General features: G+C 62.4%; 30 protein-coding genes and 1 pseudogene. 22 read left to right on the top strand and 9 right to left on the bottom strand.

Annotated features, from left to right (window positions below; translation table 11 throughout):
• Positions 1–113: 113 nt before the first annotated feature.
• The 4 genes from ntrC to glnA all read right to left on the bottom strand — a co-directional run bounded on the left by ntrC (position 114) and on the right by glnA (position 4,929).
• On the bottom strand, positions 114–1,550 hold the full coding sequence (gene ntrC, locus ACLCGK_RS09825; RefSeq protein WP_013974578.1) for a nitrogen regulation protein NR(I): 1,437 nt from the start codon (positions 1,548–1,550) through the stop codon (positions 114–116).
• Positions 1,547–2,632 carry a nitrogen regulation protein NR(II) gene (gene glnL / locus ACLCGK_RS09820; RefSeq protein ID WP_013974577.1) on the bottom strand — a complete coding sequence of 362 codons (1,086 nt, stop codon included), beginning with the start codon at positions 2,630–2,632 and terminating at the stop codon, positions 1,547–1,549. The genes ntrC and glnL overlap by 4 nt, the downstream gene beginning before the upstream one ends.
• Positions 2,633–2,904: 272 nt before the next feature.
• On the bottom strand, positions 2,905–3,348 hold the full coding sequence (locus ACLCGK_RS09815) for a cupin domain-containing protein (RefSeq protein WP_015272116.1): 444 nt from the start codon (positions 3,346–3,348) through the stop codon (positions 2,905–2,907).
• A 174-nt stretch (positions 3,349–3,522) separates the two neighbouring features.
• Entirely contained in the window at positions 3,523–4,929 is a 1,407-nt protein-coding gene (gene glnA, locus ACLCGK_RS09810) for a type I glutamate--ammonia ligase (RefSeq protein ID WP_015272115.1), read from the bottom strand.
• Positions 4,930–5,399: 470 nt separating this feature from the next.
• Between glnA and thiI the strand changes: the two genes are divergently transcribed.
• From thiI to ACLCGK_RS09795, 3 genes are all read left to right on the top strand, one after another.
• The gene (thiI, locus tag ACLCGK_RS09805) at positions 5,400–6,854 is read left to right on the top strand and encodes a tRNA uracil 4-sulfurtransferase ThiI (protein ID WP_013974574.1); all 1,455 of its coding nucleotides are present in this window, start codon (positions 5,400–5,402) and stop codon (positions 6,852–6,854) included.
• A gap of 127 nt (positions 6,855–6,981) precedes the next feature.
• Positions 6,982–8,802: a translational GTPase TypA gene (typA, locus tag ACLCGK_RS09800; RefSeq protein ID WP_013974573.1), complete on the top strand. Its 1,821-nt coding sequence runs from the start codon at positions 6,982–6,984 to the stop codon at positions 8,800–8,802.
• Between the two features lie 191 nt (positions 8,803–8,993).
• A complete protein-coding gene (locus ACLCGK_RS09795; protein ID WP_410951903.1) occupies positions 8,994–10,418 on the top strand; it encodes a PhoPQ-activated pathogenicity-related family protein in 1,425 nt (474 codons plus the stop codon).
• 151 nt (positions 10,419–10,569) lie between these two features.
• Here ACLCGK_RS09795 and ACLCGK_RS09790 read toward each other — a convergent pair whose 3' ends face one another.
• On the bottom strand, positions 10,570–10,974 hold the full coding sequence (locus ACLCGK_RS09790; RefSeq protein ID WP_003259873.1) for a YkgJ family cysteine cluster protein: 405 nt from the start codon (positions 10,972–10,974) through the stop codon (positions 10,570–10,572).
• Positions 10,975–11,158: 184 nt separating this feature from the next.
• Between ACLCGK_RS09790 and ACLCGK_RS09785 the strand changes: the two genes are divergently transcribed.
• From ACLCGK_RS09785 to ACLCGK_RS09765, 5 genes are all read left to right on the top strand, one after another.
• Positions 11,159–13,609, top strand: a complete 2,451-nt coding sequence (locus ACLCGK_RS09785; protein WP_410951902.1) for a glycogen/starch/alpha-glucan phosphorylase — start codon at positions 11,159–11,161, stop codon at positions 13,607–13,609.
• A 249-nt stretch (positions 13,610–13,858) separates the two neighbouring features.
• Positions 13,859–14,869, top strand: coding sequence for a class 1 fructose-bisphosphatase (locus tag ACLCGK_RS09780; RefSeq protein WP_013974568.1), 1,011 nt, complete (start codon positions 13,859–13,861; stop codon positions 14,867–14,869).
• A gap of 3 nt (positions 14,870–14,872) precedes the next feature.
• The gene (locus ACLCGK_RS09775; RefSeq protein WP_410951901.1) at positions 14,873–15,469 is read left to right on the top strand and encodes a DUF924 family protein; all 597 of its coding nucleotides are present in this window, start codon (positions 14,873–14,875) and stop codon (positions 15,467–15,469) included.
• Positions 15,470–15,764: 295 nt separating this feature from the next.
• The gene (bamE, locus tag ACLCGK_RS09770) at positions 15,765–16,019 is read left to right on the top strand and encodes an outer membrane protein assembly factor BamE (protein ID WP_003249234.1); all 255 of its coding nucleotides are present in this window, start codon (positions 15,765–15,767) and stop codon (positions 16,017–16,019) included.
• On the top strand, positions 16,016–16,588 hold the full coding sequence (locus ACLCGK_RS09765) for a lipocalin family protein (RefSeq protein ID WP_003259870.1): 573 nt from the start codon (positions 16,016–16,018) through the stop codon (positions 16,586–16,588). The genes bamE and ACLCGK_RS09765 overlap by 4 nt, the downstream gene beginning before the upstream one ends.
• A gap of 117 nt (positions 16,589–16,705) precedes the next feature.
• On the opposite strand, the gene ACLCGK_RS09760 is transcribed toward ACLCGK_RS09765, so the two are convergent.
• Positions 16,706–18,070 carry a formimidoylglutamate deiminase gene (locus ACLCGK_RS09760; protein WP_024087842.1) on the bottom strand — a complete coding sequence of 455 codons (1,365 nt, stop codon included), beginning with the start codon at positions 18,068–18,070 and terminating at the stop codon, positions 16,706–16,708.
• A gap of 145 nt (positions 18,071–18,215) precedes the next feature.
• Here ACLCGK_RS09760 and hutC point away from each other — a divergent pair, with 145 nt between their 5' ends.
• The 7 genes from hutC (at position 18,216) to hutG (ending at position 26,661) form a co-directional block, all read left to right on the top strand.
• Positions 18,216–18,926, top strand: a complete 711-nt coding sequence (gene hutC, locus ACLCGK_RS09755) for a histidine utilization repressor (RefSeq protein ID WP_013974563.1) — start codon at positions 18,216–18,218, stop codon at positions 18,924–18,926.
• A complete protein-coding gene (locus ACLCGK_RS09750) occupies positions 18,923–19,495 on the top strand; it encodes a HutD family protein (protein WP_013974562.1) in 573 nt (190 codons plus the stop codon). The genes hutC and ACLCGK_RS09750 overlap by 4 nt, the downstream gene beginning before the upstream one ends.
• A gap of 255 nt (positions 19,496–19,750) precedes the next feature.
• The gene (hutU, locus tag ACLCGK_RS09745; protein ID WP_410951900.1) at positions 19,751–21,424 is read left to right on the top strand and encodes a urocanate hydratase; all 1,674 of its coding nucleotides are present in this window, start codon (positions 19,751–19,753) and stop codon (positions 21,422–21,424) included.
• A 107-nt stretch (positions 21,425–21,531) separates the two neighbouring features.
• The gene (gene hutH / locus ACLCGK_RS09740) at positions 21,532–23,064 is read left to right on the top strand and encodes a histidine ammonia-lyase (RefSeq protein ID WP_003259868.1); all 1,533 of its coding nucleotides are present in this window, start codon (positions 21,532–21,534) and stop codon (positions 23,062–23,064) included.
• A gap of 157 nt (positions 23,065–23,221) precedes the next feature.
• A complete protein-coding gene (locus tag ACLCGK_RS09735; RefSeq protein ID WP_023663049.1) occupies positions 23,222–24,625 on the top strand; it encodes an amino acid permease in 1,404 nt (467 codons plus the stop codon).
• A gap of 16 nt (positions 24,626–24,641) precedes the next feature.
• Entirely contained in the window at positions 24,642–25,847 is a 1,206-nt protein-coding gene (gene hutI, locus ACLCGK_RS09730) for an imidazolonepropionase (protein ID WP_410951899.1), read from the top strand.
• Positions 25,848–25,857: 10 nt separating this feature from the next.
• On the top strand, positions 25,858–26,661 hold the full coding sequence (gene hutG, locus ACLCGK_RS09725) for an N-formylglutamate deformylase (RefSeq protein WP_410951898.1): 804 nt from the start codon (positions 25,858–25,860) through the stop codon (positions 26,659–26,661).
• Between the two features lie 59 nt (positions 26,662–26,720).
• Here the strand turns inward: hutG and ACLCGK_RS09720 are convergent, their stop codons facing one another.
• On the bottom strand, positions 26,721–32,246 hold the full coding sequence (locus ACLCGK_RS09720; protein ID WP_410951897.1) for a dermonecrotic toxin domain-containing protein: 5,526 nt from the start codon (positions 32,244–32,246) through the stop codon (positions 26,721–26,723).
• A 170-nt stretch (positions 32,247–32,416) separates the two neighbouring features.
• Between ACLCGK_RS09720 and pip the strand changes: the two genes are divergently transcribed.
• The 7 genes from pip (at position 32,417) to ACLCGK_RS09685 (ending at position 41,205) form a co-directional block, all read left to right on the top strand.
• The gene (gene pip / locus ACLCGK_RS09715; RefSeq protein ID WP_013974556.1) at positions 32,417–33,388 is read left to right on the top strand and encodes a prolyl aminopeptidase; all 972 of its coding nucleotides are present in this window, start codon (positions 32,417–32,419) and stop codon (positions 33,386–33,388) included.
• Positions 33,385–33,822, top strand: coding sequence for a D-aminoacyl-tRNA deacylase (gene dtd, locus ACLCGK_RS09710; RefSeq protein WP_013974555.1), 438 nt, complete (start codon positions 33,385–33,387; stop codon positions 33,820–33,822). The genes pip and dtd overlap by 4 nt, the downstream gene beginning before the upstream one ends.
• Before the next feature lie 263 nt (positions 33,823–34,085).
• Positions 34,086–35,807, top strand: a complete 1,722-nt coding sequence (locus tag ACLCGK_RS09705) for a glucan biosynthesis protein G (protein WP_015272100.1) — start codon at positions 34,086–34,088, stop codon at positions 35,805–35,807.
• Entirely contained in the window at positions 35,800–38,373 is a 2,574-nt protein-coding gene (gene mdoH, locus ACLCGK_RS09700) for a glucans biosynthesis glucosyltransferase MdoH (RefSeq protein WP_410951896.1), read from the top strand. Before ACLCGK_RS09705 ends, mdoH begins: the two co-directional genes overlap by 8 nt.
• A 266-nt stretch (positions 38,374–38,639) precedes the next feature.
• Positions 38,640–39,437, top strand: a complete 798-nt coding sequence (locus ACLCGK_RS09695) for a transporter substrate-binding domain-containing protein (RefSeq protein ID WP_024087841.1) — start codon at positions 38,640–38,642, stop codon at positions 39,435–39,437.
• 78 nt (positions 39,438–39,515) lie between these two features.
• Positions 39,516–40,478 carry an amino acid ABC transporter permease gene (locus ACLCGK_RS09690; protein ID WP_410951895.1) on the top strand — a complete coding sequence of 321 codons (963 nt, stop codon included), beginning with the start codon at positions 39,516–39,518 and terminating at the stop codon, positions 40,476–40,478.
• Positions 40,471–41,205, top strand: coding sequence for an amino acid ABC transporter ATP-binding protein (locus ACLCGK_RS09685; protein ID WP_013974550.1), 735 nt, complete (start codon positions 40,471–40,473; stop codon positions 41,203–41,205). The genes ACLCGK_RS09690 and ACLCGK_RS09685 overlap by 8 nt, the downstream gene beginning before the upstream one ends.
• An 89-nt stretch (positions 41,206–41,294) precedes the next feature.
• On the opposite strand, the gene ACLCGK_RS09680 is transcribed toward ACLCGK_RS09685, so the two are convergent.
• Together ACLCGK_RS09680 and ACLCGK_RS09675 are read right to left on the bottom strand one after the other, a co-directional pair.
• Positions 41,295–42,245: an RHS repeat-associated core domain-containing protein gene (locus ACLCGK_RS09680; RefSeq protein ID WP_410951894.1), complete on the bottom strand. Its 951-nt coding sequence runs from the start codon at positions 42,243–42,245 to the stop codon at positions 41,295–41,297.
• Positions 42,246–42,400: 155 nt separating this feature from the next.
• Positions 42,401–44,344: pseudogene (locus ACLCGK_RS09675) on the bottom strand (methyl-accepting chemotaxis protein).
• Positions 44,345–44,596: the final 252 nt, after the last annotated feature.

Below are 44,596 nucleotides of genomic sequence, written 5' to 3'. Positions count from 1 at the left end.
CCACCCCACACCACAATCCCCCTCTCCCGGGGGGCCACGGTCCCCTGTAGGAGTGGCCTTGTGTCGCGATGGGCTGCGCAGCAGCCCCAGAGAACTATGGGTTTACCTGGAACTCAGTGCTCGTCACCTTCCTCATCATCGCCCCCCGCCACATTCATCCCCAGTTCCTTGATCTTGCGCGTCAGGGTGTTGCGTCCCCAACCCAGCAACAGTGCCGCATCGCGCCGACGGCCAGCGGTGTGCTTGAGCGCCGTCTCGATCATGATCCGCTCGAAGCTCGGCACTGCGCTGTCCAGCAGGCTGGTCTGCCCACGCGCCAACGCCTGGTCGGCCCACTGGCGCAGGGCCTGCTCCCAGTTGGTTACCGGTGCGGCGTCCTGTGGCAGGTTCAACAACTCCGGCGGCAGGTCGCCGATCAGCACTTCGCGGCTGGAGGCCATCACGGTGATCCAGCGGCAGGTGTTCTCCATCTGCCGTACGTTGCCCGGCCACGGCAGATTGCGAATGAATTCCTCGGTTTCCGGCTTGAGGATCTTCGGTTCGACCGCCAGTTCCTGGGCGGCGCGGGCGAGGAAGTGGCGGGCGAGGGCAGGGATATCTTCGCGGCGGTCGGCCAGCCGCGGAATGTGGATGCGGATCACGTTCAGGCGGTGGAACAAGTCCTCGCGGAACTTGCCGGCCTGCACCAGCGACTCCAGGTTCTGGTGAGTGGCGGCGATGATGCGCACATCGACCTTGACCGGTACGTGGCCGCCCACGCGATAGAACTCGCCATCGGCCAGCACTCGCAGCAGGCGGGTCTGTGTGTCGGCGGGCATGTCGCCGATCTCGTCGAGGAACAGGGTGCCGCCGTCGGCCTGCTCGAAGCGCCCTCGGCGCAGGTTGGCGGCGCCGGTGAAGGCGCCCTTTTCATGGCCGAACAGCTCGGACTCCATCAGGTCCTTGGGGATGGCTGCCATGTTCAGGGCGATGAACGGTGAGGCCGCACGCGGGCTGTGGCGGTGCAGGGCGTGGGCCACCAGCTCCTTGCCGGTACCGGACTCACCGTTGATCAGCACGGTGATGTTGGAGTGGCTGAGGCGGCCGATGGCGCGGAACACCTCCTGCATTGCCGGTGCTTCACCGATGATTTCCGGGGTGCGCGCCAGACTCTGCGGCACATCCAGCCCTTGTTGCTCCTGGGCGTGCTGGTTGGCGCGCTTGACCAGCGAGACCGCCTCGTCCACATCGAATGGCTTGGGCAGGTACTCGAATGCACCGCCCTGGTACGACGCAACGGCGCTGTCCAGGTCGGAGTGGGCGGTCATGATGATGACCGGCAGGCGCGGGTGCTGCTCACGGATCTGTGCCAGCAGGTCGAGGCCGCTGGTGCCCGGCATGCGGATGTCGGAAATGATCACGTCAGGTTGCTGGCGTGCCAGGCGGCCCATGACGCCATCGGCGCTATCGAAGCTCTGGGTGGTCATGCCTTCCTGTTGCAGGGCTTTTTCCAGGACCCAGCGGATGGAGCGATCATCGTCGACGATCCATACGGTTTCACTTCGGCTCATGAGGCGGTGGCTCCTTGTTCCAGGGGCAGGTAGATCGAGAATGCGGTGTGGCCTGCATGGCTTTCACACTCGATCAGGCCCTGGTGCTGGCTGATGATGTTCTGGGTAATGGCCAGGCCCAGCCCGGTACCGTCCGGGCGACCGCTGACCATGGGATAGAAAAGGGTGTCCTGCAGTTCCGGCGGGATGCCCGGGCCGTTGTCGATGATCTCCACCCTCGCCACAAGGCGATGGCGCACATGGCCGATGGTGAACTGGCGCAGGGCACGGCTGCGCAGGGTGATGCGGCCCAGGCGCAGTTCGTTCTGCGAACTGATCGCCTGCATGGCATTGCGCACGATGTTGAGCACCGCCTGGATCATCTGCTCGCGGTCGACCAATACGTCAGGCAGGCTGGGGTCATAATCGCGCACCAAAGTGATGCAACCCTGGCTTTCGGCCTCGACCAGGCTGCAGACCCGCTCAAGCACTTCGTGGATGTTGGTCATGGCCAGCGACGGCAGCTTGTTCGAGCCGAGCATGCGGTCGACCAGGTTACGCAGGCGATCGGCTTCCTCGATGATCACGTTGGTGTAGTCGCGCAGGCCTTCTTCAGGCAGCTCGCGGGCCAGCAGCTGAGCTGCGCCGCGAATGCCGCCGAGGGGGTTCTTGATTTCATGGGCCAGGCCGCGTACCAGCATCTTTGTGGTTTCCTGCTTGCTCAGCTGGGCCTCTTCCTTGGTGATGCGCAGCAGCCGGTCGCGCGGGTGCACCTCGAGCAGCAGCAGGGTCTGGCCCTGGTGCAGGATCGGCGTAACCGCGTAGTCGACGGTGATGGTCTGCCCGGTCAGCGAGGTGAGCTGCGCTTCGCGCTTGGTGAACGGATGCGCCTGCTCGACCGCCTGGCGCAGCGAGCTGAGCGCTTCGGTCGACTCGGTGAACAGCTCGCTGATGAACTGCCCATGGCTGCGCTGGCCACTCACTGCCAGAAGCATTTCCGCGGCCGGGTTCATGTACTCCAGGCGCAGCTCGGCGTTGAGCAGCAGCGTGGCGGTGGTCAGGTTGTCCAGAAGTAGACGGTGCTGGGCATCGCTGATGGTCATAGGGCGTCGTCGACCTCTTTTGGCGCGTGTCGGGCATGGGCGCGGCCATGGTCGGGCGCGCGGTGGATCCGCTGATTCCAGTCTTTGGGCAAAAAATGCAAGAACCAAACCAAGGCTCCGAAAAGAAGCGGAATTTGCCGATAAAGCCCTGGAAACGGGAAAATTCGCACCAGAATGAACTGATTAAACGGTTCATGTGATCGCTTTTGGGGTGCATTCGGGGGCGTTAGTCCACAGCGCGCACCAATATGGAGCATAGGTGGTTTCAGGGTTTATCGCACAGTTGGCGGGCATTCGGCTTCTGGCGTTGAAAACGCAAGGTCTTCATTGCTTGCGTGGAACACCATGACAGTGGCGGGCTGCCCAGTGGTGTGCCCGCGGTGCACTTCCCCTTGAAGTTCGGCCAGCGTCTGGCCTGCAACCAGGCTTGTCCGCTTGCCGTCGCGGGTTTCCACCTCGAGTCGTCCCTCGGTCAGATAGCCTAGATTGAGCGCCTGGTGACAGTGCCAGCCAAGGGTGGTGTGGGCGGGAATGCTGACTTTCACAAGCGACAGCACTGGTCGTCCTTCGGGGTAATCGAGATAGGGAGTACCGTCCCAACTGCCGGTGGCGCGGTGAAGCACCTGTGACGTTGCCTGGCCTGGCGCGGTGCCATTGCTGGCGCAGCCGGTGAGGAGGGCGGATACGGTAATCATTGCAGGTAGAAGTTTGCGCATGGCGTGATGTCCTTTGACTGAAGGGACGCCTACCCTGCGTGCTGAGGGGGGCGGCGAAATGTCAGCGGCATCTGCCGGTTCTGTATGAAATCGAGGACGCAGCCACGGAAACGAAAACGGCCTCCCGAAGGAGGCCGTTCGTGATCATGTCATCGGCGCGAGGCGCCGATCAGATCAGCAGCTGTAGTACAGCTCGTATTCCAGCGGGTGAACGAAGGTGCGGACCTTGATTTCTTCTTCGCTCTTCAGCTCGATGAAGGCATCGATGAAGTCGTCGGAGAACACGCCGCCCTTGGTCAGGAACGCACGGCCCTTGTCCAGCTCTTCCAGAGCTTCCTTCAGGCTGCCGCAAACCTGCGGAATGTCCTTGGCCTCTTCAGGCGGCAGGTCGTACAGGTTCTTGTCGGCAGCATCGCCTGGGTGGATCTTGTTCTGGATACCGTCCAGGCCGGCCATCAGCAGGGCCGCGAAGGCCAGGTATGGGTTGGCCGATGGGTCCGGGAAGCGAGCTTCGATACGGCGGGCTTTCGGGCTGCCGACGTAAGGAATACGGATCGAGGCGGAACGGTTGCGAGCCGAGTAGGCCAGCATTACCGGGGCTTCGAAGCCTGGGACCAGACGCTTGTAGGAGTTGGTCGACGGGTTGGTGAAGCCGTTCAGGGCCTTACCGTGCTTGATGATACCGCCGATGAAGTACAGGGCGGTGTCGGACAGGCCGGCATAGCCTTCACCCGAGAAGGTGTTCTTGCCGTCTTTCCAGATCGACATGTGCACGTGCATGCCCGAGCCGTTGTCGCCGTACAGTGGCTTCGGCATGAAGGTAGCGGTGCGGCCGTAGGCGTCGGCAACGTTGTGCACGACGTACTTCAGCGCCTGTACTTCGTCAGCCTTCTTCACCAGGGTGTTGAACTTGACGCCGATTTCGTTCTGGCCGGCAGTCGCCACTTCGTGGTGGTGAACTTCGACGGTCTGGCCCATTTCTTCCAGTGCGTTGCACATGGCAGTACGGATTTCGTGGTCGTGGTCGAACGGCGGAACCGGGAAGTAGCCGCCCTTCACGCCTGGACGGTGGCCTTTGTTGCCGCCTTCCACGTCAGCGCCGGTCATCCACGAGCCTTGCTCGGAGAAGATCTTGAACATCGAGCCGGAGATGTCCGACTGGAACTTCACTTCGTCGAAAATGAAGAACTCTGGCTCCGGGCCTGCGAATACGGTGTCACCGATGCCGGTGCTCTTCAGGTACTCTTCGGCGCGCTTGGCAATGGCGCGAGGGTCACGATCGTAGCCCTGCATGCTCGACGGGTCGACGATGTCGCAGGTGATGATCAGGGTCGGCTCTTCGGTGAACGGGTCCAGTACGGCAGTTTCGTCGACCGGCATCAGGATCATGTCGGAGGCTTCGATGCCTTTCCAGCCAGCGATGGAGGAACCGTCGAACATCTTGCCGACTTCGAAGAAGTCGTCTTCCAGTGCATCACGCGCCGGCATGGTCACGTGGTGCTGAGTGCCTTTGGTGTCCGTGAAACGCAGATCAATCCACTTGACGTCATGATCTTTGATGAGTTGAACCGACTTCGACATGTTGTCCTCCGGATGGTCTAGAGCGCGGTGGGCCGCTGCCCTGGAAAAAGGGTGTTGCCGGGCGCGGATAGTCGGCCAAGCTTACCTGCCTCACAAGGGAGCAAATTGCATGCCAGTGCCCGAAAATGGCGAGGGCGGGATAAAAGGGGGCGTTTGCGGGCATCTGGGGGTGGGTTGCTGGGGAAAAGTGCACTCTTAAGATGCGAATTTTGGTAGCAGTGCACCAATAGTGTGCATTGCTTGAGTTATGTGCTTTCTTTGAGGGCCTCATCGCTGGCAAGCCAGCTCCCACAGGTAGGGCGCAGGTCTTGAGAACTGTGGATAGCCTGTGGGAGCTGGCTTGCCGGCGATGAGGCCGGTGCAGGCAATATAAATCCGACCTTCTGTACAAAAGTTGGTCAAATCCTGAGCAATTTCCGCTATAATTCGCGCCCCTCATTTTCGGCAGGCCCTGCGCGCGCTGTTAACCAATGAAACTTATCGTCAAAGTCTTCCCAGAAATCACCATCAAGAGCCGGCCGGTGCGCAAGCGCTTCATCCGCCAGCTCGGCAAGAACATCCGCAACGTGCTCAAGGACCTCGATCCTGAGCTCGTGGTCGATGGTGTCTGGGACAATCTCGAAGTGGTCACCCGCGTCGAAGACGAAAAGGTCCAGCGCGAGATGATCGAGCGCCTCACCTGCACCCCGGGTATCACCCACTTCCTGCAGGTAGAGGAATACCCGCTCGGCGACTTCGATGACATCGTCGCCAAGTGCAAGCAGCACTTCGGCCACCTGCTGGCCGGCAAGCACTTCGCCGTGCGCTGCAAGCGCGGTGGTCACCACGACTTCACCTCGATGGACGTCGACCGTTACGTCGGCAGCCAGCTGCGCCAGCAGTGCGGCGCCGCCGGCATCGAGCTGAAGAACCCGGAAGTCCTGGTGCGCATCGAAATCCGCGACCAGCGCCTGTACGTGATCCATAACCAGCACCAGGGCATCGGCGGCTACCCGCTGGGCGCCCTGGAGCAGACACTGGTACTGATGTCCGGTGGCTTCGACTCCACCGTGGCGGCTTATCAGATGATGCGCCGCGGCCTGATGACCCACTTCTGCTTCTTCAACCTCGGTGGCCGTGCCCACGAGCTGGGCGTGATGGAAGTGGCTCACTACCTGTGGAAGAAGTTCGGCAGCAGCCAGCGCGTGCTGTTCATCAGCGTGCCGTTCGAGGAAGTGGTCGGCGAGATTCTGAACAAGGTCGACAACAGCTACATGGGTGTGACGCTGAAGCGCATGATGCTGCGTGGTGCCGCGCACATGGCCGACCGCCTGGAGATCGATGCCCTGGTCACCGGCGAAGCGATTTCCCAGGTGTCCAGCCAGACCTTGCCGAACCTGTCGATCATCGACTCGGCCACCGACAAGCTGGTGCTGCGCCCCCTGCTGGCCAGCCACAAGCAGGACATCATCGACCAGGCCTACGCGATCGGCACTGCCGACTTCGCCAAGCACATGCCAGAATACTGCGGCGTGATCTCGGTAAACCCGACCACCCACGCCAAGCGCCACCGCATGGAGCATGAAGAGAAGCAGTTCGACATGGCCGTGCTGGAGCGCGCCCTGGAACGCGCCCGGTTGATCTCCATCGACCATGTGATCGACGAACTGGGCAAGGACATCGAAATCGAGGAAGTGACCGAGGCGCTGCCCGGCCAGATCGTCATCGACATTCGTCACCCCGATGCCCAGGAAGACGAACCTCTGGTGCTGGACGGTATCGAAGTCCAGGCCATGCCGTTCTATGCCATCAACAGCAAGTTCAAGCAGCTGGATGCCAACCGCCAGTACTTGCTGTATTGCGACAAAGGTGTGATGAGCCGTCTGCACGCACACCACCTGCTCAGTGAGGGACATGCCAATGTGCGTGTTTATCGTCCGGCATAAGACGCCAGGGCTGTATGGCGGCAGCATCCGCCATCGCCCTCCCGACCACCGGGCCCGCTGAGCCTCAAACCATACATATTCGCCGCCTACACTGGCGGCAACCGAATCCTCTGATCGAGATACAGTTGTGATCGAAAATCTGCGTAACATCGCCATCATCGCCCACGTTGACCATGGTAAAACCACCCTGGTCGACAAACTCCTGCGCCAGTCCGGCACCCTGGAGCGTAACGAGCTCAACGACGAGCGCGTGATGGACTCCAACGACCAGGAAAAAGAGCGCGGCATTACCATCCTGGCGAAAAACACCGCCATCAACTGGAACGGCTACCACATCAACATCGTCGACACCCCCGGCCACGCCGACTTCGGTGGCGAGGTTGAGCGTGTAATGTCGATGGTCGACTCCGTGCTGCTGCTGGTCGATGCCCAGGACGGCCCGATGCCGCAAACCCGCTTCGTGACCAAGAAGGCTTTCGAAGCTGGCCTGAAGCCGATCGTCGTGATCAACAAGGTTGACCGCCCGGGCGCGCGTCCTGACTGGGTTCTGGACCAGATCTTCGACCTGTTCGACAACCTCGGTGCCACCGATGATCAGCTGGACTTCCAGGTTGTCTACGCTTCGGCCCTGAACGGCATCGCCGGTCTGGACCACACCGACATGGCCGAAGACATGACCCCGCTGTACCAGTCGATCGTCGACAACGTACCGGCGCCGAACGTTGACGTCGATGGCCCGTTCCAGATGCAGATCTCCGCTCTGGACTACAACAGCTTCCTCGGTGTTATCGGCGTTGGCCGTATCGCCCGTGGTCGTATCAAGCCGAACACCCCGGTTGTTGCCATCGACACCGAAGGCAAGAAGCGTAACGGCCGTATCCTCAAGCTGATGGGCCACCACGGCCTGCACCGCGTCGACGTTGAAGAAGCCCAGGCTGGCGACATCGTCTGCATCAGCGGTTTCGACGAGCTGTTCATCTCCGACACCCTGTGCGACATGAACCACGTCGAGGCGATGAAGCCACTGACCGTTGACGAGCCGACCGTTTCGATGACCTTCCAGGTCAACGACTCGCCGTTCTGCGGCAAGGAAGGCAAGTTCGTCACCAGCCGTAACATCAAGGAACGTCTGGACAAAGAGCTGCTGTACAACGTTGCACTGCGCGTTGAAGAAGGCGACTCGGCTGACAAGTTCAAGGTTTCCGGCCGTGGTGAGCTGCACCTGTCGGTTCTGATCGAAACCATGCGTCGTGAAGGCTTCGAGATGGCTGTAGGCCGCCCTGAAGTGATCATCCGCGAAGTCAACGGCGTGAAGCAGGAGCCGTTCGAGAACGTCACCATCGACATCCCTGAAGAATCCCAGGGCAAGGTCATGGAAGAAATGGGCCTGCGTAAGGGCGACCTGACCAACATGGCGCCGGATGGCAAAGGCCGTGTACGTCTGGAGTACAACGTACCTGCTCGTGGTCTGATCGGTTTCCGTAACCAGTTCCTGACTCTGACCAACGGTGCCGGCATCCTGACCTCGATCTTCGATCGCTACGACACCATGAAAGCCGGCCAGATGTCCGGTCGCCTGAACGGTGTACTGGTTTCGATCGAGACCGGCAAGGCGCTGACCTACTCGCTGGAAACCCTGCAGGCTCGCGGCAAGCTGTTCATCGAGCACGGTCAGGACATCTACAACGGTCAGATCATCGGCCTGAACAGCCGTGACAACGACCTGGGCGTGAACCCGACCAAAGGCAAGAAGCTCGACAACATGCGTGCTTCGGGCAAAGACGAAGTCATCGCCCTGGTACCGCCGGTTCGCCACACCCTGGAACAGGCCCTGGAATTCATCCAGGACGACGAGCTGTGCGAAGTGACTCCGAAGTCGATCCGCCTGCGCAAGAAGATCCTGGACGAAGGCGAGCGTACCCGCGCTGCCAAGAAAGCCAAGGCTTGATCGTCTAGCTTGAGCTGAAACGAAAACGCCCCCGGTCGAAAGGCCGGGGGCGTTTTTGTTTGTCTGACGCAGGTTTTTGTAGGTGATATCTCAAGCTGATGTAGGTGGCATCTTTCACGGCCTTTTGCGACTTGTGCGCGCTTGTTGTGATGCATAGCGTGAAGTGCTTTCTCGAAGCAGGAAGCATGCACATGAATTACCGTTTAGCGCTGGCCATCCCCTGCCTGATGGCTGGCTTGCAGGCTTGCACCATGCAGGATTGTGCCAGCCTGCGTCCGCAGGATGTTGTCCAGTGCCATATTGGCAAGGTGCGTCAGGCACCCTTGGAAGCCGTATTGCTCGAGCAAGCCTCCGAGCCTGGGTATGCGTTCCGTCGCTTGCAGATGGTTTCGCAGGTTTGGGAACCAGCGCCGGTGGTTGAGCCGCGCCGCTGGGAGCATGATGTCGAGCTGCATATCCCGCACAATGCCGTGCCCGGCAAAGCCTTGCTGGTGGTGAACAACGGTGTACGGTTCGGACCGGCGCAAACCCCGGACTATACCCGCGAGGCATTGCGCGAGGTCGCCCTCAAGGCACGGATGGCCGTGGTCATGATCAGCGATGTGCCCAATCAGTACGTGACCTTCAACGATAACGAGAAGCCCTTGCGCGAGGATGACGCCGTGGCCCATACCTGGGCTCATGCGCTTCGCGGCGCCGCGCCGGAATTGCCACTGCACGTGCCGATGGCCGCGGCGGCAAGCCGGGCGATGGATCTGGCCGAGCAAGAGCTGGCAGGGCAAGGGCTCACGGTGGACCGCTTCATTATCACGGGTGCCTCCAAGCGCGGCTGGAGCGCATGGCTCACGGCATTGGCCGATGAGCGGGTGATGGCCATCGTGCCCAGTGTGATCGACGTCGCGGATACTTCGGACATGCTGGCCGGATTGCGCAAGCGTTATGGTGGTCACTGGCCCTTGGCGCTGGGTTCCTACCAGCAGGCTGGTGTCCTGCAACAGCTGGGCACCCCGGCATTCGAGCGGCTGATGGCGATGATGGACCCGATGCAGTACCTGAACGAGAAAAGGCAGCGTCTGGCCATTCCCAAGTACCTGGTGTCCGCCAGTGGTGACGATTTCTTCGCCCCTGACCCGGTCACCGATTATCAGCAGCGCCTGCCGGGCCAGACCAGCCTCAGGGTATTGCCGAACTCTGACCATGGCGGGGTGCGTCAAGCGGTAGTCAGTACCTTGGTACCTGCAGTGACGCGCCTGCGCGATGGCACACCTTTGCCAAGCGTGCAGGTGTCGGCCAGCGGGTATGCCGGGCAGATGAGCGTCGACTTCTCTGAGCCGCCAGTGGCGGTGAAGGTGTGGACGGCGAGCAACAGCCAGGACCGCGACTTCCGTTTTGCCTGCGGGGTGCGCTACCAATCCGAGACGCTCGCTCCCATGCAGAGCTTCACCCTGCAGCGCACGCCGCCGGCGGTGGGATGGCAGGCGCAGTTCGTCGAAGCGAAGTTTGCTGATGGCTTTATCGCTACCAGCCCGGTCAGCGTGCTGCCGCAGACCTATCCCGAACATCCACCGGCGGAGCAGGGTGGTGCATGCAGGAGCTTTCCCTCTGGCGGAAAGTAGAAATCTGGCTTGGCACATAATTGGCCAGCAGTGGCCGCTTTGCGGCCCTTCGCGGGCTTGCCCGCTCCCACAGGTGTGTCGCTGAGCCCATGATTTGCGCGACCCTTGTGGGAGCGGGCAAGCCCGCGAAGAGGCCCTTGAAGGCTAGCGATCAGCGCCCGACCACCTTGGGCTTGTACGCACAATACCCCGGCCGCGGCCCGACCTTGGGGTGGTTGCGGCAGGTATCCGGCCGCTTGTCATAAATAGTGCACAGCCGGCTTTTACGATCCAGATACAGGCAGTCATCATTGCTCATCCGGGTCAGGGTGAAGATCCCCGACTTCTGGTTGAAGCGTTCGATGATGCCATCCTTCTGCAGGCGCTTGGCGATGTTCTTCGGCGGTTCGTCCTTCTCGAACTCGTCGACCACGCCGATACGGATCAGATCCTTGATCTTCACCTCCACCGGCAGGGTGCAGCAGGTCGAATGGCAGCCATGGCACATGTTGCTGGTGTAGCGCTGCCAGGTCTCCAGGCGGTCGACTTCGGCTGCGGCGATCAGGGTCGTTTTCATCTTTATGGGGTGTATCACGGTCTTGGGGCGCGCGATCATACCGGAATTGTTCAATTTATGAACAACCTTTTGCCGGAATCGCAAAGTGGGCATGAAAACTGCGAACGCTAACTGTCACTCCCTGTCGAAGGGTCTAGGCTCAACAGTCTCCCTCCGTTTTCGTCAACTTGCCCGAGGATGCCGCATGTCCCAGGAACCCAAAGCTCGTGACGCCGAGGTGGCCGAATTTCGCGCCGCTGTACTGGACAAGCTGACCTACGCGGTTGGCAAGGACCCAGAGCACGCCTTCGACCACGACTGGTTCGAAGCCATCGCCCTGGCCGCGCGCGATCACATGGTCGATCACTGGATGGACCACACCCGCCAGGCGTATCGCCGCAGCCAGAAGCGGGTCTATTACCTTTCTCTCGAATTCCTCATCGGCCGGCTGCTGTATGACAGCCTGAGCAACCTGGGCCTGCTCGACATTGCCCGCGACGCATTGGAAGGGCTGAACGTGGACCTGGAGCGCATTCGCCTGCTCGAGCCTGATGCTGCGCTGGGCAACGGTGGCCTGGGCCGCCTGGCGGCGTGCTTCATGGAGAGCATGTCGACCCTGGGCATCGCTGCTCACGGTTATGGCATCCGCTATGAGCACGGGCTGTTCCGTCAGGCCATGGTCGATGGCTGGCAGCAGGAGCAGACCGAGAACTGGCTCGACTTCGGCAACCCCTGGGAGTTCGAGCGCGCCGAGGTGATCTACCCCATCAGCTTTGGCGGCAGCGTCGAAACGGTGCACGACACCCACGGCCAGCAGCGCCAGGTATGGTGGCCGGGCGAGACCGTGCGGGCGGTGGCCTACGATACCCCGGTGGTCGGTTGGCGCGGGGCCAGCGTCAATACCCTGCGCCTGTGGCGTGCGCGGGCGCTGGAAGAGCTGCACCTGGAACGCTTCAATGCCGGCGACCACCTGGGCGCGGTGGCCGAGGTGGCACGGGCCGAAAGCATTTCGCGGGTGCTGTACCCGGCCGACAGCACCGAGGCGGGCCAGGAACTGCGCCTGCGCCAGGAATACTTCTTCGTCTCGGCTTCGTTGCAGGACCTGCTGCGCCGCCATCTGAACATGCACGACAACCTGCTCAACCTGCCGGATGCGGCGGCCATCCAGCTCAACGACACCCACCCGTCGATCGCCGTGGCCGAGCTGATGCGCCTGCTGGTCGACCAGCATGAGATCCCTTGGGATACCGCCTGGGAGCTGACCGTCGGCACCCTGGCCTACACCAACCACACCTTGCTGCCCGAAGCCCTGGAAACCTGGCCCGTTGCGCTGATGGAACGCATGCTGCCGCGGCACATGCAGATCATCTACCTGATCAACGCCTACCACATCGACGCGCTGCGGGCGAAAGGCCTGCACGACTTCGACGTGTTGCGGGCTGTGTCGTTGATCGAGGAAGACAATGGCCGCCGGGTGCGCATGGGCAACCTGGCGTTCCTCGGCTCGCACAGCGTCAACGGTGTGTCGGCGCTGCACAGCAAGCTGATGAAAAGCACGGTGTTCGCCGAGCTGCACAAGCTCTACCCGCAACGGATCAACAACAAGACCAACGGCATTACCTTCCGCCGCTGGCTGTACCAGTCCAACCCGCAGCTGACCGCCATGCTGGTCGAGGCGTTGGGCCCTGAGTTGCTGGACGATCCGGAAGGGCGCCTGGTCAATCTGGTGCCGTTCGCCGACAAGAGCGGCTTCCGCAAGCAGTTCGCCGCGCAGCGCCTGCACAGCAAGCGTGCCCTGGCCAGCATCATCCAGGACCGGCTGGGCGTTACGGTGAACCCCGAAGCGCTGTTCGATGTGCAGGTCAAGCGCATTCACGAATACAAGCGCCAGTTGCTAAACCTGCTGCACACCGTGGCGCTGTACCAGGCCATGCGCAACGACCCCGGTACCGACTGGGTGCCGCGGGTGAAGATCTTCGCCGGCAAGGCCGCGGCCAGCTATCACCAGGCCAAGCTGATCATCAAGCTGGCCAACGACATCGCCCGGGTGGTGAACAACGACCCCACCGTGCGCGGTCTGCTGAAGGTGGTGTTCCTGCCCAACTACAACGTCAGTCTGGCTGAAAGCATCATCCCGGCGGCGGACCTTTCCGAGCAGATTTCCACCGCCGGTTACGAAGCGTCCGGCACCAGCAACATGAAGTTCGGCCTGAACGGCGCGTTGACCATCGGTACCCTGGATGGTGCCAATGTCGAGATGAGCGAGCAGGTGGGTACCGAAAACATGTTCATCTTCGGCCTTACTGCGCAGCAGGTGGAGGCCAGGCGGCGCGACGGTGACTTTGGCGCCAGTGCGGCGATTGCCGCGTCCAGCCGCCTGAACGACGTGTTGCAGGCTGTTCGCAGCGGGGTGTTCTCACCGGACGACCCGTCGCGCTACAGCGCGCTGATCGACGGGCTGGTAGCTCATGACCGTTTCCTGGTGTGTGCCGATTTCGATGCCTACTGGGATGCCCAGCGCCGGGTCGAGGAGCTGTGGCACACGCCGCAGGAATGGTGGCGCATGGCGGTGCTGAATACCGCGCGGATGGGCTGGTTCTCCTCGGACCGGACCATTCGGGAATATGCCAGCGAGATCTGGAAGGCGCTGGATTGAGGAAAAGGGGCCGCTGTGCGGCCCATCGCCGGCAAGCCAGCTCCCACCTCGACCGCGTCGACCTTGAGCCATGTGCAGTCCCTGTGGGAGCTGGCTTGCCGGCGATGGGCTGCACAGCAGCCCCAACCGACCATCGGCTTGGTGCTTGCTGAACTTCAGGGGCCGAAGTCGAGTCTCTTTGCTCGCTAGCCCGCAACTCTCCCTGTAAACTGCGGGGGTTTTTATCCCCCAATCCTTTCGGAGCCATACATGTCCCGCGTTACCCTGAGTCGCTATCTGATTGAGCAGACCCGCAGCAACAATACCCCTGCCGATCTGCGCTTCCTGATCGAAGTGGTGGCGCGTGCGTGCAAGGAAATCAGCCATCACGTGTCCAAAGGCGCCCTCGGTGGCGTGCTGGGCAGCATGGGCACTGAAAACGTGCAGGGCGAAGTCCAGAAGAAACTGGACGTGATTTCCAACGATATCCTGCTGGAAGCCAACGAATGGGGCGGCCACCTGGCCGGCATGGCTTCCGAAGAAATGGACAACGCCTACCAGATCCCGGGCAAGTACCCGAAAGGCGCCTACCTGCTGGTATTCGACCCGCTGGACGGCTCGTCCAACATTGACGTCAACGTTTCGGTCGGCACCATCTTCTCGGTACTGCGTTGCCCTAACGAATACCTGAGCCAGAACGAAACCCTGAACGAAAAAGCCTTCCTGCAACCAGGCACCCAGCAGGTCGCCGCCGGTTATGCCATCTACGGCCCGCAGACCATGCTGATCCTGACCCTGGGCAACGGCGTCAAGGGCTTCACCCTGGACCGCGAACTGGGCAGCTTCGTCCTCACCCACGAAAACATCCGCGTGCCGGAAACTACCGCAGAATTCGCCATCAACATGTCCAACCAGCGCCACTGGGAAGCCCCGGTTCAGCGTTACGTGGGCGAACTGCTGGCAGGCGAGACCGGCCCGCTGAAGAAAAACTACAACATGCGCTGGATCGCCTCGATGGTGGCCGACGTACACCGCATCCTGACCCGTGGCGGCCTGTTCATGTACCCACGTGACGCCCGCGAACCGAGCAAGCCGGGCAAGCTGCGCCTGATGTACGAAGCCAACCCGATGTCCTTCATCATCGAACAGGCCGGCGGCGCCTCCACCAACGGTTACGATCGCATCCTCGACATCCAGCCAGAAAGCCTGCACCAACGTGTGTCGGTAATCCTCGGCTCGAAGGAAGAGGTCGAGCGCGTCACCGCCTACCACAAGGAGTAAGTCATGCTCGCACCTTGGCAGCCGTTGCTGGAGTGGTGGTTCGGTTGGGGCACCAGTCCCCAGGCCGTGGCTGACGAGAAGAGCACGCTGTGGTTCGGCAAGCATCATGATGCCGAGGCCCATGCGCTGTTTGGCGAGCTGGTCGAGCATGCCCTGGAGGGTGGGCTCGACGAGTGGCAGCAAAGCCCGCAGGGCTGGCTGGGCCTGCTGATCCTGCTGGACCAGCTGCCGCGCATGATCTACCGCGACACGCCGCGTGCCTTCGAGGGCGACCGGCGTGCCCAGGTGGTGGCGATGCAGGGTTTGCAGAAGAACTGGGATTACCAACTGCTGCCGATACAGCGGGTGTTCGTGCTGCTGGTTCTGGAACATGCCGAAGTGCTGGACTGGCAGAACCTGTGCGTCGAGCGCTACCAGGTGCTGCTGGACGAGCAACCCGAAGCCAACCGCCGGTTGTTCGAAGGCTTCCTCGACTATGCCGAGCAGCACCAGCGGGTAATTGCCCGTTTCGGGCGCTTCCCGCACCGCAACCTGGTGCTGGAGCGGCCGAGTACCAGCGAAGAGATGGACTTTTTGCTGGAGCCTGGGTCCAGGTTCTGATTCCAGGGTTGGCGGGATCCTTGTAGGAGCAGCCTTGTGCTGCGAAGTGTCCCTCGCTGCCCATGCATCCCTGTTGGCCTTACCGGCCCTTTCGCAGCACAAGGCTGCTCCTACAGTACGTAGGGGCGGCCTTTTTGTTTGTGCGGGGTAATTCTTTGTGATTAATCGCACAGTAGTGGCCATCCGACCAATGGTGTAGGGGTAGAGGAGGGGGAGCAGGGAACCTGGGAGGGTTTTTACCGTCGAAGGTCACTGCAGGCCACTCGCCTGTATCCCCTCTCCAGGAGTGTCCTTCATGTCGTTGCGTTCCCTCGCCCTGTTGTCGCTGTGCGTCGTTCTGACTGCCTGCAGCAAGATCAATCAGGAAAACTATTCCAAGATCAAGGCCGGTATGAACAAGGCCGAGGTCGAGCAGCTGCTCGGCACGCCGACCGAGTGCTCTGGCGCGCTGGGCATGAGCAGCTGCACCTGGGGGGACGAGAAGAGCTTCATCAGTGTGCAGTACGCGGCTGACAAGGTGCTCATGTATTCAGGGCAGGGTCTCAAATGAGGCGCGTGTATCTGCTGATGGGGGTATGCCTGGCGTTGCTGCTGGGCGGTTGTGCCGGCTCCGTGCACGACCCGCTGGCGCCGAAAACCGCGGGCAACATCGACCTCAAGCGCTACCAGGGCAAGTGGTACGAACTTGCGCGCCTGCCAATGCGCTACCAGACCGGCTGTGAGCAGTCCGAAGCGCACTACAACCTCAGGCTCGATGGTAGCCTCGGCGTGCTCAACCGCTGCCGCACCATGGGTGACGAATGGCTGCGCGCCGAGGGGCATGCGAACATCCAGGAGCCAGGGCACACCGACAAGTTGTGGGTCGAGTTCGATAACTGGTTCACCAAGCTGGTGCCAGGGGTGGCGAGGGGCGAGTACTGGATCCTGTATGTGGATGATCGCTATCGCACGGCGGTGGTCGGCAGCCCGGACCGCAAGCACTTGTGGCTACTGTCGCGTACGCCGACGCTACCAGCCTGGGAGCGCGAGAACCTGATGTCCAAGGCCCGGCAGCAGGGTTATGACACCAGTCGGCTGATCTGGCGCGCGTCGGACCAGCAGATCGTCAAGATGCACTGAATTTATGGGGGGCTTCTTGAAACCCCCTACCGACACAGGCCCACTCTTACGGGAGAACCAACCCCCCTGGAGGAGCGGCCTTGTGTCGCGATGGGCCGCAAAGAGGCCCCAATAAACTCACCCCAACAGCTGTCGCAACACCTCGGCAAACGCCAGCGCGCTTTGCTCTTCCTGCGCATGCCGCCCCTGGCGCACCACCCACTGCCCATTCACCATCACATCCCGCACCTGGCGATCGCCGCCGGCAAACAGCCAGCGGTTGAGAATCGCATCCCCATCGGCCATGGCGATGTAAGGGTCCTGCCCATCGAGCACCAGCCAGTCGGCGCGCTTGCCCACGGCCAGTTCCCCGACCGCCTGCCCCAGCGCCTGCGCACCGCCCGCCAGGGCAGCGTCATACAACGTCCGCCCGACCATCGGCTGGTCGCCGCGATACAGGCGGTTACGCCGCTGGTCGCGCAGCCGCTGGCCATATTCCAGCCAGCGCAGTTCCTCCACCACGCTCAGCGACACATGGCTGTCCGAACCAATGCCCATGCGCCCACCCTGCGCCAGGTAGTCCACTGCCGGGAAAATCCCGTCGCCCAGGTTGGCCTCGGTGGTCAGGCAAAGTCCGGCTACCGCGCCGCTGCGGGCCATGGCGGTGACTTCATCCGGCTCTGCGTGGGTTGCGTGCACCAGGCACCAGCGCGGGTCCACATCCACATGCTCGTACAGCCACTGCAACGGGCGCAGGCCGCTCCAGGCCAGGCAGTCGTCGACTTCCTTCTGCTGCTCGGCGATATGGATATGCACCGGGCACTGTTTGTCGCTGGCTGACAGCACTTCGGCGATCTGCCCGGGCGTCACCGCGCGCAGCGAATGGAAGCACAGACCCAGTTGCTGCGCGGGTTGTGCGGCCAGCAGCGGGGCCAGCTGCGCTTGCAGTTGCAGGTACTGTTCAGTGGAATTTATGAAGCGCCGTTGCCCGTCATTCGGGGCTTGGCCGCCGAAGCCTGCGTGGCTGTACAGCACCGGCAGCAAGGTCAGGCCAATGCCGCTGTCGGCTGCAGCCGCGCTGATGCGGTGGGACAGTTCTGCCGGGTCGGCGTAGGCCCTGCCGGCCTGGTCATGGTGCACGTAGTGGAACTCGGCGACCGAGGTATAGCCGGCCTTGAGCATTTCGATGTACAGCTGGCGGGCGATGACCTGCAGCTGCTCTGGACTGATCTGGCCGACCAGGCGGTACATCAGGTCGCGCCAGGTCCAGAAACTGTCGTTGGGGTTGCCGGCGACTTCCGCCAGCCCTGCCATGGCGCGCTGGAAGGCATGCGAGTGCAGGTTGGGCATGCCGGGCAGCAGCGGGCCGGCCAGCCGCTCGGCGCCTTCGGCCGAGGCGCCCGGTTCGATGCGGGCCACATGGCCATCACTGGTGACCTCGATGCGGACATGGCTGGCCCAGCCCGTGGGTAGCAGGGCGCGTTCGGCAAAGTAGGCGGACATCGGTGAAAATCCTGTTATTGTTAACTTGTATATACATATACAGGCGTTTGCCTGCCGGGTAAACTGCGGCAAGCTACCGCTCATTCCATTTGCACAAGGATCCAACGCCGTGCCGACACCTCCTGTCTCCGCGCTGGTTGCCCAGATGGGCGAGGGCCCGGCTCCGCTTTACGCCCGGGTCAAACAGATGATCATCCAGCAGATCGACAACGGCAGCTGGCCACCGCATCACCGGGTACCCTCGGAGAGCGAACTGGTCAGTGAGCTGGGCTTCAGCCGCATGACCATCAACCGCGCGCTGCGCGAGCTCACTGCCGAAGGCCTGCTGGTGCGCATGCAAGGGGTCGGTACCTTCGTGGCCGAGCCCAAGGGGCGTTCGGCGCTGTTCGAGGTCAACAACATCGCCGACGAAATTGCCGCGCGTGGCCACCAGCATAGCTGCCAGGTGATTACCCTCACCGAGGAAACGGCCGGTTCCGAGCGGGCCCTGGCCCTGGACATGCGCGAAGGCCAGCGAGTGTTCCACTCGCTGATCGTGCATTTCGAGAACGGCGTACCGGTGCAGATTGAGGACCGCTACGTCAATGCGGCGATTGCCCCCGACTACCTCAAGCAGGACTTCACCCGGCAGACGCCATACGCCTACCTGTCGCAGGTGGCGCCGCTGACCGAGGGTGAGCACGTGGTCGAGGCAATCCTGGCCGAGCCGGAAGAATGCCGCCTGTTGCAGATCGAGCGGGGCGAGCCCTGCCTGCTGATCCGCCGCCGCACCTGGTCCGGCCGCCAGCCGGTGACCGCCGCGCGGCTGATCCACCCCGGTTCCCGTCATCGCCTGGAAGGACGTTTCAGTAAATGAGTCAGCTGCAGTTGTTGCGTGCGCAGGGCTACCCGCGCATGCCGTGGAAGAATGGTGGCGGTTTCACCGAAGAGATTACCCGCGACAGTGGCGAAGGCCTGGACGGCTTTGGCTGGCGCTTGTCGATTGCCGATATCGAGGAGTCCGGTGGCTTTTCCACCTTCGCCGGCTACCAGCGGATCATCACCGTGTTGCAGGGCGACGGCATGCGCCTGCTGGTGGACGGCCAGGCCAGCCGGCCGTTGCTGCCGTTCGATGCCTTTGCCTTCAGCGGCGAGAGCCAGGTCAGCTGCAAGCTTCTGGGCGGGGCGATCCGTGATTTCAACCTGATATATGCACCGCAGCGCTACCGGGCGCGGTTGCAGTGGTTCGATGGCACCAGCCGTTTGTACAGTTCGGCGTCGACGGTGTTGCTGTTCGCTGCCAGCAGCCAGGTCGAGGTGGGTATTGCCGGGCGTGAGACGCAGCGGTTGGGGTTGTATGACTGCCTGCGGCTGGAGGGCAATGACCAGTTGTTGGGGTTGGATGTGCAGGGGCGGTTCTGCCTGATCGAACTCGTTTCACGTTGAGATAGCCGGGGGCTGCTGCGCAGCCCTTCGCGGGCTTGCCCGCTCCCACAGGTACAGCGCACGCCTTGAAGGCAGTGGAGCTCTCTGTGGGAGCGGGCAAGCCCGCGAAGGGCCGCGCAGCGGCCCCATTTCTTTTGCCATTCAGCGGAAAGGTCCAATTATTTTAGTTGTCCATGCTTGTACATACAAGTAAAGGTGTGTTTGTATATCTACCACGACATACCCGCCCGCGGACGACCGCAGAGGACCTTTCCCGTGACCGACAACAACAAATACCGTGACGTTGAAATCCGTGCCCCACGTGGCAACAAGCTGACTGCCAAAAGCTGGCTGACCGAAGCGCCACTGCGCATGCTGATGAACAACCTCGATCCACAGGTCGCGGAAAACCCGAAGGAACTGGTGGTGTACGGCGGTATCGGCCGCGCTGCCCGTAACTGGGCGTGCTACGACAAGATCGTCGAGACCCTGACCCGCCTGGAAGACGACGAAACCCTGCTGGTGCAGTCGGGCAAGCCGGTCGGCGTGTTCAAGACCCACAGCAACGCCCCGCGCGTACTGATTGCCAACTCCAACCTGGTGCCGCACTGGGCCAACTGGGAACACTTCAACGAACTGGACGCCAAGGGCCTGGCCATGTACGGCCAGATGACCGCCGGCAGCTGGATCTACATCGGCAGCCAGGGCATCGTCCAGGGCACCTACGAAACCTTCGTCGAAGCCGGTCGCCAGCATTACGGCGGCAGCCTGAAAGGCAAGTGGGTACTGACCGCCGGCCTGGGCGGCATGGGCGGCGCCCAGCCACTGGCCGCCACCCTGGCCGGTGCCTGCTCGCTGAACATCGAATGCCAGCAGAGCCGCATCGACTTCCGTCTGGAAACCCGCTACGTCGACGAGCAGGCCACTGACCTCGACGACGCCCTGGCACGCATTGCCAAGTACACCGCCGAAGGCAAGGCCATCTCCGTCGCCCTGCACGGCAACGCTGCCGAAATCCTGCCAGAGCTGGTCAAGCGTGGCGTGCGCCCGGACATGGTCACCGACCAGACCAGCGCCCACGACCCGCTGAACGGTTACCTGCCAGCCGGCTGGACCTGGGAACAGTACCGCGACCGCGCACAGACCGAACCGGCTGCAGTGGTCAAGGCCGCCAAGCAGTCGATGGCCGTGCACGTGCAAGCCATGCTCGATTTCCAGAAGCAGGGTGTTCCGACCTTCGACTATGGCAACAACATCCGCCAGATGGCCAAGGAAGAAGGCGTGGCCAATGCCTTCGACTTCCCGGGCTTCGTGCCGGCCTACATCCGCCCGCTGTTCTGCCGTGGCATCGGCCCGTTCCGCTGGGCGGCGCTGTCCGGTGATGCCGAAGACATCTACAAGACCGACGCCAAGGTCAAGGAACTGATCCCCGACGACGCCCACCTGCACCGCTGGCTGGACATGGCTCGCGAGCGCATCAGCTTCCAGGGCCTGCCGGCACGTATCTGCTGGGTTGGTCTGGGCCTGCGCGCCAAGCTGGGCCTGGCGTTCAACGAAATGGTACGCAGCGGCGAGCTGTCGGCACCGATCGTGATCGGTCGTGACCACCTGGACTCCGGTTCGGTGTCCAGCCCCAACCGTGAAACCGAAGCCATGCGCGACGGTTCCGACGCTGTCTCCGACTGGCCGCTGCTCAACGCCCTGCTGAACACCGCCGGCGGTGCTACCTGGGTTTCGCTGCACCACGGTGGTGGCGTGGGCATGGGCTTCTCCCAGCACTCTGGCATGGTCATCGTCTGCGACGGTACCGATGAAGCCGCCGAGCGTATCGCTCGCGTGCTGACCAACGACCCAGGGACCGGTGTGATGCGTCATGCCGATGCCGGTTACGACATCGCCATCGAGTGCGCCAAGGAGCAGGGCCTGGACCTGCCGATGATCACTGGCTGATCGCCACGCTTTGGATCGCACCCCACAAGGGGTGATACTGAACAACAAGAAGGAGCACGCAGGCACTCACAAACGGGCCTGCGGCTCCACGCGATTGGAGTAGTGAAGTGACCGAATTGACCCTCAAGCCCGGCACCCTGACCCTGGCCCAGCTGCGCGCCATCCATGCCGCGCCCGTGCGCTTGCAACTGGACGCCAGCGCCGCGCCGGCCATCGACGCCAGCGTTGCCTGCGTCGAGCAGATCATTGCCGAAGACCGTACCGCCTACGGCATCAACACCGGTTTCGGCCTGCTGGCCTCGACCCGCATCGCCAGCCACGACCTGGAAAACCTGCAGCGCTCGCTGGTGCTGTCCCACGCCGCCGGTGTCGGCGCGCCGCTGGATGACGACCTGGTGCGGCTGATCATGGTGCTGAAGATCAACAGCCTCAGCCGTGGTTTCTCCGGCATCCGTCGCAAAGTCATCGACGCGCTGATTGCCCTGGTCAACGCCGAAGTCTATCCGCACATCCCGCTGAAGGGTTCGGTGGGCGCTTCCGGCGACCTCGCCCCGCTGGCGCACATGTCGCTGGTGCTGCTGGGTGAAGGCAAGGCCCGCTACAAGGGCCAGTGGCTGCCAGCCACCGAAGCCCTGGCCGTGGCCGGCCTCGAGCCGCTGACCCTGGCCGCCAAGGAGGGCCTGGCCCTGCTCAACGGCACCCAGGCGTCCACCGCCTATGCCCTGCGTGGTCTGTTCCAGGGCGAGGACCTGTACGCCGCTGCCATCGCCTGCGGCGGCCTGAGCGTCGAAGCCGCACTGGGCTCGCGCTCGCCATTCGATGCGCGCATTCACGAAGTGCGTGGCCAGCGCGGCCAGATCGACACTGCTGCCTGCTTCCGTGACCTGCTGGGCGACTCCAGCGAAGTGTCGCTGTCGCACAAGAACTGCGACAAGGTCCAGGACCCGTACTCGCTGCGCTGCCAGCCTCAGGTCATGGGCGCCTGCCTGACCCAGTTGCGCCAGGCCGCCGAGGTACTGGGCATCGAAGCCAACGCCGTGTCGGACAACCCGCTGGTGTTCGCTGCCGAAGGTGACGTGATTTCCGGCGGTAACTTCCACGCCGAACCGGTGGCCATGGCCGCGGACAACATCGCCCTGGCCATTGCCGAAATCGGTTCGCTCAGCGAGCGCCGTATCTCGCTGATGATGGACAAGCACATGTCCCAGCTGCCGCCGTTCCTGGTGGAAAACGGTGGGGTCAACTCGGGCTTCATGATCGCCCAGGTCACCGCTGCTGCCCTGGCCAGCGAGAACAAGGCCCTGTCGCACCCGCACAGCGTCGACAGCCTGCCGACCTCGGCCAACCAGGAAGACCACGTGTCGATGGCCCCGGCTGCCGGCAAGCGCCTGTGGGAAATGGCCGAAAACACCCGTGGCGTGCTGGCCATCGAATGGCTGGGCGCCTGCCAGGGCCTGGACCTGCGCAAGGGCCTGAAGACCTCGGCCAAGCTGGAGCAGGCGCGCCAGGCGCTGCGCAGCGAAGTGCCGCACTACGACCGTGACCGTTTCTTCGCCCCCGACATCGAAAAGGCCGTGGAACTGTTGGCCAAGGGTCGCCTGACCGGCCTGCTGCCGGCTGGTGTGCTGCCAAGCCTGTAATGCCCCCAGGGGCCGCTGTGCGGCCCATCGCCGGCAAGCCGGCTCCCACAGATGGAGATGCGACACACCATCTCTGTGGGAGCTGGCTTGCCGGCGATTGGGCTGTAAGGCAGCCCCCCTCGATCTCACGACCACAAAAACAATTTAAGGACGTGACATGCAACAAGCTCAAGGTCTAAAGCGCGGGCTAAGTGCCCGCCACATCCGTTTCATGGCCCTCGGTTCCGCCATCGGCACCGGGCTGTTCTACGGTTCCGCCTCGGCCATCCAGATGGCCGGCCCGGCCGTGCTGCTGGCCTACCTGATCGGCGGCGCCGCCGTGTTCATGGTCATGCGCGCCCTCGGCGAAATGGCTGTGCACAACCCGGTCGCCGGCTCGTTCGGCCACTACGCCAGCACCTACCTCGGCCCCATGGCCGGCTTCATCCTCGGCTGGACCTACGCCTTCGAGATGGTCATCGTCGCCATCGCCGACGTCACCGCCTTCGGTATCTACATGGGCTTCTGGTTCCCGGAAGTGGCCCGCTGGATCTGGGTGCTGGGCATCGTCTTCCTGATCGGCGGCCTCAACCTGTGCAACGTCAAGGTCTTCGGCGAAATGGAATTCTGGCTGTCGCTGCTCAAGGTCGGCGCCATCGTGGCGATGATCCTGGCCGGCCTCGGCATCATGGCCTTCGGCTTCAGCCAGGTAGGCACCGGGCAGGCCGTGGGTGTCAGCAACCTGTTCGACCACGGCGGCTTCATGCCCAATGGCGTGGGTGGCCTGATCGCTTCCTTTGCCGTGGTGATGTTCGCGTTCGGCGGCATCGAGATCATCGGCGTGACCGCCGGTGAGGCCAAGGACCCGCAGCGGGTCATCCCCAAGGCGATCAACGCCGTGCCGCTGCGCATCCTGCTGTTCTACGTGCTCACCCTGTTCGTGCTGATGTGCCTGTTCCCATGGCCGCAGATTGGCAGCCAGGGCAGCCCGTTCGTGCAAATCTTCAGTAACCTGGGCATCGGCTCTGCCGCCGCGGTGCTGAACATCGTGGTGATTTCTGCCGCGATCTCGGCAATCAACAGCGACATCTTCGGCGCCGGCCGCATGATGTACGGCCTGGCCCAGCAAGGCCACGCGCCGCGCGGCTTCAGCAAGCTGTCGAAGCACGGCGTGCCGTGGATGACCGTTGTGGTGATGGGTGCTGCGCTGCTGATCGGCGTGCTGCTCAACTACCTGATCCCGGAGAACGTGTTCCTGCTGATCGCCTCGATCGCCACCTTCGCTACCGTCTGGGTGTGGCTGATGATCCTGCTCACCCAGGTGGCCATGCGCCGCAGCATGAGCCGTGAACAAGTGGCCCAGCTGCAGTTCCCGGTACCATTCTGGCCATACGGCCCAGCCATGGCCATTGCGTTCATGGTGTTCATCTTTGGCGTGCTCGGTTACTTCCCGGATACCCAGGCGGCACTGCTCGTCGGCGTGGTCTGGGTGGTGTTCCTGGTGGCGTCCTACCTGCTGTGGTGCAAGCCGCGCGCAGGGCAGGGCAAGCCAGTAGCGGAACCGGCCGAGCTGCACCGCTAAGTAAAGGAGTCGATGTATGAGAACCGTCTGGCAGCACTGCCATGTGGCAACCATGGCCGAGGGCCGTTACTCGGCCATTGAGGACGCGGCCATTGTCACCAACGCCGGGCTGATCGAGTGGATCGGCCCGCGCGTCGAGCTGGCGTCGGTCGAGGCCGAACGTACGGTGGACCTGGGCGGCGCCTGGGTTACCCCGGGGCTGATCGACTGCCACACCCACGCGGTGTTCGGTGGCAACCGCAGCGGCGAGTTCGAGCAGCGCCTGCAGGGCGTGAGCTATGCCGAAATCGCCGCACAGGGCGGTGGCATCGCCAGCACCGTGCGGGCCACCCGCGCGGCCAGCGAGGACGAGCTGTTCGCCAGTGCTCGCCAGCGGGTCCAGGCGCTGATGCGCGATGGCGTGACCACCATCGAGATCAAGTCCGGCTACGGCCTGGACCTGGCCAACGAGCGCAAGATGCTGCGTGTGGCCCGGCGCCTGGCCGACGAGTTGCCTCTGGCGGTGCGCGCCACCTGTCTGGCAGCCCATGCCTTGCCGCCGGAATACGTCGGCCGGGCTGATGACTATATCGCGCACATCTGCGATGAAATGCTGCCGGCCCTGGCCGCCGAAGGCCTGGTGGACGCAGTGGATGCCTTCTGCGAACACCTGGCGTTCTCCCCGGCCCAGGTCGAGCGGCTGTTCATCAAGGCGCACGAACTGGGCCTGCCGGTCAAGCTGCACGCCGAACAGTTGTCGTCGCTGCACGGTTCCAGCCTGGCGGCGCGCTACCAGGCGCTGTCGGCCGACCACCTGGAGTTCATGACCGAGGACGACGCCATTGCCATGGCAAAAGCCGGCACGGTCGCCGTGCTGCTGCCGGGCGCGTTCTACTTCCTGCGCGAAACCCAGCTGCCGCCGATGGACGCCCTGCGCCGCCACGGCGTGAAGATCGCCCTGGCCAGCGACCTCAATCCCGGCACCTCGCCAGGGTTGTCGCTTCGGCTGATGCTGAACATGGGCTGCACATGCTTCCGCATGACCCCGGAAGAAGCCCTGGCCGGTGTCACCGTGCACGCCGCCACGGCGCTGGGCCTGGGCGACAGCCATGGCTCGCTGGAAGTGGGCAAGGTCGCCGACTTCGTCGCCTGGCAGATCGAACGCCCCGCCGACCTGGCCTACTGGCTGGGCGGCGACCTGCCCAAGCGCGTAGTGCGCAAGGGCCACGAAATTTCCAATTGAGTGAGGCACGATGGACAAGGTACTGAGTTTTCACCAGGGGCGCCTGCCGCTGCTGATCAGCATGCCCCACGCCGGCCTGAAACTGTCGCCGGCTGTTCGAGACGGCCTGGTCGAGCAGGCGCGCAGCCTGCCGGACACCGACTGGCATATTCCGCGGCTGTATGACTTTGCCCGCGAGATGGGCGCCAGTGTCGTGGCCGCGGAGTATTCGCGTTTCGTCATCGACCTGAACCGGCCGGATGACGACAAACCACTTTACGTCGGTGCCACTACTGGCCTGTACCCGGCCACACTCTTCGATGGCGAGCCATTGTTCAAGGACGGGCTGGTGCCGACAGGCGAGGAGCGCAAGCAGTATCTGGAGCAGATCTGGCGCCCCTACCACGACACAATTCGTCGTGAGCTGGCACGGCTGCGCGAGCAATTCGGCTACGCCCTGCTGTGGGACGCCCATTCGATCCGTTCGCTGATCCCGCACCTGTTCGACGGCAAGCTGCCGGATTTCAACCTGGGTACCTTCAACGGCGCCAGCTGCGACCCGGCTCTGGCCGAACAGCTGAAAGAGGTCTGTGCCCAGGCCCAAGGCTACAGCCACGTGCTCAATGGCCGCTTCAAGGGCGGGCATATCACCCGGTATTACGGTGATCCGGCCAACCACATCCATGCGGTGCAGCTGGAGCTGGCGCAGAGCACCTATATGGAAGAAGCCGAGCCGTTCGATTACTGCGAAAACCTGGCACGACCGACACAGGAGGTGTTGAAGCAGCTTCTGCAGGCGCTGCTGGACTGGGGCCAGGCGCGTTACGGGCGGTGAAGTTCACCGGTGAGAATGGCGACGCGATGCAGGTTGTTCGCGTCGCCAGTCACTACTGCTCAGTTGTTGTTGATTTGCTTGATGGTGAGTTCGCGCAGTAGCTCCCTCTCTTCCTGATCCTTGTCATCTTGCAGGCCTTGCTGCAAGTTCAACTCGTCCTGAAGCGAGTGGTCCTTGCTTGCCAGCTCAAGCACCCGCAGGCGGAAACGTGCTTCTATTTCGGCGAAGCGGTCGGCAAATTCGGCTCGCAGACGCGTGGTCCAATCCGTATTCGCCAGCATGTATTCGACCAGTGCATCGCTCAGTTCACTTTTCCGGACCTTCTCCAGCACGCTGGATAACTCATCGCGCGCCAGGTTCGCAGCACCTCGAAAACGCATGCTGTCGGCGATCGGCAGGTCCAGTTCCTTGGCCAGTTCCCGCCGGTAGGCCAGGCGTACCGATACCCGGTCACCTGTGCCAGTCCGTTGGTTGGCCATCAGCTCCAGCTGTTCGATCCGGAAAAGTTGCAACAGGCGACGACGTAGTGCTTGCAGGGAATCGCCGGCGTCGATCAACAGGCGTTGGCTCATCAGATACAGTTCAATATTGTTGAACTCCTGCAGCGCTCCATCGTGGCAGGTCTGCGAGCCGGTTGCCGGGTCGGGCAATGCCGCAGCAGCGATGCTCTCCATGATCGGGCGTTCGGTTTCGTTGCTTGCAGCCACCACCAGCATGATGCGTACCCGTTCGCAGAAGGTGGTTCGCGTATTCGGGTCAACGTACGGAGCGGCATTGTGCAGACGGCCTGTCAGACGCAACAGATCGCTGCCTTCAAGCCGCTCCCAACACTCCCGCAATGCTGCATTCTGTGCCTCGTTACCCAGCATCCAGTCCTCCAGCCTGGGCGTATCATCGCCCAGCAGTGGGAAGTGAGGGTGGTCGAGAGATCCTTCGCTGGAAGTATCGAAGAACATCAGGTCGTCGGGGATATCCAGGGCAAAGGAATAGCTGTGCTGGCTGTCCGAGAACGTGCGTACCCGCAGGATGGTTTCAAGAGGCAACGGGTTGTCGAACAAGGCGATCGACGAGATCGGCATGGGATTGTTCAGGTTCGACAGGATGTGCTCGGGCAACTGGGTGATGTTGTTCGAGCTCAGGTCGAGAAGTTCCAGTGGCAGCAAACTGTCACACCAGCTGGGCCAGGCTTGCAGGTTCATGTTGGTCAATGCGAGTGACTGCAGGTTGCTGGCCAGCGATGCGGGCACCCGGTCGATGCTGCCCATGCGGTTGCCCGACAGGTCCAGCGACGTCAGGTTTCGCAGCCCTGCGAAAATGTCGAGCATGGCCTGATCGACCTCAAGGCCCATGTTGCGAAACTCCAGGAAGGTGAGCTGGGGAAGGCGAGCCAGAGCGGATGCCAGCGAGGGCATGGCGGCCTGGTGCTCATCGATGGTCAACCGGCTGATGTTAGGGAACCGGCTGAGTAGTTCATCGAGCTGTGAGGCGCTGCCTCGCAACCGCGTCAGGCTGAGTGCGCGTACGCGGGCGCCAAAGAACGCTGGAAGCCGCCTGGGGAAATGTTCGATAGCCACGTCCTCAAGTTGCAGGCGCAGGTAGGACTGGCCCTGCTCCTGTTGTTCCCAGAATTGACCGATCGCTGACGCGATACGTTGCCTGTCTGCTAGCGCGGCTTGGGTCAATGGGTTGCTCGAGCTGGATGCCTGGGCCCAGCCATCGATCGCATCGCGCATCTGTCGTCGCTCATCGCGAATGCGTGCGAGTTGTTCGGATAGTGCTTCTGGCTGGTCCGTGGTGATGCCCGAGGTGTCGACGCGCTCGTTCAGCAACAATCGCTGCAGGTGAGATTCATTGATGCTGTTGCCTTCCAGCGAGATCACCGGTGGGGTGGTCAGCATGTCCGCTTCATGAAGCAGGAACGAGGGCAACGACCTGAGATTGTTGTGGCGCAACGACAGATGGGAAATGCGCGCCAGGGCGTCGCTGCCAATCCCGATCGGCCATTGGGCCAGCTGCATCTGGTCCAGGCCCAGGTAGTCCAGGGTCAACTCATGGAAACTTGGCCTGTTGCTCTGCGCCAGCCGGTTACCACTCAGGTCCAGATATCTCAATTGGCGAAGCCCTGACAGCAGGTTCAGGTCGCTTTCGGAGAGCGTCATGTTCTGGTTGGTGAGCACCAGTCGTTGCAACGCTGGCAGGCACTCGGTGATGGTGGGCACGCTGAACAGGAAGGGCGAGGGCGTTGCCCTGGGGTCAAACGCACGGCTGATTTCCAGCGACTCGATCTGCGGCATCTGCCTGAGCAGGCGCTGCAGCAGGCGCTCGTTTTGCGCCCAGCCCGCCAGCGATCCTGACGGTAGGTCGATCAGGCTCAGGCTGCGCACGCGTGTGTTGAAAAACGCGGGCAAGGTGAGGGGTACGTCGGCAAGTGGGACGCGGGCGATACGCAGTTCGGTCGTGGGCTCTGCGCTCTCCTCCAGCGCAGTCTCGTACCAATGTTGCATGATCGAGTCACGCAGGCTGTCGTAGTCGTGGGCTGCCTGGTCGCTTGCCGGCGAAATGGCTTCGCTCCAATCGTCCAGGCTGCTTTGCAGCTCGTTGCGTTGCTCCAGCAGCGTCTGCAAATGTTCGAATATCTGCAGCTGTGTACGGCCGCGGCTGGCAAGTGCCAGCAGAATCTGATCTGCCGAGCGGCCGGTGCGTGTGGCGAGCCCTGTGGCTTCGATAGCTTCGAGCAGGCGCTGACGGGTGATGCCGTGGGTGGCCGGGCCGCCGCCACTGAGTGGGTAGCCCAGGCGGCCATCGGCCAGGCGCATGGGAGAACGGTAACCGGGGCGTACGGGCTGCATGCCCAGCAGCGCCCTCAGGGCTGGGCGGGGTAGTAACGGGCTTTCCTGTACAAGGCGCTGCAGCGCTTGCTGATCGGTGACGTCCATGCTCGCCATCGCCGCGGGAAGTGCCTCGTACAATGCAGCGTAAAGGCTTGGGTACACCTTGACCACCGCACTGGACAGGCTTTCGTCGTGGACGATGTACCCTGCCGGGGCATGGGTGATGGTCGTGTATGGGCGGTTGCCCGGCGTGCCAATGGCATGATCTTGGGTTGGCCAGGACATGCGCTGGAGCAGCCGGAGCCTGGTCTGTGCAGGCCAGCCTGGCAAGCGTTCGAGCGTATGCATGATCAACAGGTCGCTATCCCAGCTCGGCACGCTGGACAGGTACAGCCCTTCGCAGGTGCGGGCAAGGCGAATTTGTTGCTGGTAGATGCGGGCTTCTTCGGCAAGGCGCAGTGGTACCTTGCCGTTGTCGAGTATCTGCAGTTCGAGGGCACTGGCCTCGCGCGCCAGCTCATTGGCGACTGCTGATGGCAATTTCGGATACGCCCTCTGTATGGCCTCTGCGCCCGGCGCCAAGTCACGAGAAAGGGCGGCGTAGGCCCTGGAAAACTCAGCTGGCCGAGTGCTCTCGTCCGCTAGCTGGCGGAACGTTTCGTCCAGCTTGAAGCGTTGCAGGGTGTCTTCCAGCAAGGCCGGTAGCCGCTGGCTTTCGGCCAGGGCCCGGCGCAGCTCGTCTTCGTGTACGCCGCTGACGGCGATAATCCGTTGCAGCGTCGGCTCGTTAAAGTGCCCACTCAATTGGCCGATGCGGCGCAGGAGTGTCATGCCCGACCAACTCAGTGGCTTATCCGTAACGTGCAACCATGCTCCGGCACCGTTGTGCCGCACTGGCGGCTGGTAACGGCGAGGACTTGCAGGGTGTTGCAAACGATATTCGCCAGTCGTCGGCGTTTGGCTGACGATGTACTGATTGCCCTGCAGTACCAGCCAGCGTTTGCCTTGGTGATGCCGTAGGCCCAGTTCGTCCGGTACCAGGTCATGGGGCAGCGTCTCGTGACTCTGGTAGGGCGTGAGGTCGGGTTTCCACAACCGCGTCTGACCGTCGGATGTTTCCACGTCTTCCAGTTCTTCGATGAATGAAGGCGTTTCTACCGGAATACGGGTTATCCCTGGCTCCTCATCCTCTGGCTTTTCAATCTCCGGCCCTTCCAGCGAGGTGCCGGTTTCGCTGCCGTGCAAGCCTCTCAAAGCTTTGGCTGCTGCGCTGAGGGCGGCCATGATGGCCACGTTTTCGATCACATCGACCAGATAGCCATAGGCAGTATCACGCTCGTCGTTTTCCCAGGCGTCGATCCCTTCATACACCTCATGGGCCAGCTGGGCCAGGCAAACAGCAAGCATTGCCTCGCCAAGCCCTGGCACGAAGAAGCCGGCGATGTTCAAGGCCGTGAGCACACGGCCGGCAATCAGCTCTCGGTGGGCTTGGGCGGTGCGCCGATCGACGATTTCGGTTGGCGTGGCGTGGAACAGCACATCCTTCTCATGACGCTGGGTCTTCTGGAACGTCATCACGCCCTGGAAGGCGTGGCTGAAAGGCTTTGTGACCGGATACAGGGTGGCGTGCGGGTCCGGAACACGTTCATGCAGGCCGCGGGCACTCCAGGCCAGGGGCATTAGCCGGTCCTTCAGACGAGTGGTTATCGGCGCCTTGTCGCGGTCGGCGAGGTGCCTGTCCAGGTAGCCGATATCGGCCTGGAGCCTGTCGCGCAACTCTTCGTTCATGGCTTCCTGGCTGGCGAATTCCTTGAGGGGCGTTGTGCTGTCTTCGGGGATGTACAGCGCCACTGCCTGATGCTCTTCAGCTTGCAGGGTGATGAGCACAACGCCGGTCAGCTCGGCTTCCCACAAGTTGAGCAGGCTGAACGTCACCGGCGAAGAGGGCGATGGCGCCTGGTCAAGTGGCGTGGCAAGAGCGGCGGAATATAGCGCCTCGCTGATATCCCCCTTGAGGCGGGCCAAATGCAGGGATTGCCGGAATGCCGAGACCTCTGCACGCCCCAGTGTTTCATAAACGGCCAGTGCGGCTTCATCCGCGCCGAGTGGCGGCGTGGCCGCTGGATAGTAGATGGCATGTACCTGTTGATGGTATTTGCCGCCGATATCCAGCGTACGACACAAATCGGCGAAATCTTCGGCGGCGATATCCAGTGCATTGTTGATCGGCACGGTGCCCATGAAGCGCCGGTGATCGACTATGACCGACCTCTTGAGCAGGGAGGCGGGCGCGTCCATGCCATGCTCGGCAGCGGCATCCTGGTCGAAGTTGTGCAAGGCGCAGTGCAGCAGCGAGCGTGTAGCCCGGTCGACCGCCTGGCGGCTGTCGATGGCATTGGTCGTTTCGATCTGGCGGGCATCGACGAGGTAGGTGTTGCGCACGTCCAGGTCAAGCCTGAATCGCTGCTTGATGGCTTCGGTGAGTGTCTTGGTGGCGTACGCTTCCAGGGTTGGAAGCTTTTCGAACAGCTTGTGCACCTGCACCTGGTGCTCGCGGTGACGTGCGTGCTCTTCCTGCCATGCCTTGGCGACTTCCGGCTGTTGCTGGATTGCCGTCGCCAGCCAGGCAGGGGCTTGATGCCAGTTGCGCATCGCGCTCTGGGTTTCTGGCGGAGCCTGCTTGAGCCAGGTGGGGATTCTGCGCTCGATGGTGGCGTAATGAACACTAGGTGCGGCAGTGACTGCAGTTGGCATGGCGAAGCCCTTGCTTGATTTGGGGCGAGGGAATATCGCGGGCCTGTCTGAGCTGCTGGAGGTAGATATATGTGCCCTCGAGGTGCGGCGGCATCAGCGCGGGCAGTGCTCAAAGCGCAATTCAGGTTTATGATGGCCCACGGCCGAATAATCCTCACACGGAGTGCGCAATGCAGACCCTGTACCCGCAGATCAAACCTTACGCCCGGCACGATCTGGCCGTGGAAGCGCCGCATGTGCTGTATGTCGACGAAAGCGGCTCGCCAGAAGGTCTGCCGGTGGTATTCATCCACGGCGGCCCGGGCGCCGGTTGCGACGCCCAGAGCCGCTGCTACTTCGACCCGACCCTGTACCGCATCATCACCTTCGACCAGCGCGGCTGTGGCCGCTCCACGCCGCATGCAAGCCTGGAGAACAACACCACCTGGCACCTGGTCGAGGACCTTGAGCGCATCCGCGAGCACCTTGGCATCGACAAGTGGGTGCTGTTCGGCGGCTCGTGGGGCTCCACCCTGGCCCTGGCCTACGCCCAGACCCACCCCGAGCGGGTGCATGGCCTGATCCTGCGCGGCATATTCCTGTGCAGGCCCCAGGAGATCCAGTGGTTCTACCAGGAAGGCGCCAGCCGCCTGTTCCCCGATTACTGGCAGGACTACATCGCGCCAATCCCGCCGGAGGAGCGCGGTGACCTGGTCACGGCCTTCCACAAGCGCCTGACCGGCAACGACCAGATCGCCCAGATGCACGCGGCCAAGGCGTGGTCCACCTGGGAAGGCCGTACCGCCACCTTGCGTCCCAACCCGCTGGTGGTCGACCGCTTCTCCGAGCCGCAGCGTGCACTGTCGATCGCCCGTATCGAATGCCACTACTTCATGAACAACGCCTTCCTCGAGCCGGACCAGTTGATCCGCGATCTGCCGAAGATCGCCCACCTGCCGGCCGTGATCGTGCATGGCCGCTATGATGTGATCTGCCCGCTGGACAACGCCTGGGCGCTGCACCAGGCCTGGCCGAACAGCGAGCTCAAGGTGATCCGTGACGCTGGCCACGCGGCTTCCGAGCCGGGCATCACTGATGCCCTGGTGCGTGCCGCCGACCAGATGGCCCGGCGCTTGCTCGACCTGCCCCTGGAAGAAGCATGAGGGGCCTGCTGCAGCGCGTGCGCGGTGCACGGGTGGAGGTAGCGGGGGAGGTGGTGGGTGCCATCGACCAGGGTTTGCTGGTGCTGGTGGCCGTCGAGCCTGAAGATTCCCGTGAGCAGGCCGACAAACTGTTGCACAAGCTGTTGAACTACCGGGTGTTCAGCGACGAGCAGGGCAAGATGAACCTGTCGCTCAAGGATGTGGGGGGAGGTTTGTTGCTGGTGTCGCAGTTCACCCTGGCGGCAGACACCCGCAACGGCATGCGCCCGAGCTTCTCGACGGCAGCGCCACCGGCCCTTGGCGCCGAGTTGTTCGACTATCTTTTGCAGCAGGCGAAGGCCCGGCACGCCGATGTGGCAAGCGGGCAATTCGGCGCAGACATGCAGGTGCACCTGGTCAATGATGGCCCCGTAACATTTATGTTACAAATATGAGGTTAAAAAACCCCTTGTTCACAGGAAAACAAGGGGTTTTGTACGATAAATAGTTGTTCCAGCCTGATGCGTTGTCACGCGACCTGCTGGATAATCGCGCGCTGCATGGACCTGCGTTCGCAGGTTCGTTTCACTCTGACTCGAGTATTGTCTGGATCCGTTTGGGGAATCATTACGCCCTCACGGGGTCCGAACAGTGCTCGCCAACCCGGCATTTGTCGCTGGCCGTTGGTTTCATGATCTGTTTTCGGCGAGGGTTGCTCGTGATTGTTAGTCCCCAAAAAGCATCAAGAATCCCCGGTACCGGGCTGCGCAAGGCCCTGATGGCCAGTGTTGCACTGGTCGGCCTGATGAGCGCGGGCCAGCTGTGGGCATTCAATCTTGACGATGTTGCAGCCAAGGCAAAGGATCTGGCCGGCCAGAAGTACGAAGCACCGAAAAGCAACCTGCCGGCCGTATTCCGCGACATGAAGTTCGCGGACTACCAGAAGATTCATTTCCTGCAGGAAAAGGCCGAGTGGGCCAAGGACAAGACCCCGTTCAAGCTGTCGTTCTATCACCAGGGCATGCACTTCGATACCCCGGTGAAGATCAACGAGGTCACCGCCACCAAGGTCGAGGAAATCAAGTACGACCCGAGCCGTTTCGAGTTCGGTGACGTGCCACACGACCCGGAAACCACCAAGAACCTGGGTTACGCCGGTTTCCGCGTGCTGTACCCGATCAACAAGGCCGACAAGCAGGACGAGATCATGACCCTGCTTGGCGCCAGCTACTTCCGCGTGGTCGGCAAGGGCCATGTATATGGCCTGTCGGCCCGTGGCCTGGCCATCGACACCGCACTGCCGTCGGGTGAGGAGTTCCCGCGCTTCACCGAGTTCTGGGTCGAGAAGCCCAAGCCGGCCGACAAGCACCTGGTCATCTACGCCCTGCTGGACTCGCCGCGTTCCACCGGCGCCTACAAGCTGACCCTGCGCCCAGGCAACGATACCGTGGTCGACGTGCAGTCCCGCGTGTTCCTGCGTGACCATGTCAGCCGCCTGGGCATTGCCCCGCTGACCAGCATGTACCTGTTCGGCCCCAACCAGCCGTCCAAGGTCCTCAACTACCGTCCGGCCCTGCACGACTCCGAAGGCCTGTCGATCCATGCCGGCAACGGCGAATGGCTGTGGCGCCCGCTGAACAACCCGAAACACCTGGCCGTGAGCAACTTCAGCGTCGAGAACCCGCGTGGTTTCGGCCTGATGCAGCGCCAGCGCGCCTTCAGCGACTACGAAGACCTCGACGACAACTACCAGAAGCGCCCGAGCGCCTGGATCGAGCCGAAGGGGGACTGGGGCAAGGGCACCGTCGACCTGGTCGAAATCCCGACTGCCGACGAGACCAATGACAACATCGTGGCCTTCTGGAGCCCGGAAAAGCTGCCTGAGCCAGGCAAGCCATTCGAGTACGCATACCGCCTGCACTGGACCATCGACGAGCCGAAGTTCCAGGCTCCCGAGCTGGGCTGGGTCAAGCAGACCCTGCGTTCCACCGGCGACGTCAAGCAATCCAACCTGATCCGCCAGCCAGACGGCAGCGTGGCCTTCCTGGTCGACTTCGCCGGCCCGGCGCTGGCCGCCCTGCCGGAAGACACCGCCGTGCGCAGCCAGATCAGCGTGGGCGACAACGCCGAGGTGGTCGAGAACAACCTGCGCTATAACCCTGAGACCAAGGGCTGGCGCCTGACCCTGCGTTTGAAGGTCAAGGAAGCCAACAAATCGACCGAAATGCGTGCCGCGCTTGTGCGTGACGTGCCGGTCGAAGCCGCCAAGCCTGCCAAGGACGCCAAGCAGGACAAGGCTGCAGCCAAGCAAGCCAAGGCCGAGAAAGCCGCCAAGGCCGAACAACCTGCCGCCGATGCGGCGCCCACCAACGGGACCCCGGCCACCACCGAGAAGGTGCTGACCGAGACCTGGAGCTATCAGTTGCCTGCCGATGAGTAACTCAAGCGCAAGGCCGGAATCGCTTCGCGAGTACCTGGCCCACCTACCACTGAGCGACGAGCAACGGGCGGAACTCGCCAGCTGCACGTCATTCAGTGAGCTGCACCAACGCCTGGCGGCCAACCCGGCCGCCAGCTCTGCCGAGGCCGTGCAGGCCTCGGTGGGCCCGCGCCTGACCGTAGGCAGCGCCGCCGAGCTGGAAGACGCCGAAATGCTTGGTGTCGACGGCAGCGGCCGCCTGTGCCTGAAGATCGCCCCGCCGATCAAGCGCACCAAGGTCGTGCCCGAGCCATGGCGTACCAACGTGCTGATCCGCATGTGGCGGCGCATGACTGGCCGCACCAACGCCCCGCAGCCGCCCAAGCGCGAGCTGCCGCCAGCCCGCTGGCGTACGGTCGGTTCGATCCGCCGTTACATCCTGCTGGCGCTGATGATCGGCCAGACCATCGTTGCCGGCTGGTACATGAAGGGCATCCTGCCGTACCAGGGCTGGTCGTTCGTGGACTTTGACGAAGTCGTCAACCAGCCGCTGTGGGACACCGTGGTGCAGGTTTGGCCGTATGCCTTGCAGACGTCCATCCTGGTTCTCTTCGGCATCCTGTTCTGCTGGGTATCGGCGGGCTTCTGGACTGCGCTGATGGGCTTCCTCGAGCTGCTCACCGGGCGCGACAAGTACAAGATTTCGGGTAGCAGTGCAGGCAACGAGCCGATCGCGCCCGAGGCGCGTACCGCGCTGGTGATGCCGATCTGCAACGAAGACGTGCCGCGCGTGTTCGCCGGCCTGCGCGCAACGTTCGAGTCGGTGGCCGCCAGCGGCAACCTCGATCGCTTCGACTTCTTCGTGCTCAGCGACACCAACGACACCGACATCGCCGTTGCCGAGCAACAGGCCTGGCTGGACGTGTGCCGCGAAACCAAAGGCTTCGGCCGCATCTTCTACCGCCGTCGTCGGCGCCGGGTGAAGCGCAAGAGTGGCAACCTCGACGACTTCTGCCGTCGTTGGGGCGGCGAATACAAGTACATGGTCGTGCTCGACGCCGACAGCGTCATGAGCGGCGAGTGCCTGAGCAGCCTGGTGCGCCTGATGGAGGCCAACCCGGACGCCGGCATCATCCAGACCGGGCCGAAGGCCTCGGGCATGGACACCCTGTATGCACGCCTGCAGCAGTTCGCCACCCGCGTGTACGGCCCGCTGTTCACTGCCGGCCTGCACTTCTGGCAACTGGGCGAGTCGCACTACTGGGGCCACAACGCGATCATCCGCATGAAGCCGTTCATCGAGCACTGCGCCCTGGCGCCGTTGCCGGGCAAGGGTGCGTTCGCCGGTGCGATCCTCTCCCACGACTTCGTCGAAGCCGCGCTGATGCGCCGTGCCGGCTGGGGCGTGTGGATTGCCTACGACCTGCCGGGCAGCTACGAAGAACTGCCGCCGAACCTGCTCGACGAGCTCAAGCGCGACCGCCGCTGGTGCCACGGCAACCTGATGAACTTCCGCCTGTTCCTGGTCAAGGGCATGCACCCGGTGCACCGGGCGGTGTTCCTCACCGGAGTGATGTCGTACCTGTCGGCACCGCTGTGGTTCCTGTTCCTGGTGCTGTCGACCGCGCTGCTGGCGACCAACACGCTGATGGAGCCGCAGTACTTCATCGAGCCGTACCAGCTCTACCCGCTGTGGCCGCAGTGGCACCCGGAGAAGGCCGTGGCGCTGTTCTCCACCACCATCGTGCTGCTGTTCCTGCCCAAGCTGCTCAGCGTCATCCTGATCTGGGCCAAGGGCGCGACAGAGTTTGGCGGGCGTATCAAGGTCACCCTGTCGATGCTGATGGAGATGCTGTTCTCCATGCTGCTGGCACCGGTGCGCATGATCTTCCACACCCGCTTCGTGCTGGCCGCGTTCCTCGGCTGGGCCGCGACCTGGAACTCGCCGCAGCGTGACGACGACTCCACGCCGTGGAGCGAAGCGGTGCGCCGCCACGGCCCGCAGACCCTGCTGGGCATTGCCTGGGCGGCGCTGGTGGCCTGGCTGAACCCGAGCTTCCTGTGGTGGCTGGCGCCAATCGTTGGTTCGCTGGTGCTGTCGATCCCGGTTTCGGTGATCTCCAGCCGCACCCGCCTGGGCCTGGCGGCCAAGGACGAGAAGCTGTTCCTCATCCCCGAGGAATACGCTACTCCGCAGGAGCTGCTGGCCACCGACCAGTACACCCACGAAAACCGCTGGCATGCCCTGCATGACGGCTTCGTGCGGGCTGTGGTCGACCCGCGGCAGAACGCCCTGGCCTGTGCCATGGCCACTGCCCGTCATGGTCAGGCGGCGCCGATCGAGGCACTGCGCGTCGAGCGCGTGGCCAAGGCGATGGAGGTCGGGCCGCAAGGGCTGGACCTCAATACCCGCCTGGCCCTGCTCAGCGACCCGGTGGCGCTGACCCGCCTGCACGAGCAGGTCTGGGCCGAGCACAATGCGGCGTGGATCGACGTGTGGCGTGCGTCGATCAAGAACGACCCGCATTCGCCGCTGTTGCCGTTGCATCCGGAGAATGAAGGCCAACCGGCACTCGTCGGCGCCTGATCGGGCCTATTCGCGGGCACGCCCGCTCCGGAGGAAAGATCACACAGGGTACTTCACAGCCTTTGAGGCATGTGCTGTACCTGTGGGAGCGGGCGTGCCCGCGAAGCTTTTCAGGGCTCCCACCGATTTTGGCCAACAAAGTCCCCCCCGGCTCTAGGTCCCCGAGCCGCCATGCGTTAGCATCCCTCTCCGATATGACGCATTGGCCACGACGGCCATGCCAACAATAAGATTCGCTACTTTTCTTGCTAGGGGACTTGGTGATGATCAAGAAATACCTTTCGCGACTGCTGGTCGGTGTCACCGCCCTGGTCGCCGTAACGGCCGCCCAGGCGGGCGCGATCGATGACGCGGTCAAGCGCGGCACCCTGCGGGTGGGCATGGACCCGACCTACATGCCGTTCCAGATGACCAACAAGCGTGGCGAGATCATCGGCTTCGAAGTCGATATCCTCAAGGCCATGGCCAAGTCCATGGGCGTCAAGTTCGAGCCGGTATCCACGGCCTATGACGGCATCATCCCGGCCCTGCTGACCGACAAGTTCGACATGATCGGCAGCGGCATGACCCTGACCCAGGAACGCAACCTGCGCCTGAACTTCAGCGAACCCTTCATCGTGGTTGGCCAGACCCTGCTGATCCGCAAGGAACTGGCGGGCGAGATCAAGTCGTACAAGGACCTGAACAACGAGAAGTACCGCATCACCTCCAAGCTCGGCACCACCGGCGAAATGGTTTCCAAGAAGCTGATCGCCAAGGCCAAGTACCACGGCTACGACAACGAGCAGGAAGCGGTGATGGACGTGGTCAACGGCAAGGCTGACGCCTTCGTCTACGACGCGCCGTACAACGTGGTGGCAGTGGACAAGGCCGGTGCCGGCAAGCTGCTGTTCCTCGAAGAACCCTTCACCTACGAGCCGCTGGCCTTCGGCCTGAAGAAAGGCGACTACGACAGCATCAACTTCATCAACAACTTCCTGCACCAGATCAAGCATGACGGGACCTACGATCGTATTCACGACAAGTGGTTCAAGAACAAGGACTGGCTGAAGGAAATGGAATAAGGCCCAGGCCACAAGCCGGCTTTATGACCCCGACGCGCAGGCAAACCCTGCGCGTTCGTATTTACGGAAGTACCCCACGTGATCAAACACAAGAAAGCCCAGTGGCCCTGGCACGGTTTGACTGCCCTGGTCCTGGTGGGCCTGGCGTTCAGCCTGTACATGGCCACCTCGATGATTTCCTACGAATGGCGCTGGAACCGCGTACCGCAGTACTTCGCCTACAAGGCTGAGGAAGCACAGCGCGCCGCCGGTTACGGCACCGTGCAGGACATCGTCATCTCTGGCGACAATGCCCGTGTCACGCTGAGAGATGAGAGCGGTGCCGAGCAGGTGCTCGATGTGGACAAGGACAGCCTGCAGCTGGCCCGCGGCGACGATGTTTCCGAAGGCGACCAGATTGGCGTCACCCGTCACTGGGCGGCCGGCCCGCTGGCCTGGGGCCTGTGGACCACGCTTTGGATTTCGGTGGTATCCGGTGCTCTGGGCCTGTTGATCGGCCTGTTCGCCGGCCTCTGCCGCCTGTCCAGCAACCCTACGCTGCGTGACCTGTCGACGGTGTATGTCGAGCTGGTGCGCGGTACACCGCTGCTGGTACAGATCTTCATCTTCTACTTCTTCATCGGTACCGTGCTCAACCTGTCCCGTGAGTTTGCCGGGGTGGCTGCACTGGCGCTGTTCACTGGCGCCTACGTGGCCGAAATCGTTCGTGCCGGCGTGCAGTCCATTGCCAAGGGCCAGAACGAAGCGGCCCGCTCGCTGGGCCTGAACGCGGGCCAGTCGATGCGCCACGTCATCCTGCCGCAGGCCTTCAAGCGCGTGCTGCCGCCTTTGGCCGGCCAGTTCATCAGCCTGGTCAAGGACACCTCGCTGGTGTCGGTGATTGCCATCACCGAACTGACCAAGAGCGGCCGCGAGGCCATTACCACCTCGTTCTCGACCTTCGAGATCTGGTTCTGCGTGGCAGGCCTGTACCTGCTGATCAACCTGCCGCTGTCGCACCTGGCCAGCCGGCTCGAGCGGAGGCTTGCGCAAAGTGATTGAAGTCCGTGACCTGCTTAAAGTCTTCGACACCCGTGGCCACGTGGTACGGGCTGTGGATAACGTCACCACCCAGGTCGCCAAGGGCGAGGTGGTGGTGGTGCTCGGCCCGTCGGGCTCGGGCAAATCGACCTTCCTGCGCTGCCTCAACGGCCTGGAGCATTTCGACGAAGGCCATGTGGCCATCGACGGCCTGCAACTGGCCGACCCGAAGACCGACATCAACGCCTACCGCCGCGAAGTCGGCATGGTGTTCCAGCACTTCAACCTGTTCCCACACATGACCGTGCTGGAGAACCTGTGCCTGGCACAGAAGGTGGTGCGCAAGCGCAACAAGGCCGACCGCGAGGCCAAGGCCCGGGCGCTGCTGGAGAAGGTGGGCATTGCGCAGAAAGCCAACGAATACCCGTCGCGCCTGTCCGGTGGCCAGCAGCAGCGGGTGGCGATCGCCCGGGCCCTGGCCATGGACCCGAAAGTGATGCTGTTCGACGAGCCAACCTCGGCGCTTGACCCGGAAATGGTCGGCGAGGTGCTGGACGTGATGAAGACCTTGGCCCAGGAAGGCATGACCATGGTCTGCGTTACCCACGAAATGGGCTTTGCCCGTGAAGTGGCGGACCGGGTGCTGTTCTTCGATCATGGCAAGTTGCTGGAAGATTCGGCGCCGGCCGCGTTCTTCGCCTCGCCGAAAGACCCGCGTGCGCAGGCGTTCCTGCGCCAGGTGTTGTGACACGTAGTGTACGGTAGAGCGTAGCCAACCCCGAAGTTTTGCTTTTAGCGGGTTGGCTAGCTCAGTTATGCATTGTGTGAGAATGCGGCCTAGGGCATCTGTCTGATCGCTTTTGCAACCAGCGCAGGATACTTTTTTTCTAGATATTCCAGGCGCGCCCAAGCTACCTCTATTGCTTGCTTATTTTGAACGGCTCGACGTTCTGCGGCGCGGACTTGGGATTCTGTATTCTGTAACTCGGAGCGCTGCTCGAGCAAGCTGTCCAGGTTTGCTGCTAGCTCTTTCTCCTTGGCCACAGCTTTAGCGGAGCTTTCATATAAGTATTCTGCCTTTGTAGTTAGTTTTCTTTTTTTATAGACGATGGTGTCGTCTAGTCCTTCCATCTCCCGATGAAGATTGTCCAACTCTTCTGAGGTGGTTTTGATTTTTCGATTAACAGACTCGATATCTCTAGTTCTTTGCTGGTCTCTTCTTACTTCGTCGCCTACGTCAAGATCTAGGTTTCGACTATTGTCGATGCGCCGCTTCAGATCTTTTGAGACCTTAGCGAGTGCCCTACTGCCTTTCCAATTGTTATAGATAGCTTTTACAGGATTACGTAAATTTCCCGAAGGGTCGTTATAATTTATCGGGTCGCCTGCAGTGTAGGCGTATGCATTAAGGTTTTCGGGTAAGAATACACTGGCACGATCTGGTGAAAGAAACCGTCTTAGCCAAGTGCTGTATCCACGTTCTCCGCAGCCCGGCAAGTAATCGCCAAAGTCTTCGAGGTACTCCGCGTTATAACCCAGCGCTACGGGTAAGGAACCAGGGGGGGTATTCCCATAAGCGCAATAACTCGTGCTCTTGAGGGTCGGTCCCTGAGCCGTAGTCAGTACAGAGTTTGTCCTGTCGGTAGCCAGCAGATAGTTTCCGGTGAATGATGAGCCACCCTGGCATAGCGGGGTCCCCGCCGCCCACATCAACCTTACTGAGCTGCCGGTTGCCACGATAGATGTGAGCTGCGAATGACTATAAAAACGTAATTGTCTGCTGCTCATAAGATAAATCCCTAATGTAACTTGGCCTCAAGAATGAGGCTAGCAAGGCGGTCCCAGCAACTAGCAAAAATGTCAGGCTGAGGCGCTCCGATTGGGTTCTCGACGGTTGTGCCCGGGATGAACGGGCGAAGGGCTGCAAAGCAGCCCCGGCAATCTCAAATGCTGAACCGCCCCACCATCCCCCGCAACTGCTGCCCCAGCTGCTCCAGTTCCCCACTCGAAGCCGCCGTCTGCTCACTGGCCGCACTGGTCTGATCCGACACATCGCGCACATTCAGCACACTACGGTTGATCTGCTCGGTGACCACGCTCTGCTCTTCGCTGGCCGTGGCAATCTGCTGGTTCATGCCCTGGATGCTGGACACCGTGTCAGTGATCTGGCTCAACGCATGCCCCGCCTTGCGGCTCAGCTCCACACTCTGCTCGGTCAGGTTCTTGCTGTTGTCCAGCAAGCGGGTCACTTCGTCGGTGCCGTTGTGCAGGCTGTCGATCAGTTGGCCGATTTCCTCGGTCGCCGTCGAGGTGCGCTGGGCCAGACCGCGCACTTCATCGGCCACCACGGCAAAACCACGCCCGGCTTCACCCGCCCGTGCTGCTTCGATCGCCGCGTTCAGGGCCAGCAGGTTGGTCTGCTCGGACACTGACTTGATCACATCGAGGATGCTGCCGATGCGCTGGCTCTCGCCCGCCAGGTGCTGCATGGCCGCCAGGCAATGGTCCATCTGCCCGGCCAGCTGTTCGATACGGCCAATAGCTTCGGCCACCACCTGGTCGCCGATCTGCGCCTGCTGGTCGGCGTTGGTCGCCGCCAGCGAGGCCTGTTCAGCGTTCTGCGCCACTTCCTGCACGGTGGCGCTCATCTGGTTCATGGCCGTGGCCACCTGGTCGGTTTCCTCGCGTTGCTGGTTGATGCGCAGCTTGGTGTCTTCGCTGCTGGCTGCCAGCTGTGTGGCGGCCTGTGACAGGTGGCCGACGCCCTGGTCGATGCCACCGATCAGCTCGCGCAGGCTCAAGGTCATTTCGCGCATGCTGGTTTGCAACTGGCCCATCTCGTCGCGGCGTTGCACTGGTTCGACCTGGCTCAGGTCGCCCTTGGCGATGCGCCCGGCCACGGCCAGGGTCTGGCGCAAAGGCTGGGTGATCTGCAGGGTGATCAGCCAGCCGGCCACGACGCCTACGGCCAACGCCAGCAGGGCTACAGTGGTCAGCAGCGAACGGGCCTCAAGGGCTTCCCTGTCGCGCTGCTCGATCTTGCGTTTGCCAAGTTCCAGGCTTACTGCGCGCAGCTCGTTGCCCATGTTCTCCATATTGTTTTGCAGCTGTTCGACACGCACCGCAGCCCGACGATACTCATCCAGGCTGGCGCGGTACTTGGCCAGCTGGTCCCCGGGCTGCTGGGTGAGCGCACGGGGCAAGCCAAGTGGAGCAAGGCCTTTGAGCAGTTGCGCAAGGCTGCTGGCGGCGGCATCCAGGGAGCTGTCGCCGACCTTGGCGAAGCTTTCCACAGGGGAGAAGGTATAGGCCGGAACCAGGCTCTGCTGGTTGGCACCGTCGACATGTCGGCCAAGCGTGTCCATCAGCCCCAGCACACCGCCTTGCTGGCTGTCGGCAGGCATCCTCAGCAAGGCCTGGGTCTGGAGATCGTCGATCACTTCGGTGAGCTTCTGCTCATGGGCCTGCATGGCCTGGCGCAGGGCGATACGCTTGGCGACAGTATTCTCCAGCTCGCTGAAATCGTCGCGCAGGCGCTGCAGCAACGCCAGCTTTTCGGTCAGCATCTGCCGGGATTCATCCACGCTGCTACGTTGTTGCAGGGTGCTCAGCATGCTGTTGAGCTGGTCGAGAATGTTGGCTATCCGCGTTCTGCTGGCGTTGTCGTTGAGTACGCGGTAAGTGATGCGCTCTGCGCGCAAGTCTTTGGTCAGGTCGTTGATCAGGCCGATTTCGCTGAGTTGCTGCGAGCGCACAATGGCGTCATCCAGTGCACGCCAGCCACTGACGGTGGTGGCCAGGGTAAGCAGCAGGACTACGGCAAAGCCGAGGGCTAGCTAGGCGGCGACACTGATGTTGCCGAGCTTGCGGTTGAGGTAGCCGAGCATGAGGAATCTCCGTGCGATTGGGGGCGAGGATGCAGGCGTATTGCTGGCATCACACCTTTGCCAATCGGCAGCGGAGCTGTAGGACTTGACCTGATAATCAGGTAGGAAATTTCACTTCATTAGGTGGGATTTATTGCCTGTACCGGCCTCTTCGCGGGCTCGCCCGCTCCCACAGGGATCGCACAGGCTTCAAGGCCATGCAGTGCCTGTGGGAGCGGGCAAGCCCATGAAGAGGCCGGTTCAGACGGCTCC

The organism is Pseudomonas sp. S1(2024), from assembly GCF_046557535.1.
This window is presented reverse-complemented; position numbering and strand designations above follow the sequence as displayed.

Bases quoted from the DNA above. Each gene is read 5' to 3' on its own strand.
- ntrC (WP_013974578.1), bottom strand. From the start codon at position 1,550: ATGAGCCGAAGTGAAACCGTATGGATCGTCGACGATGATCGCTCCATC.
- glnL (WP_013974577.1), bottom strand. From the start codon at position 2,632: ATGACCATCAGCGATGCCCAGCACCGTCTACTTCTGGACAACCTGACC.
- ACLCGK_RS09815 (WP_015272116.1), bottom strand. From the start codon at position 3,348: ATGCGCAAACTTCTACCTGCAATGATTACCGTATCCGCCCTCCTCACC.
- glnA (WP_015272115.1), bottom strand. From the start codon at position 4,929: ATGTCGAAGTCGGTTCAACTCATCAAAGATCATGACGTCAAGTGGATT.
- thiI (WP_013974574.1), top strand. From the start codon at position 5,400: ATGAAACTTATCGTCAAAGTCTTCCCAGAAATCACCATCAAGAGCCGG.
- ACLCGK_RS09795 (WP_410951903.1), top strand. From the start codon at position 8,994: ATGAATTACCGTTTAGCGCTGGCCATCCCCTGCCTGATGGCTGGCTTG.
- ACLCGK_RS09790 (WP_003259873.1), bottom strand. From the start codon at position 10,974: ATGAAAACGACCCTGATCGCCGCAGCCGAAGTCGACCGCCTGGAGACC.
- ACLCGK_RS09785 (WP_410951902.1), top strand. From the start codon at position 11,159: ATGTCCCAGGAACCCAAAGCTCGTGACGCCGAGGTGGCCGAATTTCGC.
- ACLCGK_RS09780 (WP_013974568.1), top strand. From the start codon at position 13,859: ATGTCCCGCGTTACCCTGAGTCGCTATCTGATTGAGCAGACCCGCAGC.
- ACLCGK_RS09775 (WP_410951901.1), top strand. From the start codon at position 14,873: ATGCTCGCACCTTGGCAGCCGTTGCTGGAGTGGTGGTTCGGTTGGGGC.
- bamE (WP_003249234.1), top strand. From the start codon at position 15,765: ATGTCGTTGCGTTCCCTCGCCCTGTTGTCGCTGTGCGTCGTTCTGACT.
- ACLCGK_RS09765 (WP_003259870.1), top strand. From the start codon at position 16,016: ATGAGGCGCGTGTATCTGCTGATGGGGGTATGCCTGGCGTTGCTGCTG.
- ACLCGK_RS09760 (WP_024087842.1), bottom strand. From the start codon at position 18,070: ATGTCCGCCTACTTTGCCGAACGCGCCCTGCTACCCACGGGCTGGGCC.
- hutC (WP_013974563.1), top strand. From the start codon at position 18,216: ATGGGCGAGGGCCCGGCTCCGCTTTACGCCCGGGTCAAACAGATGATC.
- ACLCGK_RS09750 (WP_013974562.1), top strand. From the start codon at position 18,923: ATGAGTCAGCTGCAGTTGTTGCGTGCGCAGGGCTACCCGCGCATGCCG.
- ACLCGK_RS09735 (WP_023663049.1), top strand. From the start codon at position 23,222: ATGCAACAAGCTCAAGGTCTAAAGCGCGGGCTAAGTGCCCGCCACATC.
- hutI (WP_410951899.1), top strand. From the start codon at position 24,642: ATGAGAACCGTCTGGCAGCACTGCCATGTGGCAACCATGGCCGAGGGC.
- hutG (WP_410951898.1), top strand. From the start codon at position 25,858: ATGGACAAGGTACTGAGTTTTCACCAGGGGCGCCTGCCGCTGCTGATC.
- ACLCGK_RS09720 (WP_410951897.1), bottom strand. From the start codon at position 32,246: ATGCCAACTGCAGTCACTGCCGCACCTAGTGTTCATTACGCCACCATC.
- pip (WP_013974556.1), top strand. From the start codon at position 32,417: ATGCAGACCCTGTACCCGCAGATCAAACCTTACGCCCGGCACGATCTG.
- dtd (WP_013974555.1), top strand. From the start codon at position 33,385: ATGAGGGGCCTGCTGCAGCGCGTGCGCGGTGCACGGGTGGAGGTAGCG.
- mdoH (WP_410951896.1), top strand. From the start codon at position 35,800: ATGAGTAACTCAAGCGCAAGGCCGGAATCGCTTCGCGAGTACCTGGCC.
- ACLCGK_RS09680 (WP_410951894.1), bottom strand. From the start codon at position 42,245: ATGAGCAGCAGACAATTACGTTTTTATAGTCATTCGCAGCTCACATCT.